Source organism: Bacillus sp. AFS018417 (genome assembly GCF_002560985.1).
Taxonomy (GTDB): domain Bacteria; phylum Bacillota; class Bacilli; order Bacillales; family Bacillaceae_G; genus Bacillus_A; species Bacillus_A rhizoplanae.
Genome location: NZ_NTTM01000036.1, coordinates 1 through 57671 on the forward strand (window position 1 = coordinate 1; position 57671 = coordinate 57671).

General features: G+C 36.1%; 47 protein-coding genes, 4 pseudogenes and 1 riboswitch (1 of these 52 running past the window's edge). Of the genes and pseudogenes, 13 read left to right on the plus strand and 38 right to left on the minus strand.

What is annotated here, in order from left to right; genetic code table 11:
• Positions 1-51 precede the first annotated feature (51 nt).
• From CN326_RS14960 to CN326_RS14970, 3 genes and pseudogenes are all read right to left on the minus strand, one after another.
• Positions 52-1179 carry an NAD(P)/FAD-dependent oxidoreductase gene (locus CN326_RS14960; protein WP_098309804.1) on the minus strand — a complete coding sequence of 376 codons (1128 nt, stop codon included), beginning with the start codon at positions 1177-1179 and terminating at the stop codon, positions 52-54.
• 396 nt (positions 1180-1575) lie between these two features.
• Positions 1576-2418 carry an SDR family oxidoreductase gene (locus tag CN326_RS14965; RefSeq protein WP_098309805.1) on the minus strand — a complete coding sequence of 281 codons (843 nt, stop codon included), beginning with the start codon at positions 2416-2418 and terminating at the stop codon, positions 1576-1578.
• Positions 2419-2497: 79 nt separating this feature from the next.
• Positions 2498-2902: pseudogene (locus CN326_RS14970) on the minus strand (amidase family protein); the annotation flags it as partial.
• A gap of 339 nt (positions 2903-3241) precedes the next feature.
• Between CN326_RS14970 and secY the strand changes: the two are divergent.
• Positions 3242-4546, plus strand: a complete 1305-nt coding sequence (gene secY, locus CN326_RS14975) for a preprotein translocase subunit SecY (RefSeq protein ID WP_098309807.1) — start codon at positions 3242-3244, stop codon at positions 4544-4546.
• A gap of 148 nt (positions 4547-4694) precedes the next feature.
• Here the strand turns inward: secY and CN326_RS14980 are convergent, their stop codons facing one another.
• Positions 4695-5612, minus strand: a complete 918-nt coding sequence (locus tag CN326_RS14980; protein ID WP_098309808.1) for a DMT family transporter — start codon at positions 5610-5612, stop codon at positions 4695-4697.
• Between the two features lie 148 nt (positions 5613-5760).
• Here CN326_RS14980 and pdxR point away from each other — a divergent pair, with 148 nt between their 5' ends.
• Positions 5761-7197, plus strand: a complete 1437-nt coding sequence (gene pdxR, locus CN326_RS14985; RefSeq protein WP_098309809.1) for a MocR-like pyridoxine biosynthesis transcription factor PdxR — start codon at positions 5761-5763, stop codon at positions 7195-7197.
• 15 nt (positions 7198-7212) lie between these two features.
• On the opposite strand, the gene CN326_RS14990 is transcribed toward pdxR, so the two are convergent.
• The 4 genes from CN326_RS14990 to CN326_RS15005 all read right to left on the minus strand — a co-directional run bounded on the left by CN326_RS14990 (position 7213) and on the right by CN326_RS15005 (position 9716).
• The gene (locus CN326_RS14990) at positions 7213-7710 is read right to left on the minus strand and encodes a DUF421 domain-containing protein (RefSeq protein ID WP_098309810.1); all 498 of its coding nucleotides are present in this window, start codon (positions 7708-7710) and stop codon (positions 7213-7215) included.
• Between the two features lie 140 nt (positions 7711-7850).
• Positions 7851-8222, minus strand: coding sequence for an ArsR/SmtB family transcription factor (locus tag CN326_RS14995; protein ID WP_098309811.1), 372 nt, complete (start codon positions 8220-8222; stop codon positions 7851-7853).
• The gene (locus CN326_RS15000) at positions 8223-8642 is read right to left on the minus strand and encodes an SRPBCC family protein (RefSeq protein WP_098309812.1); all 420 of its coding nucleotides are present in this window, start codon (positions 8640-8642) and stop codon (positions 8223-8225) included.
• A gap of 195 nt (positions 8643-8837) precedes the next feature.
• A complete protein-coding gene (locus tag CN326_RS15005; protein ID WP_098309813.1) occupies positions 8838-9716 on the minus strand; it encodes an SDR family oxidoreductase in 879 nt (292 codons plus the stop codon).
• Positions 9717-9941: 225 nt separating this feature from the next.
• On the opposite strand from CN326_RS15005, the gene CN326_RS15010 reads away from it, so the two are divergent.
• The 7 genes from CN326_RS15010 to ppsA all read left to right on the plus strand — a co-directional run bounded on the left by CN326_RS15010 (position 9942) and on the right by ppsA (position 20283).
• Positions 9942-10394 carry a PH domain-containing protein gene (locus tag CN326_RS15010; protein ID WP_098309814.1) on the plus strand — a complete coding sequence of 151 codons (453 nt, stop codon included), beginning with the start codon at positions 9942-9944 and terminating at the stop codon, positions 10392-10394.
• 45 nt (positions 10395-10439) lie between these two features.
• Entirely contained in the window at positions 10440-10973 is a 534-nt protein-coding gene (locus CN326_RS15015; protein ID WP_176524639.1) for a nucleoside-triphosphatase, read from the plus strand.
• A 216-nt stretch (positions 10974-11189) separates the two neighbouring features.
• A riboswitch (glycine riboswitch) is annotated at positions 11190-11310 on the plus strand.
• Positions 11311-11417: 107 nt separating this feature from the next.
• The gene (locus CN326_RS15020; RefSeq protein WP_098309816.1) at positions 11418-12785 is read left to right on the plus strand and encodes an alanine/glycine:cation symporter family protein; all 1368 of its coding nucleotides are present in this window, start codon (positions 11418-11420) and stop codon (positions 12783-12785) included.
• Positions 12786-13033: 248 nt separating this feature from the next.
• Entirely contained in the window at positions 13034-13996 is a 963-nt protein-coding gene (locus tag CN326_RS15025) for an AAA family ATPase (RefSeq protein ID WP_098309817.1), read from the plus strand.
• Positions 13996-15201, plus strand: coding sequence for a DUF58 domain-containing protein (locus CN326_RS15030; RefSeq protein WP_098309818.1), 1206 nt, complete (start codon positions 13996-13998; stop codon positions 15199-15201). Before CN326_RS15025 ends, CN326_RS15030 begins: the two co-directional genes overlap by 1 nt.
• A gap of 9 nt (positions 15202-15210) precedes the next feature.
• Positions 15211-17439 (plus strand): transglutaminase TgpA family protein, encoded by a 2229-nt coding sequence (locus CN326_RS15035; protein ID WP_098309819.1) that lies wholly within the window; start codon positions 15211-15213, stop codon positions 17437-17439.
• 243 nt (positions 17440-17682) lie between these two features.
• Positions 17683-20283 (plus strand): phosphoenolpyruvate synthase, encoded by a 2601-nt coding sequence (gene ppsA, locus CN326_RS15040; RefSeq protein ID WP_098309820.1) that lies wholly within the window; start codon positions 17683-17685, stop codon positions 20281-20283.
• Positions 20284-20987: 704 nt separating this feature from the next.
• Here the strand turns inward: ppsA and CN326_RS15045 are convergent.
• The 12 genes and pseudogenes from CN326_RS15045 to CN326_RS15105 all read right to left on the minus strand — a co-directional run.
• Positions 20988-21443, minus strand: a pseudogene (locus CN326_RS15045) (aminoglycoside phosphotransferase family protein); the annotation flags it as partial.
• Positions 21444-21575: 132 nt separating this feature from the next.
• Positions 21576-23906 (minus strand): glycerophosphodiester phosphodiesterase family protein, encoded by a 2331-nt coding sequence (locus CN326_RS15050; protein ID WP_098309821.1) that lies wholly within the window; start codon positions 23904-23906, stop codon positions 21576-21578.
• A 472-nt stretch (positions 23907-24378) separates the two neighbouring features.
• Positions 24379-24693, minus strand: coding sequence for a DUF3892 domain-containing protein (locus CN326_RS15055; RefSeq protein ID WP_141525056.1), 315 nt, complete (start codon positions 24691-24693; stop codon positions 24379-24381).
• A gap of 333 nt (positions 24694-25026) precedes the next feature.
• Complete coding sequence (abc-f, locus tag CN326_RS15060) at positions 25027-26655, minus strand: ribosomal protection-like ABC-F family protein (protein ID WP_098309823.1); 1629 nt, start codon at positions 26653-26655, stop codon at positions 25027-25029.
• 723 nt (positions 26656-27378) lie between these two features.
• Positions 27379-28758, minus strand: coding sequence for a catalase (locus tag CN326_RS15065; RefSeq protein ID WP_098309824.1), 1380 nt, complete (start codon positions 28756-28758; stop codon positions 27379-27381).
• Between the two features lie 669 nt (positions 28759-29427).
• Entirely contained in the window at positions 29428-31839 is a 2412-nt protein-coding gene (locus tag CN326_RS15070; protein WP_098309825.1) for a PAS domain S-box protein, read from the minus strand.
• Between the two features lie 377 nt (positions 31840-32216).
• Entirely contained in the window at positions 32217-32639 is a 423-nt protein-coding gene (locus CN326_RS15075; protein WP_098309826.1) for an SRPBCC family protein, read from the minus strand.
• A gap of 25 nt (positions 32640-32664) precedes the next feature.
• The gene (locus CN326_RS15080; RefSeq protein ID WP_098309827.1) at positions 32665-33132 is read right to left on the minus strand and encodes an SRPBCC family protein; all 468 of its coding nucleotides are present in this window, start codon (positions 33130-33132) and stop codon (positions 32665-32667) included.
• 241 nt (positions 33133-33373) lie between these two features.
• Entirely contained in the window at positions 33374-33853 is a 480-nt protein-coding gene (locus CN326_RS15085; RefSeq protein ID WP_098309828.1) for an SRPBCC family protein, read from the minus strand.
• Between the two features lie 3 nt (positions 33854-33856).
• Entirely contained in the window at positions 33857-34180 is a 324-nt protein-coding gene (locus CN326_RS15090) for an ArsR/SmtB family transcription factor (protein WP_098309829.1), read from the minus strand.
• 711 nt (positions 34181-34891) lie between these two features.
• Positions 34892-35779, minus strand: coding sequence for a class A beta-lactamase (gene bla / locus CN326_RS15100; protein ID WP_098309863.1), 888 nt, complete (start codon positions 35777-35779; stop codon positions 34892-34894).
• A 313-nt stretch (positions 35780-36092) separates the two neighbouring features.
• On the minus strand, positions 36093-36485 hold the full coding sequence (locus CN326_RS15105; RefSeq protein WP_098309831.1) for a hypothetical protein: 393 nt from the start codon (positions 36483-36485) through the stop codon (positions 36093-36095).
• Positions 36486-36898: 413 nt separating this feature from the next.
• On the opposite strand from CN326_RS15105, the gene CN326_RS15110 reads away from it, so the two are divergent.
• Positions 36899-37579 (plus strand): YjjG family noncanonical pyrimidine nucleotidase, encoded by a 681-nt coding sequence (locus CN326_RS15110; protein WP_098309832.1) that lies wholly within the window; start codon positions 36899-36901, stop codon positions 37577-37579.
• 246 nt (positions 37580-37825) lie between these two features.
• Here CN326_RS15110 and CN326_RS15115 read toward each other — a convergent pair whose 3' ends face one another.
• The 12 genes and pseudogenes from CN326_RS15115 to CN326_RS15180 all read right to left on the minus strand — a co-directional run.
• Complete coding sequence (locus tag CN326_RS15115; RefSeq protein WP_176524641.1) at positions 37826-38188, minus strand: hypothetical protein; 363 nt, start codon at positions 38186-38188, stop codon at positions 37826-37828.
• A 318-nt stretch (positions 38189-38506) separates the two neighbouring features.
• Entirely contained in the window at positions 38507-38977 is a 471-nt protein-coding gene (locus CN326_RS15125; protein WP_098309834.1) for a nucleoside deaminase, read from the minus strand.
• 111 nt (positions 38978-39088) lie between these two features.
• The gene (locus CN326_RS15130) at positions 39089-39568 is read right to left on the minus strand and encodes a (2Fe-2S)-binding protein (RefSeq protein WP_098309835.1); all 480 of its coding nucleotides are present in this window, start codon (positions 39566-39568) and stop codon (positions 39089-39091) included.
• Entirely contained in the window at positions 39559-41814 is a 2256-nt protein-coding gene (pucD, locus tag CN326_RS15135; protein WP_098309836.1) for a xanthine dehydrogenase subunit D, read from the minus strand. The genes CN326_RS15130 and pucD overlap by 10 nt, the downstream gene beginning before the upstream one ends.
• A 12-nt stretch (positions 41815-41826) precedes the next feature.
• Positions 41827-42678, minus strand: a complete 852-nt coding sequence (locus tag CN326_RS15140; RefSeq protein WP_176524643.1) for an FAD binding domain-containing protein — start codon at positions 42676-42678, stop codon at positions 41827-41829.
• A 322-nt stretch (positions 42679-43000) separates the two neighbouring features.
• On the minus strand, positions 43001-45313 hold the full coding sequence (locus CN326_RS15145; protein ID WP_255258136.1) for a M20/M25/M40 family metallo-hydrolase: 2313 nt from the start codon (positions 45311-45313) through the stop codon (positions 43001-43003).
• 69 nt (positions 45314-45382) lie between these two features.
• Positions 45383-45562 carry a hypothetical protein gene (locus CN326_RS15150; protein WP_098309839.1) on the minus strand — a complete coding sequence of 60 codons (180 nt, stop codon included), beginning with the start codon at positions 45560-45562 and terminating at the stop codon, positions 45383-45385.
• Positions 45563-46141: 579 nt separating this feature from the next.
• A complete protein-coding gene (locus tag CN326_RS15160; RefSeq protein ID WP_098309840.1) occupies positions 46142-47173 on the minus strand; it encodes a S66 family peptidase in 1032 nt (343 codons plus the stop codon).
• Between the two features lie 326 nt (positions 47174-47499).
• Positions 47500-47994 (minus strand): DinB family protein, encoded by a 495-nt coding sequence (locus CN326_RS15165; protein WP_098309841.1) that lies wholly within the window; start codon positions 47992-47994, stop codon positions 47500-47502.
• A gap of 399 nt (positions 47995-48393) precedes the next feature.
• Positions 48394-49440, minus strand: coding sequence for an SDR family oxidoreductase (locus tag CN326_RS15170; protein ID WP_098309842.1), 1047 nt, complete (start codon positions 49438-49440; stop codon positions 48394-48396).
• Positions 49441-49711: 271 nt separating this feature from the next.
• Entirely contained in the window at positions 49712-50092 is a 381-nt protein-coding gene (locus CN326_RS15175; protein ID WP_098309843.1) for a DUF6262 family protein, read from the minus strand.
• Positions 50085-50405 (minus strand): annotated as a pseudogene (locus CN326_RS15180) (tyrosine-type recombinase/integrase); the annotation flags it as partial. The pseudogene CN326_RS15180 and the gene CN326_RS15175, both read right to left, overlap by 8 nt.
• Before the next feature lie 569 nt (positions 50406-50974).
• Between CN326_RS15180 and CN326_RS25430 the strand changes: the two are divergent.
• Positions 50975-51220, plus strand: coding sequence for a Rossmann-fold NAD(P)-binding domain-containing protein (locus tag CN326_RS25430; protein ID WP_369680117.1), 246 nt, complete (start codon positions 50975-50977; stop codon positions 51218-51220).
• Between the two features lie 9 nt (positions 51221-51229).
• Positions 51230-51793 carry a sugar nucleotide-binding protein gene (locus tag CN326_RS15185; protein ID WP_369680118.1) on the plus strand — a complete coding sequence of 188 codons (564 nt, stop codon included), beginning with the start codon at positions 51230-51232 and terminating at the stop codon, positions 51791-51793.
• Between the two features lie 302 nt (positions 51794-52095).
• Here CN326_RS15185 and CN326_RS15190 read toward each other — a convergent pair whose 3' ends face one another.
• Positions 52096-53439, minus strand: a complete 1344-nt coding sequence (locus tag CN326_RS15190) for an aminotransferase-like domain-containing protein (protein ID WP_098309844.1) — start codon at positions 53437-53439, stop codon at positions 52096-52098.
• A 125-nt stretch (positions 53440-53564) separates the two neighbouring features.
• Here CN326_RS15190 and CN326_RS15195 point away from each other — a divergent pair, with 125 nt between their 5' ends.
• Positions 53565-54497: a DMT family transporter gene (locus CN326_RS15195; RefSeq protein ID WP_098309845.1), complete on the plus strand. Its 933-nt coding sequence runs from the start codon at positions 53565-53567 to the stop codon at positions 54495-54497.
• A 207-nt stretch (positions 54498-54704) separates the two neighbouring features.
• Here the strand turns inward: CN326_RS15195 and CN326_RS15200 are convergent, their stop codons facing one another.
• The 5 genes and pseudogenes from CN326_RS15200 to CN326_RS15220 all read right to left on the minus strand — a co-directional run.
• Positions 54705-54920 (minus strand): alpha/beta-type small acid-soluble spore protein, encoded by a 216-nt coding sequence (locus tag CN326_RS15200; RefSeq protein ID WP_098309846.1) that lies wholly within the window; start codon positions 54918-54920, stop codon positions 54705-54707.
• Positions 54921-55462: 542 nt separating this feature from the next.
• Positions 55463-56551 (minus strand): class III poly(R)-hydroxyalkanoic acid synthase subunit PhaC, encoded by a 1089-nt coding sequence (gene phaC / locus CN326_RS15210; RefSeq protein ID WP_098309848.1) that lies wholly within the window; start codon positions 56549-56551, stop codon positions 55463-55465.
• A 67-nt stretch (positions 56552-56618) separates the two neighbouring features.
• Complete coding sequence (locus CN326_RS15215; protein ID WP_098309849.1) at positions 56619-57038, minus strand: hypothetical protein; 420 nt, start codon at positions 57036-57038, stop codon at positions 56619-56621.
• Between the two features lie 70 nt (positions 57039-57108).
• Positions 57109-57198 (minus strand): annotated as a pseudogene (locus CN326_RS25585) (hypothetical protein); the annotation flags it as partial.
• Positions 57199-57671, minus strand: partial view of an SDR family NAD(P)-dependent oxidoreductase gene (locus CN326_RS15220; protein WP_098309850.1) — the 3' portion only. The gene runs 310 nt beyond the window's last position; 473 of the gene's 783 nt are visible here — the last part of the coding sequence; the start codon falls outside the window, past its right edge — the gene reads right to left on this strand; the stop codon is at positions 57199-57201.

A 57671-nucleotide genomic window follows, 5' to 3' on the forward strand; every position in this document is an offset into this window, starting at 1 on the left:
TAAGTTGATGGATGTGTGGTACTACCCCTATATGTAATACATACTATTTCTCTAATTCTTTGGTTGTTCAATTGCCCCAGCTACATCATAATAACTAAGTTCAAGTTCTGTTTGTTCACCAAGAGCAAGTTTTGCAAGTTCAGAACCTAAGTAAGGCCCTGCTGTTAACCCAGAAGCACCCAACCCATTTGCAACTAGTATGCCTTCAAAGTTAGGTAATGCGCCAATCACAGGAAGAAAGCCTGGTGTAAATGGTCTATATCCGACTCTCGTTTCAAGTACCGTGCTATTTGATAAACCTGGAGCAACCGATAATGCTTTATCGAATACCTCAAGTAATCCACCTGCTGTTACTCGGTAATCAAATCCAGTATCATTTTCATGTGTTGCACCTACTACGACACGACCATCTTCAAACGCAAGAATGTACTGGTCATTTGGCGGCATAACAACAGGCCAACTTTCTGTATTTATTTCTGGCATATGGAGATGAACAATTTGCGCTTTTTGGAATGTAACTAAGAAATTAACACCAAGCGGCTGCAATAACTCATTTGCCCAAGCACCAGCAGTTACGATAACTTGATCAGCTGTTAAAGTCTCACCATTTACTTCAATACCAATAACTCGATTGTCTTCATGAACTAATGATGCATCTCCCATGATACATACAGCACCTTGTTTTTTAGCTGCATTCACAAGAGACTGACGAAGTGCTCTTCCGTTCACACGAGCAGCACCACTAATATGTACAGCGCTATATTCTTCTGATAACGGTGGAAATAAGCTCTTTGTTTCAGAACTTGATAGACGAGTAATTTCACCGATTTCCGGAGCATCCTCGCGTCGTTTATATGCCCGCTCTTCCATTTGATCTAATTTTTTCTCTTCTGTATGAAGACTGATCGCACCTACACGTTTATAACCTGTATCCGTTTCGCCATCTGCTTCTAATTGTTGAATTAAAGAAGCATAGTAACGAGCTCCACCTTTTGCGATTTGGTACCAAGCTTTATTCCGACGCTGTGAGAGCCAAGGACATACAATTCCCGCTGCTGCATCAGTCGCCTGTCCTAAATCTTGGCGATCGACCAATGTAACATGTGCTCCTGCTTTCGCAAGATGGTAAGCAGTAGATGCTCCAAGAATTCCAGCTCCAATTACAATATACGTTTTCATTCATAACACCTTTTCTATTTTGTTCTTTATAGATCCGATATATAGCTAAACCATCAATGTTAGTAAAGTTTGAATCATATTCAGTATACTGGACAGGTACATTTTTTCAACCTTTCCATTAAGGTAGAAAGCCGTAAAATATATAATTTCAAATTAATTTTGCATAAAAGGTATAAATATCGCTTATTTTTAAGTTGTCTTTGACTTTTTACATTACTATACCTTGCTTTTGCTAAACACTTATTACAACATTTTATCTAATTTCATTGAAAGGGTAAAATTATAACAATAAAAAACCATCACAAAGGTACGCTCTTAGGTGATGGTTTTTTATTGTTTGGTGTGGGGGAAATACCCAGTTTGAATAATAACAATTAATATTAGTTTTGTAAGTATTTAGCCGTTTACAATTTCCCCACCATTCACGTGTAGAATTTGCCCTGATATGTAAGATGCATCATCGGAGGCCAAGAATACATAAGCAGGTGCCACTTCAAACGGTTGGCCGGCTCGCTTCATAGGAACATGGTCTCCAAATGTGGCAATCCATTCTGGAGGTAAGGAAGATGGAATTAATGGAGTCCAAATTGGTCCTGGGGCCACACCATTAACTCGAATCCCTTGCGAGGCCAGTGACAATGACAGCGAACGTGTAAATGAAACAATAGCTCCTTTAGATGCAGAGTAGTCAATTGCGTCTTGATCTCCATGATAGGCACTAAGGGATGTTGTATTTATTATGGAGCTTCCTGAATTCATGTATGGTAAAGCAGCTTTCGTAATAATAAACTGCGAAAAAACATTTGTGTGAAAGGTGCTTGCTCGTTGATTCGAGTCTACATTAAGTAGACCGTTCCTTATGTATAGTACACCGGCATTATTCACCAAAATGTCAATACGACCAAACTGGTGAATCGTTCGCATTACAGCTTGTTGGCAATGCTGCTCATACCCAATATCACCTGGAATGGTAATGCAACTACGGCCGTACTTTTTGACATAGAACTCCGTTTCTTTTGCATCGCTGTGTTCATTTAGGTATGAGATTGCAATGTCTGCACCCTCTTTCGCAAAGGCTACAGCGACGGCTCTCCCAATTCCACTATCCCCACCAGTTATAAGCGCCACCTTATTTATAAGCTTACCGGCTGGTTTGTAATTGGGGTTATCAAATATAGGTCTGGGTATCATTAATGATTCAATGCCAGGTTTACTTTGTTGTTGAGGCGGGAAACCCATCACATACACCCCTCTCGGCATTTTTCTATAATGTATATGATATTCAAGAAAATATATCCTTTTCAAAAAATTAAATGGAGGAAGTGAGGGTGTAAATTACAGCGACTGCAGCAACAGAACCGGAGCTGGATTCACCTACCAAAAATTCTCCAGGTCCATAAGGATTAAAAGTTTGTCCTCCTCTTGCGCTATACCCAGCCCATATTTTTAATGACATTCCATTTGCCAATTCTGTCATATTTGTTTTACTGAGAATAATCGCTCCTGCATCTCGAAGCTTTTTCACTAAATACGCATCTTTTTGACTCACATGATTTTTTAAAACGAGCATACCAGCACTTATATGCATTTTATCGCCTTTTGCAATCCGGTATAAATAATACATAACAAGTTCTCTTGATGTGAACTTACCATTTTCCATTGCTTCTTGAATCATTGTAATTGTTAGTTCTTCTACATTTATATTATGTAAATGAAATTCCATATAGTGAACCCCTTTGTTGAATTGTAAAACATAATTTATGTTCGTTATCAAATATGAAATTTTCTCTTTTCCATAAAGGTAATATAAAAAGTATACCTCTCGTATTTCTCATTCTTTTCAGCCTTATCTATGTACAAATCCTCATTTTATAGTTATATTATGGTTATTGAGTTGTTACGAAAATACAACCATCGCTTTATTTTATATCCATAAACTGTATGAAAATCCATTTGTCATAATGAATTTTATTTGGAAGGAGGTTTGCAGTTTATACGTGAGGATATAAATACCAGTTTTTCTTTACTTGAAATAACTGGTGAAAATATAGGAGGCGACATAATGTTTCGTACAATTTCAAACTTTATGAGAGTAGCTGAGATCAGAAACAAAATCCTTTTTACTTTAGCGATGTTAATCGTTTTTCGGATTGGCACATTCATTCCAGTTCCTCATACTAATGCTGAGGTATTAAAAATACAGGATCAAACAAATATTTTAGGAATGCTCAATGTATTTGGCGGAGGTGCCTTAAAAAACTTTTCAATTTTCGCAGTTGGCATCACACCGTATATTACAGCTTCCATCATCGTACAGTTATTACAGATGGATGTCGTTCCTAAATTTGCAGAGTGGGCAAAGCAAGGTGAAATGGGTCGTAAAAAATCAGCTCAATTTACCCGCTACTTTACAATTGTTCTTGCATTCATTCAGTCGATAGGAATGTCTATTGGCTTTAACAATATGGCAGGTGGACAATTAATAACTGATCCAGGTTGGAAAACCTACTTATTAATTGCTACCGTATTAACTGCTGGTACTGCGTTTTTAATGTGGCTAGGTGAACAAATTACTGCAAATGGAGTAGGCAACGGAATTTCAATTATTATTTTTGCAGGACTTGTGGCAGGAATTCCAAGTATTATGAATCAAATATACTTACAACAAATTCATAATGCTGGAGATCAGCTCTTTATGCATATTATAAAAATTGTATTAATTATTTTAGTCATTTTAGCAATCATCGTTGGTGTAATCTATATTCAGCAAGCAAATCGGAAAATTCCTATTCAATATGCAAAAGCTTCTACTGGGAACAATCCGTATCAAGGAGCAAAAAATACACACTTACCTCTTAAGGTAAATAGCGCAGGTGTCATTCCAGTTATCTTTGCTTCAGCATTTTTAATGACGCCGCGGACAATTGCACAGCTATTTCCAAACTCTGCAGTGTCCAAATGGATAAATACAAACTTGGATTTTACACATCCAGTTGGAATGTTTCTATACATTGGCCTCATTATTGCTTTTACATACTTTTATGCCTTTATTCAAGTAAATCCTGAACAAATGGCTGAAAACTTGAAAAAGCAAAATGGATATGTTCCAGGTATCCGACCAGGGAAAATGACAGAGCAATACGTAACAAAAATCTTATATCGCTTAACTTTTATTGGGGCAATTTTTTTAGGAACCATTTCTATTTTACCAATTATATTTACAAAAGTTTCTGATTTACCCGCTTCTGCTCAAATCGGCGGAACAAGTTTACTCATTATTGTCGGTGTGGCACTAGAAACAATGAAAACGTTAGAAAGCCAGCTCGTGAAACGCCACTACAAAGGATTTATAAAGAAAGTAAATTAACGATAAATACAATAAAGGCCTATCGTAATGTTATGTGATATCAAATCCATAACGTTATACGATAGGCTTTTTATTTTCATAAAAATGGCTTTCTTTTGAAATTAATCTGCTAATTCACAACTTAATCACGGATTAGGTAAAAGAATTATCACATCTCTTTTTTCAATAGCTTCCCTTGTCTCCAATACAATTCAAGTGTGGATCGATTCGCCATAAAAACACCAATCAAAATGAAACAAGCTCCAATTCCCATTTCTGGTTTAATTGGTTCACCTAAAAATATATATCCTGTTATAACAGCAATTAATGGCGAAACATAAAGCCAAGTAGATGGAAATACAGGGTTGGTTTTGGATAATAGCCAATAGTATAGGCCATGCCCACCTATTGAACCTATAAATATTAAATACAGAATCGGCCATTGAATGTTCCATGAAGTTAAGACAGATAGATTCGGATGTTCTAATAAGAGAGAACAAACAATTAGTAACAGACCTCCATACAACATTTGAATGCCATTAATTAAAAACGGTGAGACATTTGATAAATCTGATAAAAGTTCCTTTGAACGGATCGTACCCATTCCATAGAAAAATTCTCCTACTAATATAACAAGGCAAGCAATGCTCCACATATAAGAAAATTGCTGCTGCAACCCTGGTAAAGAAATACATACTACTCCTATAAGAGCCAGTACAAGGGCAAAAAGTTGTTCCCTTCTCAATTTCATTTTCGTTCGTTTCGTTTGAAGCAATAAAATCATCATTGGACCTGTAGCGGAAAGAACAGCTGCTAATCCCGATGAGATATACTGCTCTGCCCAATATAAAGTTGCAAAGGTCATAAATGTAAGACAAAAGCCAGCAAATATAATTCTTTTTGTTAAAAGGTATGGTATGACTTGTTTCCGTTTCACGATAAAAAACATGATAACGATTATACCGGCAAAAAAGAAACGAATCCCCGCTGAAAAAAGTGGTGGTGCGCCTGCTGCGATTCCGATTTTAATCGTTAAAAATGTCGTCCCAAAAATAATACAAATAAGAAGATAATTAAAAATAACCATAATGCTTCCTCCCTTTCATTGTTGAAATGAGTATAGAGGAAACAGTGTATAACAGTACATCAAGCTATATAACAGTTGTATGAATTTTCTGTTGATTATAAAGTTTTTTTCAGTTTAAATGAAAATAAAAAGAAGATTAGGTGAGATAATGAAAATTGTACTCCGAAAAGAATCTAATATACCGTTCTACCAGCAAATCTACGAGCAAATCGTTCAGCGTATTCAAGGTGGTATGTTAGCAGATGGAGACCCCCTTCCTTCTCTACGTATCATGGCAGATGATTTAAAAATAAGTGTATTGACGGTTCGGAAAGCATATAAACAGCTTGAGACAAAAGGTTATGTATACATACAACCAGGAAAAGGGGTTTACATAAGGGGAAAAAGAAATACTCCTCTAAACATACATGCTGCTTATGACTGGCAACATATGAAAGCTGTTAATGTGATAAGGTCTCAATATATTATCAATCGCCACAAAAAATTTTATGATTTTTCTCAGGCCATTCTCTACCCACGTCTTTTACCTAATCCGTTTCTATCAGGCGAAATGCAAAAAATACTAGACAGAGACAAAATGATTTTGGCCACATACGGACCTGTACAAGGTGATGAAGAACTTCGCATGGAAATTAGCAAATATTTAAAAGACTATCAAAGATTAACAGCCGATCCTGCTCATTTATTAATTACAAGTGGTGCCCAGCAAGGCATTGATTTAATTGCTCAAACATTATTAAAGCCTGGGGACACAGTAATAGTAGAAAGTCCGTGCTACGGTGCTGCAATTGATGTGTTTGTTAACAAAGGAATCAACGTTATTCCTGTTGAGCTTGATGAACAAGGCATCCGTTCTGATTTATTAGATGAGGTGTGTCAAAAGAATAATCCAGTTTTGTTATACGTGAATCCTGCCTTTCATAATCCTACTGGAATATTAATGAGTGAACGAAGAAGAAAAGAGCTTATAGAACTAGCAGAATTTTATCATTTTTTTATTATTGAAGATGACTCTTTTGGTGAGATCTATTTTAATGATATTGAGCTTCCGGCTCCTATTAAACATTTTGATAAGAACGGTCATGTCATTTATTTAAAAGGATTCAGTAAAACGTTAGCACCAGGGCTTCGTATTGCAGCATTAGTCGCAGAAGGGCCTGTATTTGATTGGTTATATGCTGCGAAAGCATTAATGGATATAGGTAGTCCACTAATAACGCAAAAAGCCATTCTACCTTTTTTGCGGACAGAAAGAATGAAGAATCATTTAGAAAAACTACGAACTGCCTTACAAATGCGTCGGGATGCTACGATAGAAACACTTGCACCCTTAACAGATATACTTCATTTTCAAATACCACAAGGTGGCTTTAACTTATGGATTTCCCTTCCGGACTCAATGGATTCATTTGCATTACTTAAAAAAGCAAATGAAGTTGACGTTTCTTTTTTACCAGGAACAGCTTGCTTTGTTCACGAGTCAAAACACGAGTATATGCGTATCAGCTATTCTATGCTAAATGATCAAGATTTAATTGTCGGACTACAAAAACTACGTGAGATAATTTTCGATTTTCAAAAATAGGCATAATTATATTCCTTATTCTTTAGAAATGTATTGACGCAGTACCTTTTCTAGCACTTCACGAGTAACCGGTTGAGTTTGAGCAGTTAATTGATATCCGATACGACCATTTGGCTCTGCAGTTACTTGCTGTAATGTTTGAATGTCATGAATTCCCTGTACTCTTAGATGCATAAATAATTGCTGTTCTGTCATTCTGGCACGTTTTAAATTGTTCTTTAAAAGCTCTCCATCTTTAATAAGAACGATATTATCACCATTTAGAAATTGTTCCACCTTTCGTGATTTCATTTCTAAATAATGAATTATAAGTAAAATCCCAGAAAATATACATGTAGCGAGTATAGTTGGTCCTATTTTCTTATTTAACACTGGTTCTACAATAATTCGCCCAATAGATACAACGATAATAATTTCAGCTCTCGTCATTTGACTAAGAGTTTTACTCCCCGTTAACTTTAAACCGAGGATGCCTGTAACGATTAGTATGATGCTTTCAAAAACAATATTCATACAGTCCATTCCTTTTACAGCAATTTACACACAGTATTACCATTTTCAAATTAATCTTAATCCTGTTTATGAAATATAAAAGAGTATGTTTAAAACAAATTGTTCCAAACATACTCTTTTTCATTTAGAAGGAAACTCTCTTATTCCTCTTGTTTATCCAATTTTGTTTCAACAATTTTTAATCCACTGTTCTCTCCATTTTCAACCACATGTTTCAAAATAGATAATTTATTATTCCAAAATTGTTCGTAAAATGAAAGCCACTGCTTTAATTCTTGTAAAGGTTCTGGCTGCAGCTGATAAATTTTTTCTCTCCCTACCTTCTTTCCACTAACTAGCTTTGCTTCTGAAAGAATGTGAAGATGTTTTGTAACAGCTGTACGACTAATCGGAAAATGAGATGTTATTTCTGAAATAGGCAATTCTTTTTCTGCCAGTAACCGAAGTACCTCTCTACGAGTTGGATCAGCAATTGCTTGGAATACATCATAAGTTTCTGCTGATGGAGACATTTAGCCTTCAATAACCTTTTTAAGTTTTTCATTAACAATGCCAGTCCAACCATATGCCATTCTCTCGCGAATAATAGCACTTTTCTCATTCGCTTTCGGAAGAATAAAGTCAGGGTCTTTCCAACCGCCATGAATGAGTGTAAATTCTGTCTTATCTCCTAAATCTTTCAAAATAAAGGAAACAATCCAACCGTCTGTATCCCACGCAAACGAAAGGTGATGAGGCGCATCTATTTCTAATACTTTACATGGAGATGGACCAAAAGGTGATTGAATATGAAATTCATATCCTACTTCTGGCTGAAAATCATTTGGCATAAACCATAATGCAATACCTTCTGCAGTTGATACTGTATCCCATACTTTTTGAATAGGTGCTTCTAGCACAATAGTTTGCTTAATGTCTTGTAATGTATTCATATTACTTTACCTTCTTTCCTAAATTCAAAATAAAACCTTTTGGTTTCACTTCCATAGAATATAACACCTTATGGTTGCATGTCAATGTTAATTAACCTTTTAGCAATCATTTGAATATTGAAGACGATTGAAATAAATAAAAAACCCGTATGATTACGAGTTTTATCTATTCTTTCCTAAATCAATGGAAATTCTTTATAAAGTATGTTTTACATGTTCCTCAAAATATTTTCCCCAATCAGGCTGTCTTCCATCTATATCTTTAAATCCATATTCTCTTGCTAATTCCCATGAACTAAGCGCTTTACCTGTTTTCTTATGTACATTAGGATCACTCGCTAAAGCAGCAATTGCTCTTCCAATAAAAAATGGTGTTTCTGATGCAATGAAGTGCGGATCTTTTTTTGCTCCTTCTTGCCAATTTTCTTCTGTGACACCGAATATATCTAACATAGCTTCAGAACGTAAAAATCCTGGACTGACTGCAACAGATGTTATGTTGTAGGGAGCTAAGTCTCTTGCCATTGCTTGTGCTAAATGAATTGTCGAAATTTTAGCGAGACTATAATACAAATTCCCTCGATACTCATAATCAACACCATCTGTAATTTCAATAACAAGCCCTTTCTTATTTTTCACCATAAGCGGGACACCGTAGTGACTTGTTATCATATGAGAATGTACAGCAGTTGTTTGTATTTGGATTCCATTATCTAAATTATGCTCCCAAAATGGTACATTCCATTCTGTCAGCGGATCGCCTCCCCATACATCATTCACTAAAATATCTAACTGTCCATTCTGTTCTTTTTCAATCTTCGCAAATAAAGCTGCAACATCTTCTTTCACCGTATGATCGACGCGAACTGCAATTCCTTTTCCACCTTGTTTCGTTACAAGTTCAGCCGTTTCTTCAATTGTCTCCGTTCTTCCCATGGATGATAAATTTCCTTTTGTACTTCTTCCTGTCACATATACAGTAGCACCGACTTCACCAAGCATCATCGCAATGCCTCTTCCAGCACCGCGTGTTGCACCAGCTACTACTGCAACTTTTCCTTGTAGTGGTTTCATAAATGTCTCCTTTGCTTAGTTTTAATTACATTCAATTTCAAAAAACGAACATCTTTCCTCTTCATTCTGCCATCTAATTTCTACATAAACTACCTTTTTTCAATATTTAGCCCTTAATGTAACATATTCTTAATTATACACATGAAAATGTGGTAATATTTGTATGTAACCCCCAAAGTCATCATTTCTAAAAAAAGTATATCAAATAAAGGAGAAGTTGATGAAATGAGATGGAAAGTACGACGAGATCGAGGATATTGGTATATGATAATTGGAGCTACCTTATTATGTAATGTACTCCTTTCTCTTCCGCTTTGGCTAGATAAATCATTAACCTCTGTGGATTGGTTCATCATTTCGAGCATCCTCTTTATATTTGATTTATTTATGTTATGGATCATTTTCGGGATTCGCTATGAATTGCGAGAAAAGAGTTTATATGCAAGATGCGGTCCTTTTTGGTGCAACGTTCCCTATGAAAATATTACAAAGATTCATCCAACTGATGATATGCTTATGGGGTTTCGCCCAGCGGCTGCACTTCACGGTGTAGAAATTCACTATCCAAATGCCATATTTGGCAGTGTCAAACTATCACCAGAAAATGAAGAATTGTTCATACAAACCTTACTTGCTAAGTGTCCTCATATACAAAATAGTGAAATGAAACATTTCTAATTCAACAAGTAGTTACTCTTACGACACAGGAGGATGTATTTCTTTATGGGAAATCATTTTTTTCTAACTGGCAAGCCGAGAGTAGGTAAAACTACGGTTTTAAAGAAAATAATAAATGCACTTGGAATAGAAAATTTTGGAGGGTTTTATACCGAAGAAATCGTAGAGAACTCTAATAGAACTGGTTTTAAAATTATCTCCCTTGACGGAGAAGAATCAGTGATTGCAGATATTAATTCTAAAAGCGATATTAGAGTTGGCAGATATGGCGTAAATGTTTCCGAATTTGAAAGTATAGCTATTCAGTCTATTCAAAATAACGCAAAGAAGATTATAGTGATAGATGAGATTGGACCTATGCAAATCGCATCTCCAAAATTTCTATCTACTATTAATCAATTTATGCAAGGTCCTCAAACTGTGTTAGGAACAATATACTATGATTCTCATCCTAAAATAGATGAAATAAAGGCTAATAGTGAAATGAAAATTTATGAATTAACGCAGAAAAATTATAATGATGTGCTTACTAAAATGATATATGAATTACGAAAGACAAGCCTTTTTCAGCCTAAATAAGCAGATAAAAATCATTGGTTTATAAATATTAATTATGAATCTATATATTTTTAATTCTTGACTTACAATATAAATCATGATTATAATAACTCATATTAATTTCATAGCATTCGGATGAACCATACAGGAGAAGATCTTTTGATCTACCGATGGGGCAAAAAGCTGGTCGGACAGCTTTGAAACTCTCAGGTCTTGTATTCAAGTAGAACTGTATGGGGACGAATCTCTGGAGAGACTCCCTCCTATTGCATAGCAAAAAGGAGGAAACAGAGCACCGAAGGAGCAAATCTGCTATTACAGCGGATAATCTCTCAGGTAAAAGGACAGAGACAAGCAACAGAAAATACCGATTCCCGAATCGGTTTATTTTTCTATTCCTTGTATCTCCAGAGACCATTTCGTTTATATGAAATGGTTTTTTATTTTTTGTAAAGGAGAATAAAGATGGAAACAGTAAATCAAGTTTTAGAAGTAATTAATCATTATGTATGGGGGCTGCCTACACTGTTACTGCTTGTTGGAACAGGAATCCTCCTTACCGTACGCCTACGAGGCTTACAATTTGTTAAACTATTATATGCACATAAACTAGCATTCGGAAAATCAGAGGACAAATCTTCTAAAGGAGACATTAGCCATTTCCAAGCATTGATGACCGCAATGTCAGCTACTATTGGTATGGGGAATATCGCCGGCGTTGCAACTGCAGTTGCCATCGGGGGACCTGGCGCAATATTTTGGATGTGGATTACTGCCTTGTTTGGAATGGCAACAAAATATTCAGAAGCTATTCTTGCGGTAAAGTATCGCATTCATGGGGCGAACGGTGAATACTCTGGTGGCCCCATGTATTACTTAGAACGTGGACTAGGAAAGAAATGGCTAGCTATATTATTTGCTATTTTCGGAACAACAGCTTCATTTGGAATCGGAAATATGGTGCAATCCAACTCTGTTGCTCAGGCCATGAAAATTAATTTTTCTATATCGCCTGTCGTGACTGGAATCGTAATGGCTCTTTTCATCGCAATGGTTATTTTAGGCGGAGTTAAAAAAATAGGAAAAGTAACAGGTTACTTTGTTCCGATTAAAGCTTTCTTTTATATACTTGCTGGACTTATAATTATTTTTTATCATATAGATCAAATTCCAGAAGCATTTCAGCTCATCTTTTCAGGTGCTTTTAACGGCACTGCAGCTGCTGGCGGTTTTGCCGGAGCAACTGTTGCTTCAGCTATTCAAATTGGGATGGCACGAGGTGTATTTGCAAACGAAGCGGGACTTGGAAGCGCACCAATTGCAGCTGCTGCTGCGAAAACGGATTCCCCCGCTAAACAAGCACTCGTATCTATGACTGGTACGTTCCTTGATACATTTGTCGTATGTACGATTACTGGTCTAGTACTTATTACAACAGGCGCTTGGAATTCTGGTAAAACAGGTGTTGAAGCGACGACATTTGCATTCCAAACTGTATTTGGAAACGCCGGAAGTATGATTCTTGGCATTGCAATTATTTTATTTGCTTACTCAACGATGTTAGGCTGGTCATATTATGGTGAAAAATGTGTGGAGTATTTATTCGGCCGTAATGCTGTTCGATACTACCGTTTCATTTTTGTTGGTATGGTCGCATTTGGAGCAAATTTAAAACTAGGACTTGTTTGGACGTTTTCTGATATTGCAAACGGACTAATGGCAATTCCAAATTTAATTGGTCTTATTGGATTAAGCGGGATTGTTGTTACAGAAACAAAGCTCTTTTTACAAGCAGAAAAATCGAATAATTCTAACAATGAGATTGCAAGTTAATCAAATTGAAAAGGCTATATAGTGTTTATTTATTCACTATACAGCCTTTTCGTATTGAACCATACTTCATGTGCATATCACCTAGAAACAACACAAAATATTTTAAAAATGTAGAGTAGGATTTTCCTAGCAGGTATAGAAGTTATAAAGTAATTAAAAGGGACAATCACCTCTTAGATTAATTCCACTGTAACATATCCAAAGATTCAATTCTTATTTACATAGATCATAAAATTAGGAGGCATACGATGACACACCTTGATTCGTTACATCCAATTGTTGAAAAGATAATCAACAATATCGAAAAAGTGATGGTCGGAAAACGAAAAGAAACCATTCTTACCTTGACAGCTCTTTTAGCTGAAGGTCATGTGCTATTAGAAGATGTTCCAGGTGTCGGAAAAACAATGCTGGTACGCACCCTTGCTAAATCAATCGATGCCGATTACAAACGAATTCAATTTACACCTGATTTACTACCGTCAGATGTAACAGGTGTTTCTATTTATAATCCGAAAGAGCTACAATTTGAGTTCAAACCAGGACCAATTATGGGGAATTTCGTACTTGCTGATGAAATTAACCGTACATCACCGAAGACACAATCCGCCTTACTGGAAAGTATGGAGGAAGGCAATATTACAATAGATGGTATAACTAGACCTCTACCAAATCCATTTTTTGTAATGGCCACACAAAACCCAGTTGAATACGAAGGAACATACCCTTTACCGGAAGCTCAGCTTGACCGTTTCTTATTAAAACTAAAAATGGGTTATCCTACAGCAGAAGAAGAATTTGAAATTTTAAACCGTATGGAAAAAACAAATCCACTCTCCCATTTACAGGCTATTATTACAATAGAAGAATTGCTGAAATTAAAGCAAAGCGCACAAGAAATATATATAGAAAAGGCAATCAAGCATTACATCGTAAAACTCGTCAATCAAACTCGTTATTATAGTTCTATACAGTTAGGAGCAAGTCCCCGAGGTTCTATCGCTTTAATGAAGGCTTCACAGGCTTATGCGTTCATCCACAACAGGAATTATGTTATTCCGGATGATGTTAAATTTTTGGCCCCGTATGTTTTAGCTCATAGACTCATTCTAAAAATGGAAGCAAAATTTGAAGGAATAACAGGAGAAAAAGTCATCGCAAAAATTGTCGCACGAACTTCAGTGCCGACTCAAAGGACGATAAATCCTTGATGAAAAAGCTACTACGAGCAGTTTATAACATTGGAAAGTTATTGATAATTCCTTTATTCCTTGTCTTAACATTTTTATATGCCATGATACACGGAGGATTTGTAAGTTGGTTTTTATTTTATAGCACTCTCCCTTTTGGCTTCTATTCAATGCTGCTTCCCTTTTACGCTTTGCGGGATGCTGAAGTAAAACGCACAACAAATCAAAAGGAATACATAGCCGGAGAACAATTTCGAAGCACTATTATAATAGAAAGAAAAATCCCTTTTCCCTTACTTTATTTAATTATAGAAGATGAACTTCCTCCACAATTTAAAAATTATAAACAAGCAAAGGCTGCCAAAGTAATACTATTTCCAGGATTCAAACGAAAGATTTCGTATCAATATGTAATTAACACAATCCCGAGAGGAGAACACACTTTTTCAAATGTACGTGTAAAAACCGGCGATATATTCGGTATTATTGAAAAAGATATCATGTTTTCAGTTCCTAATACATTTTTAATCTATCCTCAATATATGAATATAAATTATAAACAATTGGAAAATCATTTCGAACAAGGAGCGCTCTCAGCAAACATAAATTTAACAAAAGATTCTACAGTCTCAGTTGGTGTCCGACAGTATAAACCTGGTGATCGCTTTTCATGGATCGATTGGAAAGCAACCGCTCGAAAAAATAATATTATGACGAAAGAATTTGAACAACAGCGGAGTCAAGATGTCATGATTTTTATGGATAGAACTCCATCTCCCCTATTCGAGTCGATTGTTACGTTTACAGCCTCTCTCGTCAGAGCTATCTTAAAACAGAATTCACCAGCATCATTCGTATCTGTCGGAAAAGAACAGACTGTTTTCCCTTTGCACAACGGGGATACGCAGCTGCAACAAATCTTTCGTCATTTAGCAAAGGTGCAAGCAGACAGTATATTCCCGCTCTCTCAAACTGTAGAAATGGAATTAAGAAAAATGTATCAACCAGTAACAGTTATACTCGTGACAAGTGATCTTTCTCCCGACATTTTAAAAACAGCTGAAGGTTTGGCATTAAAAAATAGAAGGCTGATAGTGTTTGTCGTGAAAGAAAAAGCGAACCAATTCTCAAATCGTGAACTAAGTATATTAGAAGCACTGCAAAAACGAAAAATATTTGTAAAAGCGGCTTATGATAATCGTTATACAAATGTGTTTTTTGATTGAGGTGAACAAATGATGACACTACATACAAAAAAACAATGGGATATAAGTAGATTCCTCATGTATTTATGTGGGTTTCTTATTTTACTAGAGTGGTTAAGACCACTTATAGGTGTTACGAGTATGGAGAGATTAGATATTTTTGCAGCATTTATAGGAATTTGCTTCTCTCTCTCCTTTTTACAAACAAGATGGCAAATTCCAGTAAAAATTGCAGTTATTTTATTCATTATTCATTCCCTATATTATAAAGGTACTTTTATTAATCCATCTTGGATGACATCATTCTTTTCTGATATTTTCCAAAATATCACTCTTCTCTTTCAAGCAAATTGGCAAGGTCTTTCCGCAGTTTTTCGCACCTGTTTATTTTTTCTATTGCTCTGGTTTTTATGTTCTCTCATCTCTTATTGGATGATTCGTCAAAAACATGGACTGTTATTTCTTATATTGACTATTATTTATATCACGACTTTTCATAACTTACACTTATACAACGCAAATCATGCAATTATTCGCACCGTTGTCATCGGTTTTTTTATGCTTAGTCTCCTTCATATCGAACAGATAAAAGCGAATGAGCACTTACGACAGTATTCCAAACTGATATCTAAATTACATATACCACTTGCTATATGTATTGTATTATCCGTAGCCATCGCATATTTTGCTCCAAAGTTTGGCCCTCAATGGCCAAATCCTATTACTTTTTTAAAATTCGATACAGCTGCAACAAGTAAGAAAGCTGAAGTTTCAAAAATCGGATATAGTGTAGATGACTCTCAACTAGGTGGCCCTTTTAAGCCAGATGATACAATTGTTTTCACAGCACAAACGCAAAATAGTCAATATTGGAGAGTAGAAACAAAAGACTTTTATACCGGAAAAGGCTGGGAAGTTTCTGAAGCACCAAAAAAAAATTCTTTTAAGAATAAAAACAACGTAGTGAAATGGTATGAATCGAATATAAAAACGAGTACAGCTGTAGCAACAGTTAACATGCAAAAAAGTTATCCTCATCTTATTTATCCCGCAGGATTAGTGTCAGTTGAAGCTGTTTCAGATGTATCATTCAGCGTTGATCCGTTTTCAGAAAAAATTTATACAATGAAAGAAGGATCTTCTACCTCTTTAAACAAATATAAAGTGACTTATGAAATTCCTCAATTTTCCGTAGAAAAATTGAAAGCTGTAAAAACGGATGAGAGTATGGAGACAAGTCCTTATTTCATGGCAAAATATACACAACTTCCCGAATCATTACCACAACGAGTAAAAGACTTGGCAATACATCTTACAAAGGATAAAATCACTCGATATGATAAAGTATTAGCTATCGAAAGTTACTTCGTAGACAATTCCTTTGTATATGAAACAGAACATGTTGTGGTACCTGGCAAAAACCAAGATTACGTAGATCAATTCATTTTCGATACGAAAAGCGGATACTGTAATAATTTTTCAACGTCCATGATTGTATTACTTCGTTCTGTTGGTATTCCCGCGCGTTGGGTGAAGGGTTATACCGAAGGCACTCTTGACGATACAATAGTTGATTTAGAGGGTGATAGCGTCTATAAAATTACTAATAATGATGCACACTCTTGGGTGGAAGTATATTTTCCAGGATACGGCTGGGTCCCATTCGAACCAACAAAAGGATTCAGCAACCCGTATAACTTTACAAACGACGCTCCGGCTTCCGGTTCACAAAATAGTGAAGTGATTAATCCTAACAATGAACAAATACAACAGCGAAATAATGAAGCGAAACACAAAAATCTAATAGAAAATACCGAAGAATCCTCTACCAAAAAGATGACGAATTCTAAAAAAGACTTTTCTTGGTGGTACTTATTCCTCACTATTATATCAATAAGTATAATTAGCTACATTCTCTTTACTACTAGAATGAAGTGGCTTACATTTTTCGTGATTCTCCTCTATAAATACCGAAAAGGTAATGCTGTTTATCCAAAGGCTTACGAGGCACTCTTAAAACAATTTGCGAGAATAGGTATTCCCCGCAACGAAAGCCAAACATTACGTGAGTACGCACTTCGTATAGATACGCTTTACAACTCAACTGATATGCAACAACTTACTCTTAGTTATGAGAATGCTATGTATCAAAAGGGACAGGCCGCATTGGAATGGAGAAAATCTGTTCGATTATGGGAACAACTCATGAAAAAAGCAGCCTCTCTGCCTAAATCAAATGACTTCGATGTAGTGATTTAATTTTGATAAAATAAATGGAAAAAATTTGATTTTAACCATATTCATTGTGGGCTAAAAGGCATATGAGCTACTTTCGAGTGGATGAACCGAGGCATCAGTTTACTACTGTATGGTAAGGTTTAGCTATTTTTTGAACTCTTCCTAATTTAATTATAACATATAAAAAATGGTCAATATAGACTATTTATTCTCATTTACTACTGCTAAAATCAATAGAACATTAATGGTTAGGAGAGATGTAGAATGAGTTCTTTGGTTTTCGGTTTTCAGGAGATAGAAAAAACACAGCTTTTGCTCGTTGGCGGAAAAGGGTTAAATTTAGGGGAATTATCAAAAATTGAAGGAATACAAGTACCAGAAGGATTTTGTGTCACAACAGTGGGATATCAAAAAGCCATCGAACAAAACGAAACATATCATGCTTTGTTAGATCGACTAACAACGCTAAAAGTAGAAGATCGAGATCAAATTGGTGAAATTAGCAGGAAGATTCGACAAATCATTATGGAAGTAGAGATTCCTTCCGATGTTGTGAAAGAAGTTACTCACTATCTCTCCCAGCTTGGTGATGAACATGCTTATGCAGTGCGTTCTAGTGCGACTGCTGAAGATTTACCACATGCCTCTTTTGCTGGTCAACAAGACACCTATTTAAATATCATCGGCAAAGAAGCAATCATGCAGCATATCAGCAAATGTTGGGCTTCCCTATTTACGGATCGCGCGGTAATCTACCGTATGCAAAATGGATTTGACCACAGTCAAGTTTATTTATCCGTTATCATTCAAAAGATGGTTTTCCCACAGGCTTCAGGGATTTTATTTACTGCTGATCCGATTACTTCTAACCGAAAGTTGCTATCAATCGATGCCAGTTTTGGACTTGGAGAAGCACTGGTCTCTGGCTTGGTATCTGCCGATTGTTATAAAGTACAGGAAGAGGAAATCGTCGATAAGATGATAGCAACCAAAAAATTGGCTATCTATGGACTAAAAGAAGGCGGAACAGAGACACAGCAGATCGATCCTAATCAGCAAAAGACTCAAACACTTACTGAACAACAAATTTTACAACTAGCACGCATAGGAAGACAGATCGAAGCTCATTTTGGTTGTCCACAAGATATCGAATGGTGTTTGGCTGATGATACATTTTACATTGTCCAGAGTCGTCCAATCACGACTCTTTTCCCCATCCCTGAAGCGAATAATCAAGAAAATCACGTTTATGTATCTGTCGGTCACCAACAAATGATGACCGATCCCATAAAACCACTGGGATTGTCATTTTTCCTGTTAACGACTCCTGCTCCTATGCGTAAAGCTGGTGGGAGGTTGTTTGTTGATGTCACACATCAACTGGCTTCATCTATCAATAGAAACATTTTATTAAATGCCATGGGACAACACGATCCGCTCATGAAAGACGCACTTATGAACATTATTGATCGAGGAGATTTTATAAAATCGTTACCAAATGATAATAAAGCACCAAATCCCAGAAGAGGCAATACAGATATGCTAGCACAAATCGAAAGCAATCCATCAATCGTTTCTGATTTGATTAAGCGTAGTCAAACATCCATAGAAGAGTTAAAACAAAACATCCAAATGAAATCAGGATCAGATTTATTTGATTTTATTCTAGAAGATATTCAGGAATTAAAGAAGATTTTATTTGACCCACAAAGTTCAGCTGTATTTATGGCTGCCATAAATGCTTCATCATGGGTCAATGAAAAAATGAACGAGTGGTTAGGTGAAAAAAACGCAGCAAACACGCTTTCTCAATCTGTACCAAACAATATTACTTCTGAAATGGGTCTAGCACTATTGGATGTCGCAGATGTAATTCGTCCTTATCCAGAAGTAATTGATTATTTACAACATGTAAAAGATGATAACTTTTTGGATGAACTGGTTAAGTTTGATGGTGGACAGGAAGCTAGAGACGCTTTCTATGCTTTTCTCAATGAATACGGAATGCGATGTGCCGGAGAAATCGATATTACTAGAACTAGATGGAGTGAAAAACCAATTACACTTGTCCCCATGATTCTGGGTAACATCGAAAACTTTGAGCCCAATGCTAGCCATCGGAAATTTGAGCAAGGGCTACAGGAAGCTTTGAAAAAAGAACAAGAGTTATTAGATCGATTGAAGCAATTACCGGATGGTGAACAAAAAGCCAAAGAGACAAAACGAATGATCAGCCTAATCCGGAATTTCATTGGTTATCGTGAATATCCAAAATACGGCATGATTAATCGCTACTTCATTTATAAGCAGGCTTTACTAAAAGAAGCCGAACAACTCGTAAAAGCGGGCGTTATTCGTGAAAATGAAGATATATACTATCTCACTTTTGAAGAACTTCACGAAGTTGTACGCACAAATAAACTAGATTACCGGATCATCAGCAAACGAAAAGACGAATACAAATTATATGAAAAACTTACTCCCCCACGTGTTATCACGTCTGATGGTGAAATCATTGCAGGTGAGTACAAACGAGAAAATCTCCCAGCCGAAGCGTTTGTAGGTCTGCCAGTTTCTTCCGGAGTTATAGAGGGAAGAGCACGTGTCATTTTAAGCCTAGAAGATGCTGATTTGAAAGATGGAGATATATTAGTCACCTCATTTACAGACCCTGGCTGGACACCATTATTTGTATCCATAAAAGGTCTAGTCACCGAAGTCGGTGGACTGATGACCCATGGAGCAGTTATAGCACGCGAATATGGCTTGCCAGCAGTTGTCGGAGTGGAAAATGCTACCAAAATGATAAAAGATGGGCAACGAATTCGTGTGCATGGAACAGAAGGGTATATCGAAATATTGTAATTTATGAATAAATCTAGATTTAATTAGTAGCACCGCTCCAGTGGATACTAGAGCGGTGTCTCACAATCTTTCAATTGGGACAAAAAATTGAAGCCAACTTTTTCGGTGGTGCATACTTAAAAATGATAGTTACCGATCCAACTCCACTCAATACATTAATATGGCCGACTTTCCAAATGTGGAGATCGGCTTTTTTATATAAATTTGTGAATGCTATCACTTAAACTATAGGGTACTTTTTTGGAGTAACGAAAAAAGTCCAATTTCTCAATTTTAATACTGAGAAATTGGACTTTTTAATATTATAATTTCCTTAACGTTGTAAATCCGCATTTTCCTGACGCTACCCCTTATAGTTCTTTAAGTAAGGCTTATGGTTTTTATTTATCTTCAAATAAAGTGTAACTTATTTCTATTTATAACTATAAATAAACACCCCTTAAGAATTATAATTTAAACTGTTTTAGTTTTAGTGAATCATAGGACTTTTCACGAAGATAATCATTTCCCCCATTACCCTCACCATCAATACCCTAAAAACTGCTCTGCTTGATTTGATTTTAACATAATACTCCAATTGGAAATCCCTTATTCTAAAAAATTGACAAAATAAAAAAGATCGCCTTCATTAACGACCTTCTTGTGTCAATTCTTCTTCAACAAACATGCCCCGTTAGTAAAAGAGAGATTGTTCATATTCAACAATGACATAGTATGGGTTCAAATACCATTGAATCCAATTTTCTTAATAATTTATCCTTTTGTTTCTCATCTAGATTCTGTACGGATTCAATCTGGCGATGTAGTTTTTCTGACATCGGTTCAAGTAAATCTGAATCAACAACAACAGCATGTATCTTTTGTTGTACGTTGACGCAAACACTTATGTAATGCTCAGCTAGTTCCATATTATTAATTAAGAGATCACCTACTGTTTTCCCTTTTACATATTCCATTATAATCGCTTGTCTACTCTTTATTTCTGTGACTTCTAGTACCTTTGGGACGTGAAGCCCACATGAATAAGCGTATTCTTGTTTCTTTGCTTCGTATAAAGATTCTGTATTTGGAAAATGTTTTTTAAACACTTTCACAATTTTATTATCACAAAGATATATCTTTGCTGTATTCCCTATAGCTATTGGATTACCTAGGTTCAATTATTTTCTCTCCCTAAAGTAAATTACAATAATGCCCTTCACTTTATCTAATACATTCGATGAAATTATAGTGAAGTCCCTCTGCTACTAAACTGCCCCTCCATTTGAAAGAGGGGCAGTTATCTATACTTTTCATTCTGTAACAGTTACTTCAATCGGCTCAGCTACAATATGCCATTCCTTCCCAAGCATTTGGAAAGTATGCATCGCAAATACATTCACTGTTCCGGGCTTCAATGCTTGAATGGTACTGCCTTCAATTTTCACTTTGTCTTCTCCGCTGTTCACAAAGATAGTAGTAGGAATATTCTCTCTTTTGTCCTCGCGATAATTTACTTTGGACTTTATGTGTATAGTCGCTGTTTTTCCTACTTTCAGGTTTACTTTTTTATTCGGGATTTCCAAACGAATCGGCGCATCCGTCAGCCACTGCATATAGTCCGTGATCGGTCCGACAACGCCGGCCTGCAAGGCTTCTCCAAACGGATTCTCGTCCCTGAACGTCCAATGCATATTCAGAAATCCGCGCTGACGCATATATTGGATAAATTCCGGATACAGGCTACCGTAGCTTGCATTCAATGTCGCGTTCATGCTGGCGCCGTACTGCATCATCTGCTGAGCCTTCTTCAGCTTACTGTCTAGTGTGGAAGGAGGGCCAGCGGAGTAAAGATAGCCGGTTCCGACTTCACGGTTGAGACTGCGAACGTTTCTGATATGGTTGGCATCAAAGCTTTGAATCACTACGTTATCAATCATTCCAGCTTGCTCAATTTCCTGCATCACTTGCTTCTCGATGCCGCTCGCCTTAAGCTCGACAAGCAGAACCACATCTTTCCCCTTAAAACCATTCAAAAACTCTTCAAAGGTAGGTACCTTTTCACCTTGGAATTCGGGACTGAATTTGATACCGGCATCCAATGTGCGAATCTGTTCAAGTGTTAAATCCTTTACATAGCCCGTGCCGTTCGTTGTTCGATCCACATTATAGTCATGCATAATTACCAACTTTCCGTCCTTCGTCATCTGCACGTCCGTCTCAATCATATCCGCACCTAATTCATAAGCTTTTCGATAGGAAGCCATCGTATTTTCAGGCGCAAGGGAAGGTACGCCACGATGTGCCGCCACGACCGGGCGCTGCACAAGTGTATTTTCTGGATATTGTCCCAACGCTTCAATGGAGGCTTCAGGTTTCCCTGTCACAATGCCGTCCACTCCAAGATGAATGAGCGTATGGGCGGCTTGCACATCCTCTGCTCCGCTTCCCCAAACGGAAATTGCGCGGCTATGTAAATAATGGACCGCATCAGGGCTCAGATTTTTTTGCGGCATTACCGCAACCATCGCATCGCTTTCATGAATGTCACGCACGAAAGCGGCCATATCATCCTTATTGAAGGATGACTTGGTGTAACGAAGGGCACCGCGAGCTGTTTTAATGAAGCCGCGCATTTCTTTCACGATGGCGGGATTGCTGGATAAAATCTGAAAATCCTGCGTCTGTGTTTCTTTCATGATATTTGCGAGACCTTCAATATCCGCATGTTCTTCCACCTGAACAACCGGAATGAATTTGCCTTTTATGTTTTCTAGAGCTTTTTCAATAGGAGCTCCGTCAACAACCCATTGCCCCTGCACGTTCCGCTTTGCCTGCAGGAGAACCGAAGATGCGCCTTCTTGTGCAACAGATTGCGAAATGATCGTAGGGGGATTCACGATATTCGTTTTCGCTTCTTTCGGAAGAAAAGCGTTCGTTTTCGCTAAAGGAGGAAGTGCATTCGGATATTCATTCACCTTTACATTATCAAATTGAACCGTCGTACCATTCGCTTGAAAGCCAACATCCCCGTTTGCCCATTTCCCAGCTTGATCCGTATCAATCACAAGCTGCCCATCGATGAACTGCTGAACACGATTGCCACTTGCAATCACTTTGATATGATATGTCTTATTGAGAGCCATATTTTCCGGGTAAAAATTCGTTTCCGGCACGACCCACTGATTGCTTTCATTCCGAATGGCGAACTCCAGCCCGTTCATCGCCGTAGTGCCTCTACGCATAGCGGATTGATAATACGGATAAGAATTGGGCTGTATACGATACATCAACGAAGCCCATCTGCTGTCTTCCACCGCGCTTTGAAACGTCATATCCGCTTCAAAAACGTAATTCCCTGATTGATCTCCTAAAGGAATCACTACTCTGGCAGGGGCGGTAGAAGAAGGAGAAGATAATACTAGCTTGCCGTCTACGACCTTGGCATCTCCCTGTACAAGCTTCCAGCCGGCAGGCAGTAACCCGTTGGCGATTTGGTCGAAATTCTCCTGTGTGAGAGTTTGCTCCGCGGCATGAACTTTTGTTGAACTGTCAACCGGAGCCATCCATATACTTCCGAAAATACTTGCCGATACTAAAACAGTTGCAAATTTTTTGGAATTTCCCGTGAATTTCGATGTCATCACTAGTCTCCTTTTTATTTAGTAGAAACATTGTGACTGATTGGCGGGTATTCTTCTGTATTTCTAATAGATAGAGTGAGAAGAAATATATACGTTTCCTATGAAAATATTACCAGATGAAGTTAAATATGGGATTAATGTTTTGCAAAGATATTGTAAAGATAGGACATGAGACTGAGATGTAGCTTTGGAATAAAGTTTGATTAAAAACTTCTTACAAATCCGCTTTCTATGGTAAACAAAAAGCATCCATTTTGAAAAAAGATTGATCAAAATGGATGCTTTTCTAGTAGATTTAAGATTGGTTTTTATAAAAAAGATTGATCATTTTTTACTTATGTTGTTCAATAATAACGCTCTATAATTGAATAACTGATGGTTTTCTTACAGCAAGTTTACGAAGATTACAGTAAATTAGTAAAGTAAAGAAGAGAATATCCAAATTAACATTCTCTTCTTGAGGTTTACCCGTTTAAAAAGAAGGTAAGTTATCTAAGTTATTTTCTTTAATACCATCAGGTTCACTACGTATAATATCCCTGCCATACTTATGAAATACGTCCACATGAGCTAACTTCCCTGATTTTGCTTCATCAAGAGCAGTAATGTAATCTAATTCTCTTCCACTACTTGTTTTAAAAGCAATAATATCATCCTCATCATTTTTACGAACTGCAACAATTTGTTCTACTCCTGAATCGACTTCCTCAACTACTTCCAATTGAGCTTGGTCTTCCCCTTGTTGTAAGTATTCATTATAAATTTTTTGAAAGTCTTTTTTATCCATAACACCCACCTCCAAAACATTTTATTAGTATGTTCGGAAGCTATTAGTTTTATGTACTATGATCCTTAACAAAATGAATTATTTTTACAGTTTTTCATACTTCCATTCCATAAATGCGAACCTATTCCAGCTTTTCAGCTCTTATTCAACATAGTGGCCCAATACATAAAGATCGAGCACAATTCTTGCTACAGAATTGCGCCCTTTAATTAAACAACATTGCTGGCGTTTTTAAATCTTGAATTGAGAAATTTTCATTTTATTATTTTGGGGTAATTCTGAATTCTTAACTTGATGGCAATGTGGCAGTACCCTAACTACAAGTATTTTCGATTATAGCTCCTTTATTTGCTTCGTAAGTTCTTTGAATCTTTTATCAAGTTCCATGTACGCTTCATCTTTAAGAGTTAAAAAGCTTAGTTTTCCTAAAACTTCTTGTCTTTCTGTTTCAAGCTTTAAACGTAATTCAGAGAGATTATCTCTTTTTTGAGATGTTTCTTTCAATTGCTTTTGTATGCTATTGTTTGAAAACACCAGTCTACTGTTAGTCGTTTTTTCAAGAAAGTACCGATCATGTGAAACAACAAGCAGTGTACCATTATATTGCGCTAATGTATTTTCAAGTTGTTCACGTGAAGGTAAATCAAGATGATTTGTCGGTTCATCTAAAATAAGCACATCTTTTTCATCTAATATATACGCCATTAGCTTGCACTTTACACGCTCACCCATACTCATGTGCTTGATTGGTTCTGTCCATTGAGAAGATTTAAACCCTAAATGATTCATTAAACTTTGTACTTTTCCTCTTTCTTCAAAAGTCTCTTTATAAAATAACTGTTCTGGTGTTTTTTCAAGTGGTAAATCAAATACCTCTTGTGTTAAATAACCAATGTTTGCAGATGGTGAAATCCATACTTCGCCTTCAAACGTTTCCTGTCCCATAATCACCTTCAATAGTGTTGTTTTCCCACAACCATTAGCACCTAGTATTGAAATCTTCTCACCATGTTGAATTGTAAAATTAACTTTCTCAAATAATGTTCGTTCCTCAAAACATTTTTTTAATTGTTTCACTTCTAAAAAACGTTTTCCTACCTTTTTATTTGCTTCAATTGAAAACTCTACAATAGGGTCTGGCTTAACACGTTCTATTTTCGTCTTTTCAAGCTCTTTTTCAAGACGCTTTTGTTTCGACTTTACTTGCGCATCCATTCGCTTTGCCTTTACACGATAATATTCTTTAATGCCATCTTTTTTTGTCGACTGTGCATGTGCTTTTTGTGACCATGATGATATTTCTTTCATTTGTGATTCTATACGTTCGATGTTTTTTTGTTGCTTTTCATATTCGCGCTGCTGAGTAAGTCTCTTTTGTTCTCGAACTTTCATATAACTCGTATAATTCCCTTGATGCTCAATTAGTTTTGTATCTTCTATCGACCAAATTCTCGTTGCAACAGCATCTAAGAAATATCGATTATGTGATACAACAATGATTGTTCCACTTTTGCTTTTTATCTGTTCAATGAGCAATTCTGTACTCTGCTCATCTAAATGATTCGTCGGTTCATCTAACATTAGAAGGTTTGTACCTTGCGCAAATCCTTTTGCAAGTCGGATTTTAAGCTTTTCTCCACCACTTAACTTATGAAAATCGTTTGTTGGTACTCCCCATTTTGAAAGAAGTTCAGCTTCTATCGCTGTTACTTCATTAGATATATATGCCTCTTTTTCTTGTTCAACATATGCCATTGTTACGTTCATCTGTTGCCATTGAAGTTTCCCTTTTGTTGGTTCTATTTCTCCATTTATCAACTGTAACAAAGTGGATTTTCCAGCACCATTTTTTCCAATTACTCCAATGATATCTCCCTGTTTCACTGTAGTATTAATTTGTTCAAACAGAGTATTTTCCATTATTTCCAAACAGACATCTTGTATTTTTAAAAGTTCCTTCATACCATCTATTCCTCTCTTTAAAAGGAGAATAAAAAAAATCCTCCCAATTAAATTTGGCAGGATTAGTCGTTTAAATTATTTATACCCAAATAAGCTATTTTATTAAATAGCTTTACTTCCTTATGAACAATGGGTAGACTAATCCTATTTTTTATAATTTGAAATATCCAATTTCAACATTTAAAAATAAGATTAGTTAATCATCGTCCACCCATCATCCTTTCTGTCATTAGTAGTAATATTGTAGCATGGTAATGTTTTATTGGTAAATAGTACAAAAGATTGGTTTTAGAGAAAAGGAGTATTTTCTTCGTTTTGGAGTTATTTTCATATCTTGGTTTGATGGCCATGGGGCGCTACCTGTAGCTTTGAAATAAAGTCGTATTGTTTATAAAAAAGATGTACCGTTTTAAAGAAAGTTATACCGTTTTATTCCTTTTCGATTAAAGAATTCTAAGTGAGTTTTAATCAAACTTTTTTATAAAACGGAATGTTCATTCAAGAAGAAAAGAAGCCATTTTGATTATTCTTTTTTCAAAATGGCTTCTTTTTATTTATCGTAAAATATGGGTTCGCACGATACTTTTAATCAAATTTTATTTCAATGCAACAATTGTAGTATTTGTGAAAGTATACGGTTATTAAGAACATGGTGGAAATTAATAAGTTTTATACAAAAAAACGTCATTTTAATCGTAAAAGTGACGTTTTTTAATCTTCTTATCACTTTTTCATTTCAATCTCAATTCTCTTTGCTAAGTCAGATGATACTTTATTGAAATACTCCATAACTTTCTTTCTAATATCATCAGATATAACTTTCAAATCACTAGCTAAATTTTCGACAAGATGTTCTTTTCCTATTTGAGTTAACCTCGTATAGAATTCACCAGCCTGCCCAAAATCGTCTTGCTTTGTTATAGAAGTTCTTTCTAGTTTGCCTTCAACATATCTTCCATCACCACTTGTAATTTGATTAGCTGGTGTCCAATTTTGCTGTTGGTTAACCGGTAATTTACGAAATTCAGCTCCAATTCTTCTTCTTTGAGAATCACTATAAATATTGGCACGTCCCTGCAGTATTTTATCATCAGATAATTCTGCACCGTCTAGTAAATTAGAAACGGAGAAGGCGACTTTTTCTACTTGTTCCATATAATTATCAGGATTTTTATTTAATACCATTTTGCCTACTGGTATTAGGGGATACTCTTTTTCATCCCATACTTTTGTATTGTCTAAAGGATCATAAGAAAGATTTGCTTCATCCTTTGGGTCCATGAGCTGGACATATAAGCCATATTCCACCGGTTTACCACCCACAATCGCATCGTATAAATCTTTACCAGCGTAATCAGGATTTTCAGCGGCTAGTCTATTTGCTTCTTCGCGGCCAATGTATTGTACACCTTCAAATGGGTACCAATGGTATTTAACGTACTTTCTGATACCTTGAGCATTTCTCCAAACATATGTATTTACACTATGTCCTGGAATGCGGCGAAGACTTTTTACCGTACCAGCATCAGAGTATAAACGTACAACAAAATGAATCGATTCAGGCGCTCTTGCTACAAAGCTCCAAAACCTATCAGGATCAATTAAATTATTTTTTGGTGAAGGTAAGAATGCTTTAATAAATTCCGGAAATCGTATCGCATCACGAATAGAAAAGACAGGAATGTGATTACATAAAAGGTCAAAAATGCCTTCTTCTGTATAAAATTTTGTAGTAAAACCACTTACATTTCTAGATGTATCAGGTGTTCCTTTCATACTGACAGCTAACGAAAAGCGAACCATAACAGGAACTTTTTGATTAGAATTTTGTAAAAAGCTCAGTTTTGTATGTTCGGACATCGAATATATCGTTTGAAAATAACCAAATGCACCAAATCCTTTTGCATGAACAGGTCTTTCTAAAATCTTTTCATGAATAAATTCTTGTAAGGTTTCGTGTAGTACACCATCTTGTTCCAGTACAGGTCCCCCAGAGCCAATCGTCTGGGAATGAAGTTTAGTTGGCTCATTGGAGAGGTCTCGATTCTCATAATGGCTTTCCTCTAATAAAGTTTGCCTCTGTTTATGATGTTTTTCATTCATTATTATAGCCTCCAAAATTCAATTTCCATCAATCGTTACTAAATATGATTTTTAAGGCTCGAATATGTATCTTCTTCTTTTATTTTCAACATTCATTAGAAATATAGTTTCTTAAAGTTAGTAGCATTTTTCAGGGAATTGCAATATAAAGTGAATTTAAACCGATGTGTGAACAGATCGCCAGTTAAAGAAGACTCCTATGCAGTGGACCTTTTTGAACAGGTAGAATTATGAAAAGATGAATATGAAGAAGGAAAAGCTTATTTAAATAGAAGCTTATTTTTGTGTGATAAAAGGAACAGAATTTTTTTAAGCCTTTCAAATAAACGTAAGAGGTTAAGTTACACCCTGAATTTATTTTCAGAACTTAGATTGCCAGACAATATAGGTTTTGCAATTGACTTTGTTAAGATGATAAAAGAGTATCAAAAGGCTAATAAAAAAAGTATTTATAAGAAATGATCAAACTTTTTTAAAAAATAATACATCTAGATATGGTATAGAAGAATCCATTTTGATTATCTTTTTTCAAAATGGATTCTTTTTGGTTCTCACTAAATAAGGGTTTGCAAAACATTTTTGAACAAACTTTATTCCAAACCAACAATACCCCATACCTATCAAGCTAAGATAATTTTGTATCCATTCTAAAATTTAACAACATTTGTTTTATAATTTACAAATAGGGAGAGTAACATCTATTATTGTTCCTCTATTCACTTCACTTTCAATACATATTTTGCCTTGATGCATTTCAATAATTTTGTAACAAATCATTAATCCTAAGCCAATCCCCTCCTCTTTAATGCTATAAAATGGTTCTCCAAGGTATGGTATACGCTCTTGAGGAATCCCACATCCTTGATCAATAAATCGAATATTTATTTGATTATTACCAGCTTTATTAATTTGAATTAAAATTTCTCCTCCCGTTGGCATAGATTCAATTGCATTTTTTAAGATATTAACGAATACTTGTTTTAATTGATTCCCTTCACAAAGTATCATTGGAATATTAGAGATAACTTCTGTCTTAATTTGTATATTGTTCATTATTGCTTGGGGCTCTAGTAGCATTACAACTTGATTCATTAACATACTTATATCATTAGGGTGAATTTTCACCGCCTGTGGTTTGGCTATTGCCATAAATTCATTCGTAATGCTTTCAATTCGATCAATTTCTGATGATACTATATTTATATAGCGATGATTATTTTCATTTTCCATTGTTTTTAATAATTGCATAAATCCTTTCATTGCAGTTAAAGGGTTTCTAATTTCATGAGCGATTGCTGTAGCTAATTGACCTACAACAGCAAGCTTTTCAGATTTTCTTAATAATTCTTCCGTCTTTATTCGTTCGGTAATATCTCGAGAAATACTTAAGAAAACTTCTTTTCCGTTCAACTTGAATACACGAATACTAAATTCAGTCGTTATTTTCTTTCCTGTATGAAAAACATATTCATCTTGCAAAGTAAAAGAATCTTCCCCTTTTTTAATTTTTTCAATTAATCTTTTTAAAAGGGGAGAATCCGTAGAAACAAGATCAGGAAATGGTATACTAAGAATTTCATCTCTACTTAAATTAAACCTTTCACACCCAATCGCATTTACTTCAATGAATCGAGTGGGTGTTCGATTTTTATCCAATTCTACTACGTATACCGCATCCGCCGCCTCTTCAAATAATACACGATATTTCAATTCACTTTCTTGCAATTGTTGATATAATTGATGTCGTTCTTTTTCTGCTTGTTTTCTTTCAGAAATGTCCCTACATATTGCAGAGAGAGCCATTATATTCCCTCTCAAATCTAGAATAGGTGAAATCGTTATACTTACATCAATTAAATCCCCATTTTTTCGTTGTCTAATGGTCTCTAATCGAGTAATTGTAGATTTTTCAGACAGAATATTTTGAATGATTTCTATCGATTCATCCATTAAGAAATCAGGTACACAAGGTACTTTTTTACCGATAGCTTCTTGTATTGGCCAACCAAATATCGTTTCAAAAGCTTTATTCGCTTGTAAAATATGCCCTTCTCGATCAGTGATAACAATCGCATCTATGTTGTTATTTACAAATGACTCCAGTAATTCTTTAGTCGTTTTTAATTCATCTTCCACCTTTTTTCTCTTTGTAATATCAATTGCAGAACCAACAACTTCAATCACTTTTCCATTTCGCTTAATGGGTCGAAGCCCGATTAGCACAATATTTTCATCATCTGGCCAAGGAATTTCAAATATAACTTCATTCCCTTCCCATGCTTGTATATAATACTTCAGTAATTGAGGAACGAGGTGGGAAGGAAGAATGGAAGGATCTATAGTACGTAAACTTTTTCCTACCACCTGTTCAGAATAAAGCCCATTTTGATAATAAAATTGTCCATCACACATCGTATGTATAAAGTGCGTATCTACTTTAATAAATTTAAAGATTCCTCCTTGCAGTTCATGAACAGTATCTTTCAGCTCTTGCTTCGATCCTTTTAATTTTTGATTCGTTCTAAATAACTCTTGTGTTAAGGAATATAATTTTTGATAAGCTTCCATCAGAAAAAGTCCGCTTAACAGACCCATACTTGTAAATAATAAGTTTTGAATGTGAAGCATTTTAGATATTACAGTCGGAATGAAGAATTCGCCTACCAATCGAATCATAGCCATATAACAAATCAGATAAAGAAAGCTAGCTTTAAATGGATGTAAGTTTTTGAAATATGTTTTAAAAATAGTAAATATAATGCCTATTCCTAATAATGCGACGATATATGGTACATAATATCCATCCATATAAGTAACACGCATGATAAAAATACTAAGTACCGTAATCCAACCGGCAGTGCGACCAAAGTAAACAAATGATAAAATGAGAGGAACAGCTCGAAGATCATAGTAAAATCCCATGTATTTAAAAGAAAAAGTCATCAAAATAACAGCAATGATTGCCCCATATATTTTTTCCATGAACTGGCTGGATTTCATTACAAACACTTGGATGAATATAATTGAACTAACTAGGAATGCAAAAATAAAAAGATTAATAAAAAAGTCTTTGATAAACATATAGTGTCCCTCCTTATATGAAACAAATTCGACAAAAAAGGAGAAAATCCTACAAATAAAATTATAGAAATAGAGGGACAGTTCCATTTTGCTAAGTCTATATAGGGGTAGCCTCTTGGATCCTTCATAATAGGAAGCGCGAATTTAAGAGAAGTAGGTTGTCCAGTTGAAAATGTACCTTATCTTTTTTTATATTTTTTAGGCGCAATCCTTATTAGAAGATTGCGCCCGTTTGTTAAAGATCGATTAACTTATTTTAGCTGGTTATTTATTTCAGAACATTTAAGAAGCATCTTTATAAGGTATAACGTCAGGAACTTCCGAATTTATTATATTAAAACTTTTTTCAAAAAAGATCCAAAAGATTAATCATATAGTTATTTAACTAATGCTGCTCTCAAATTAACACCATATTCCAAATATCCCTTTAAACAGGTCAACATATAAACCCAACCCTCTTTATTATCAATCAATTGACTTATTAACTCATTATCATTTTCTTTAAAACCTTCTTCGTTAACTTCAATAATTGTACTCGAGCTATCCAATTCTTTTAGCGTAATTGTAACAATATGTCCTTCCGCCCATTGATACACAATTCTTTTATTTATCTCGACTTCCATTATTTCTATATCTACTTGAGCATCGTATTCATCATATCTCAATGTAACCCTCTTGCCTTGTTCCCATCTTTCGGAACTCGATGAGAACCAAAAATTCCTGATTTTTGAAGGATCTACGAATGCTTCAAATACTTCATTAGTTGACTTTAAGATTTTCAATTTTGTAAGGTTGTTCATGCTAAATCAGCTCTTCTTCTGTTTATTAACGATCCATCATCTTATTGTCTAGGTTCTCAAGTACAAACGGCCAAGCATGTTCGGCTTGATTCCTTGATTCCTCATCTGGAAACCCTGCTTGAGTAAGATGTAGCTTTGTGCCATGTTCGTGAGGTTCAAGCTTAACTGTGACAACTGTTTCAGCTCCTTTTGTTCCTTCAGCGCCCGTAACCCATGTCAATTCTACGAGATGGTCTTGCTCAAGTCTTAAAAATCGTCCGTAATGTGGATGACGCTGTGCCTCACTATGTACATCAAATTTGTAAATTGTCTCAAAGAAAAAGACTTCATTGACCTCTGGCTTCATTAGTACTGATCCAGGTGCTGCAAACCAGCGGTCAAACTGCTCTGTCCACCCTTTGAACAGAGCTTTGGGTGAAGAATTCATTAATCGTTCAACGGTTAAATGAAACGGTCTCGATGAGAGGTCGGGTATTGTAATCGGATTTTTCATTTAAACATATCTCCTTTCGGAAAATAGTGATGTTTAGTTTGTTACAACAATACTGTGATTGGTTTTAGTGTCAATAGGTTTCATGTTTTGAAAAAACTTTTAAATTGCTTAAAATAGCTGGCCAACTATTGTTTAGTCCTCAAACGTATCGTCTTTATTCACGATGTCCGCAGGTACCCTTTAATGGGAGACCGTTCTACAACACCTATGCTACACCCTCTTTAATTGAATATTAAATTCACTATAATTGTTGAATTATCCTTACATACTTCTCATGCCATTTTTCCCATTCACCTTTTGGAAAGTCCATATATTGACCGTCCAGTAATGTACTGAATATATCTAGACATACATGCCATCCAGCTAAATCTTTTGAAGTATGATCACTCAGAGTAGGAATATATTCTTTTAATACTAATAAACAACCATCATCTTTTGGAAATAATTCGAATCGAACCCAACCTTCTCCCCATTCATACTGCAAGTAGGACTGTTCTTTGAAATCTATAATCGAAATATCAATAGATTTCCCCGTCCCATCGTTCATATTGAACTTAATCATTCCGCCTTTTCGAAGGTCTACAACTTGTAAGTTTGGCATCCATTTTTCCAATTTCCCATTTTCAGTTAATGTGGCCCAAACCTTTTCAACTGAATGATGTAGTGGTCGATTATATGTGGCTACATATCCATCCTCAAACTTTTCTACAACTGCTAGCATACATTACTCCTCCTCATCTAATAATTGTTCTAGCATATCAAACTTGTCTGACCAGTACTTTCGATAAGGTTCTAACCAGTTATCAATTTCTGCAAGGGGCTCCGCATTCAAATGGTAAATATTTTTTTGGGAATCCTTAATGATTATCACTAGCCCAGCTTCCCTTAATTTTCGAAGGTGTTTAGAAACTCCTGGCTGGCTTAATTGTGTACACTCAACTAGTTCCCCAACAGACCTTGGTCGTTTTCTGATAAGATCTATAATTTTTCTACGGTTTTCCTCAGCTATTACTTCAAACAAACTTGTGGTGTATTTTTCCTCAGCCATATTTATCACATTCCTATACATTTTATAACCGCTTAGTTATATTACCGAACGGAAATAAATGAGTCAAATGAATTGATTATAATCCAATTGGATCGCACCAGTTATTCCACAATCTGGCCCAGTTTGCTTTATAAGAAAAAATCCTACATTATTAAAAATCCAAATATAAAACGAAGATTTTGTGCAAATGGCTCGGTTTCTTCATTTTGGGGGTGTATTTCTTTTTTAGCTTGATGGTTATGGGGCGATACCCCATCGCCAATTGGAAATATTTTCAGATGTGGCGGTTCATTCTCTGAATCGTTCACGTACCCCTATAAAAGAAAGGAAATATTACACCAGGTATTACCCGATACAGAGATCATTTCGAAGATCCGTTATATCAAAAAAGATGGCAGCACTTATTTTGATGCTGTTAAACATATTGATTTAGAAGGCATGGTTGCTAAATCAGTCATAACCCATAAAGTCCAAAAGTTTGTTTATCTCGAACCAAAGATACAGGCGAAAGTAAAAACACGAAATTGGACTCGCAAGGGATATTTACGAACGCCAACATTCGTCGATTTTTTCCTTTAAATGTTCTAGTTTCCAAAAACCATTCAGTTTCATAACGGCAACAAAAAAGAAGCAATTGGACATTGCTTCCTAAAATTAAAAAGTATCTAATGACTACGTGTATTTTTCCTTGTTTTGATACTCGCTCCTAATTCACTTGAAGGCATTAAGTGCGACCTTGGCAGCCTGTGCTATAAGTTCATTATTATAGGTAGCATTCTTAGTATCATGGGTGGATAGAATCGCGATAATGATGGGATCTCTATTCGGCGGCCAAACGATAGCAATGTCGTTTCGCGTTCCATAGTCTCCTGCTCCGGTTTTATCGCCTACCTCCCAGCCTTTAGGTACGGCCGCACGGATCAGTTCGTCTCCAGTAAGGTTCCCCCGCATCCAATCTGTAAGGATTGTACGCTTATCATTCGAGAGCACGTCATCGACCGTGAAAGCCTTCAGGTTGGTGGCAAGTGCTCTTGCTGTACTTGTATCACGGATGTCTCCTGGGATGGCACTGTTCAAATCAGTCTCGAAGCGATCAGCCTCGGTGACATTATCGCCGATCTGCCTCAGTGCTTTTTCGAATCCATTAGGGCCGCCCAGTTTCTGCAATAAAAGGTTCCCTGCGGTATTATCGCTGTAACGGATAGCAGCATCGCAGATTTCCCTAAGGGTCATCCCCGTATCCACGTGTTGCTCTGTGATCGGCGAATACGTGACCAGATCATCTTTGGTGTAGGTGATTACCTCGTCAAGTTTGTCAATCGAGTTTTGTTGCAGCACTGCCCCTGCAGCCAGAGCCTTAAAGGTGGATGTATAAGCAAAGCGTTCATCAGGTCGATAGGCTACCGTGCGATTTGTGCCAGTGTCGATAGCATAGACCCCGAGCCGAGCATCAAACTTTTTCTCAAGTTGTACGAACTTTCGGCTAGTCGCATGACTTGTACTTTTTGTTTGCTCTACTTTTTCTTTTGCTTCCGTCTGCTTTGATTCTCCAAAGAGGCTTAAGCTTACAAGACTTAAGCTTAATAGTCCAAAACACATCCGTTTTTTTAACAGCCTTACACCTTTCAAAATGATCAGTCCTCCCGTATCCTAGAGTATGTGATCTTGGTTCAAGAATTAAATGTAATTACAGCCTGATTCTATCATAATAAACACGGTAAAACAGTGCAATATGTTCACAATGTTTTTATTCGGTAATTCGGAATATTCACCAAACCATTCCACCTTAATAGTGATAGAGGGGGCAAGCTGCGATATACCGAATTCTTCTACCCTTTATTCACAAGTTAAAGCGTATCTGATGCCTTTTCACTCAAGAGCGAGATAAAACCGCAATCAACCTTTGTAACTTTCATTTCCCCTTTCTTACTAAATAGCTCAACAAAAAATACATCATGCTAATACATAAAATCATAAATTCATATATGCTTCCTAATGCTCCTATAGAAATAAAAAAGGTAACAAAAAGACAAATTCCAAGTACCAAACAGAATCCAAAGTAAACGACTCTCCATACATTCCGGTTTAACCAAAAAGAACCTGCTCCAGTTATTACGCCGACTATGAGAAGACCAATAAGAATGACTAAAGTAAGCCTATCAGTTGCTGATGAATCAATTTCGGAATGGAGCGCTTTCCCTAAGGAAGTACCAAGTAAATACAGAAAGCCATATCCTAACGTAACAATGATCGTTAATATCCCTAAGACAACCCCGATTGCTTTTGATAATCTGTATTTTTCCATCAACACACTCCCTATAGCGTAAATTTAGATTTAAATTTTAAGAAAGATAAACACCGTTCTTTTTATAAGGACGTACCCCAACCTATTTTTTATTATTTATTTTAATATTCATAGAGTCCTTTCCTTATGCAGAAATCATGTAGACAACTGTAGGGAGATAAAATTTTTGTTTTTTGGGGTACTTCAAAATATTAGCTTGATGGGCATGGGGTGATACTCCTAATACTACTTTCCGACATTGCAGTTTACTTTACATTTAGGTCACTATGTAACACAATAAAAATAATAAGCAAACTATACCTGTAAGGATTATTAATTTATCCCATTTACAATCTTGTATCTCAAAAAATAAGAATCACATCCCTGTCGATACCGACTTAATATTGGATAAGCAATGGATAAATGGAGGAGCTATGAAATACGAAATCATATTGTTCGATGTTGATGATACACCGTTCGACTTCAGTATATCAGAAAGAAAGGCACTACATAAAACTTTTGTAGAGTTTGGATTGCCTACGGGATTGGCGGATTATGAAGCTAAATATAAAGAGATTAGCAATGTATTGTGGAGAGATTTGGAACAAGGGCTTACTACTTTGCCAAAATTGGGAGTAGAGAGATTTAGGAGATTATTCCTTGCACATGAGCTTGAAATCAATGCAGATACGTTCAGCAATGTTTATCTTGAATATTTGGGACAGGAAGCGCATCTTATGCAAGGTGCTGTAGAATTATGTGACAATCTTACTGGTTGTCGGCTGGCCATTATAACAAATGGATTCACAAATGTGCAGACATCAAGAATTGGGAGCTCGTCTCTCTGTAATACGTTTGAGCATATCATTATTTCTGAAGAAGCTGGATTTCAGAAACCTAATAAAGGTATCTTCGATTATGCGTTTTCTAAGCTGCAAATTACAGATAAAGCTAAAGTGTTGATTGTAGGCGATTCTTTGACTTCCGATATTCATGGAGGCATAAATTACGGGATTGACACTTGCTGGTTCAATCCGCATCTTAAAGAAAACCATTTAGGAATTAAGCCGACTTATGAAATCCGTAAGCTAACGGATCTTATAGAGATAGTATAGTCGCTTAATTTTGATATAGAAAAATAAAAGCCTTACTACACTTTATATTATCAAGACCTAAATCGTAAAAAGTCATAAAAAATAAAGGGCGATACATATTAGTCATGTATAATATGTATCGCCCTTTTAATTGTTGTTCAACAATCGCGCCCTTTAATGGGATAACAAAAATAGGGCCACGGATACAAATAGGCTTATTATTTTCAACTAACGCACTCCGTTTGTTTAAGAAAAGAATGTCAAACATCACTTTCTAGCCATATATAATCTTACTTCTTGTGGAACAACTATTTTACCATTTTCACTTTCGATATAGTCTGCAACACTTTCTAAAATAGCTTGTTTCTTCTCATCGTTAATATCGTGAAAATCTGAGTAGGATTGAATTAATTTTAGATACTTTTCCGTAGTATATTCGTCATCCCATCGGTATATCTTAGTAACTGGCTTTTCAAATAAATTATTGATTTGTATTTGTGAGATGCGAAGGTTATGTAGGTCTTCAGCTTCCTCCGTGGTCATATAAGTATCAAGCTCAGGAGCATATTTTCGATAAATATTTCTTATTTGAATTAGCATTTCAGTTTTTGGCTCAATAATAGATGACATATGCCAGAAAATAGCTATTTTTTATGATTATTTTTATCGCAATCAAGAAATACAAAATGACATAATAGAAAAGCTGATGAAGCAAGTATTTACTGGAGGTCGTACAAGGTATAAGGATTTTCTCTATCATAACTGCAAGAGACAACTTTCAGTTATTAATGGTTGATACCAGTTATATGAGCTTGCCCATCCTTGAAAAACAAGGCTTCCTATTTAGCCAAATCGACTCCCTGCATGTCACCAAGCTTCGAGTAACTATTAAAGGGTGTTAGGCACCAGAAAAGGACATTTGTCCCTAACGGTGCCTGACACCCTTTATTAATATTCTGCCTTATTAATTGAGGTTTTCCAAATTTTGAATGGTATCATGTAATTTTCTGGCCGTACTTGTTTCATTGGTATCGCTCGCTCCTCGAATCGTAACGCAAGTTGTTCGTAAATAAACTGATCGTCAAATCCAATTCCAGCAGCTTCTGTTTTTGTACACGCATAATAGATTGATGTTAGTCTCGCCCAATAGATTGCTCCGAAACACATCGGGCAAGGCTCGCAGCTCGTATAAATCTCACAATCTGTCAATTGGTAACTATTTAATTCTTTACAGGCTGCGCGAATCGCCTGCATCTCAGCATGTGCGGTCGGATCGTTCGTTGCTGTCACTTCATTACGGCCAATTCCAATGATCTTGCCTTTTCGCACAATAATGGCTCCAAACGGGCCACCGTGTTCTGTCATAACATTTTCAAGAGCAATGTCTACTGCCATCTTCATAAATCTTTCTTCTCTCACAAACTCCCCCCTGTTCATAAAACATCCTTGCTGTCGCTCTTACGAAATATCTACTTTTCAACAAACGTCTACTCGAGGCGTACAAAATGAACGTTTTGTCCACGAACGGTATCAGGCACCGGAAATGGCATTGGAAATGGATTTTACTGCTCGAAGGATTCCCCCATATCCCGTGCAGCGGCATAAATTACCAGACAGTCCTTCTAGGATTTGTTCCTGGGTTGGGTGAGGATGTTTTTCTAACAATGCTTTTGTTGCTAAAATCATCCCAGGTGTACAATACCCACATTGAAAGCCGCCCTCTTCCATAAAAGCTTTCTGTATCGGATCGAGTTCTTCTTCACCGTCAAGTCCTTCTATCGTTACGATTTCAACATGATTTAATTGAAACGCCATCACTAAACAAGAGTTAACCATTTGCCCATTCATTAAGACAGTACATGCACCGCAGCGGCCGATCCCGCAGGAGATTTTGGTTCCAGTCATTTCAAGATCCTCGCGAAGAATATCGTTCAGACGGCGTAAAGGTGGGACCCCAAGATTTACCGATTGATCATTTACTTTAAACTGAACCTCAATGATTACGTCCAAATTCTCCCCTCCTTTTCCACTGCCTGTAAAATTTCCTCCCGTGAAACAGGAATTCGGTTACACCAATACCCAATCGCATCATGAATCGCTTTGGCAATCGCCGGGGCAACCGCTACTGTTCCAATTTCTCCAATCCCCTTTGGTCCGAATGTGTCTCCTGACTGGACAGTTTCAATGGCGTACACGTTCATATCGGGAGGAACATCGCAAATCGTCGGAATTAAATATGTGTCAAAATTCTCAGTTACGTACTTTCCTTTTTCCATTGGACAATCCTCCGTTAGCGTGTAACCAATGGACATCACCCCGCTTCCTTCAATTTGACCGAGATACCCCATTGGACTAACGACCGGGCCTGCAGCGATCGCTTGGTCCAAACCAAGAACAGTAACCTTCCCTGTTAATAGGTCAACTTCAACTTCAGCTGCAACAGCTGCAAAAGAATAAAGGTAGCGTCCTTTTTGCACGGTATCATTGGATTGTGGATAAGGGAATTCAACCGATACCTCGATAGGTTCATTTAATTGACCTGCTAAATTAACATAAGAGACGATCAACTTCGACTCCCTCCATATTCCACCTGGACCTAGACACAACTGCTGTTTTGGAAGTCCCGTCATTTGTGATGCACGCTGAAGAATTTGACTTTCAAAGGATTCTCTCATCTTCTCAATGGCTAACCAAATCATGGTTGTTGCCCTTGATGCCGTTGTCGAACCGGAATGTGGAACCTTCTCCGTGTCCCCGATTACAATATTGAGATCATCACTTCCACATTTAAAGGCTTTCATAAGTAAGGTCTCAATGACAGCCAATACCCCTTGACCCACCTCTTCTACACCAAAAGCTGCTTCAATTTTGCCATCCTTACTGATTGACATGCACCCTGCCCCTGGGTCCGGAATCCCGTGACCCAATCCTTGGCCGAGAATGGTTATCGCAATCCCTGCACCTCTCCTTTTCCATTTACCATTATCCGTTTTTTTCATCCGTAAAATGTTAGACTGTTTGATGGCATCCAAGACTTCTTTTGCTCCATCCGTTGGTGCAATGGTTTGATCAAGAGCACCTAATCCGTCTAATCTCTTAATATTTTTTTCTCTCAATTCAATAGGGTCCATCTTTAATTTTTCAGCTAACCGATCAAGCTGCCCTTCGAGTGCAAAAACAACTTGGTTGCTGCCAAACCCTCTAAATTCTCCTGATACACCGTTATTCGTATAAACAGATACGCCATCAATATTGATATTTGGAATCAAATAAGGTCCGACTGTATTTTCAACCGCACACTCTAATACTGCAAGGCCGAGTGTCGCATATGCTCCCGTATCAGCAATGATAGTAGCTTCATGCGCTAAAATATTTCCATCACGATCCACACCTGTTTTCATCTTAATCCGCATCGGGTGCCGCTTTATTCCTGACTGTATCGACTCCCTCCGATTTTGATGGATTTTTACAGGATAGCCCGTGTGAAGCGCGAGCAATGCCCCATATGACTGAACATTTAATTCATCTTTTCCTCCAAAGGAGCCGCCCATCGGACTTGAGACAACCCGTATTTTGGTTTCATCGAGATTTAAAATTCTCGAAAGCTGAAAGCGGTCGCAGTAGCCATGTTGCGTCCCCATGTAGACGATGATCCCGCCATCCTTATCAGGAACTACCACTCCTCCTTCCGTTTCCATATAAGCATGGATTTGCCTTGGAGTATCATACGTTTCTTCAATAATAAACTCGCAATTTTTAAAGCCTTCATCCAAATCTCCTTTTTTAAAGGATGAACGGTGGAGGATGTTTCCCTTTTCATGAATTTGAGGTGCTGACGGTAACAGCGATAGCTCTGGGTCATCGACTACCGGGAAAACTTCATACTCCACTTCAATTAACTTTAAGGCTTGTTCGGCTATCTCTTTGGATTCAGCGGCTACAGCCGCGACAGCATCACCTATAAACCGAACCTTATCATGGCATAGGACAGGCTGATCCGGGTCGAGAATACCAAACCCATTTAACCCAGGTATATCCTTATAGGTCAAAACCCCATGGACTCCCTTCAGTTTTTTCGCCTTTTCTGTATGAATGGCTATAATCCTTGCGTGTGGATAGTGGCTGCGCATAATCTTTCCAAATAACATAGTTGGAAACGTTAAATCAGTAAGATACTTTAAGGTGCCTGTTACTTTTTCTACTCCATCAGGTCTTACCCGCCAGTTTTCGCCTGATGATTCACGATTAAGATGCAAAGCACTCCCCCCTTAAGATAACGATTCGGTTAGACCGGCAATTAATAGATTAGCAGCAACTAATTTAAGATAGTGAGAGGAAGCAAAACGGTCTGTTAGCGGCTGGAATTCTTGGAGGATTTGTGCATGTGCTTTTTGCCATAACTCTTCATTTGGCACTTGATTTTGGAGCATGCTTTCACATGTTAGTAAACGGGAAGGAACGATGACTCCTCCACCAACCGCAAGTCGAACATATTCTATTTTATTTCGTTCATTCATTGCGAGTGTACCGGCAACCGTCAAAAGGGAAGGTGTAAAGGCTTCACGCCGGCCAATTTTTTTATAAAAGGTTTTAGTTTTTGGGGATTTTGGTAAATGAATTTCCGTTACAATTTTGGCTGAGGAATTCTTTAAAAAATTGCCTGCCTCATCGGTTATATAGTCGGATCCATCAAACCAAGTAATAGTTGCACCCAACACCAGCAGGGCTGGAATGATATCTCCAAAGCCGCATGCGATATTCCCGCCTATCGTACCTTGATTTCGTACCGCTGGAGATGCGACATTTCGAGCGGCCTCTGCTAAAATCGGCCAGTACTTCTGGATATCAGGGCGGCTGCGGCAGGCTGCTAAGGTGGTGAATGTACCAATACTTAAGGTTTGGTCAGCTGACAGCTGAACCTTATTTAATGCATCGATTTTTCCAAGATGAATGATATGATTGGGAAGCTTCTCCCCCGATTCCCAGCGAAGCTGAATCCATGTTCCTCCAGCTATAAAAATGGCCTCTTGGCCAAGTTCTTGTTTTAATTTCCATGCTTCTTCAATCTGTTTTGGAATCCAAATCTTTGGTGAAAAAGTGATCTTAGTGTTCCCGTCCAACTTGAAATCACCTCTTCCAGACATTTTCCTATAACATAAAATATTAACCAAGTTTAAAAAAAAGAACAACTTACTTTCTGGGAATCTTCATTTTCTAGTTAATAGCAAGAACAAAATCGCTAACGCGACTTAAATCACGTCCCAAGTGAAGATTATTCACTTGGGTCTATTGTTCAAGTTTTACCATTTAAATGGCATTCATTATTTAATTTCCATTCAAATACCTCCCGATGTTTTACAAGCAGTCAATCGTATTAAAAGGCCGACATATACTAGTTTGGAGAATCAAACATTGTATATGTCGGCCTTTATTTAATGGTCATTAATGTTTAATCTTTTTCATGATGTATGAATTATCCCCATAGGTACTGTATTTTGACGACCGTTCCCCTTTTGATTCTGGAATGCTGTAAGAACGATCGGCTATCATCCACTCTATAGAATCCTTAGCATTTACGGTTACCTTTACATGTAACTCTTCCGCTTGACCTAGAACGTAATTGAATTCAAATGGCGATTCCTTTGTGAATTCTTTTTGCTTCAACTCCACTTCTTTTCCATTGATGATCAGTTGAGATACATTCATCGTTGAAAAAGACTCCATTAACAATTCTTCAGCATTGCGATTCGTTTTCAATTGGTATTCTATTGTCCGCTTGGCACCTTCAACCTTATCAGATAATACCGTCACACTAGGTGCTTCCATACTATATAAATCAGCCTGGGCATAACTTGCATCCCAGTTTAAAATAGGAAAAAATTCTGACGTATGGCCTTTCTTCACATTTTCATTAATATAATTCGATGTATATTCATCTAATGGCTGACGGGCCGCCCAATATGCTTTGTTTGAATCTGCATCCATAAAATAAGCAATATCGCTTGCTTGTGGATGTTCTGCTGTCGGCATGTTATTTAGGTTGATACTGTTAGTGATCATGACCAATAATCCTGTAACTAAGAAGATGGATGGTATCACCCAATTGAATTTTATTTTTAAGGTGGTGAAAATAGATACCAGCATGGCACCTAAAAGAGAAACAAGGACCATGAGCACACCAGCCATATGCATGGATATGAGTCCTTCAAAGAGATAAATAACTGGTGATAGAATAAGAAATGCCGGGATGGCAAAACCAGCTGTAACAAGATAACTCTTCCATGAATGCTCATCTAAACGAATCAAAATATTGACGCAGATTAGAGCAAATAATAGCGGCCATGCAAACACATAACTGCCTGCTGGGAGCAGAAAACTGGAGGCAGTTAAAAGGGTTAGCCAAAGAAATAAGGCACCCATCATTAAGCTAATGGTTTTGATTTTTTTATGGGCCAACCCATAAAGGATCGTCAAGAAAGCAAAGATAATAATGGAAAAACTGATGAGGTAAAGGGTACCAACCGTCTTATCGGTTCCCATTAACCATTCTTGATCTGTAAAAATAAAGGTGAGTACGGACCATAATCCTGATCCGATGGCAAAAGACCCGATGATGCCAATAATGAAAACAAGAAAACCTGCAAATGTTCCAAGAAGGGATAGTTTCTTAAGCCAATATCCATGTACGGCCGTAACGGCAAAAAGAATAACTGCCAACAGCATAATCGGAATGACAAGTTTGTCTGAGTAGGTAATCATGTTGGAACCCAAAATGTTAAAGAAAACTTGATTCCCTTCATGAGTTTGAGTGAGATCGACGTTTCCAAAATGGGTGACAAGATGTAACATATATTCGCCGTGATGCTGGAGACTTTCTAAACTTAGCTCTTGAAAGTTATCGCTGGTTGTATGATAATGATCAACCCCTTCACCAAAGGCAAAGTTTAATCCTTTAAGACCGGCTTCTTTAAACACGCTGAAATCAGTATCATTTGGCATTTGCTTATATAAACTATAAAGGAAGGAATGAGCGACAGGTGTAGAAGCGTTCTGAGTAAACTCCTTAACTAGCCAGCTATTGTTATCACTTGTTTCAAACATAAAAGAGGGACCTTCGTTTCCCCGTGCCTCAAAGTTTAATACTAATCCGACATCATTTACCCAAGGATGTCCCTCTACAAATGCTTTTGCTCCAAGTAATCCATTTTCTTCTCCGTCAGTTAAGAGTATAATGACATCGTTTTGAAGAGGTGCCATTTCCTTGAAGGCCCTTACTGTTTCTAAGATGGCAGCCACTCCGGAGCCATCATCGGCTGCACCTGCTGATCCTGGTACAGAATCATAATGTGCAACGAGCATAATCGCTTTTGTAGAGTTCGTTCCTTCTATTTTGGCAACAATGTTTTCCACCGTGCCGCCTACTATCCATCTGCCGACACTATTTAAAGAATTGGCTTTTTGGATTTCAGGATTTAATCCTAACTCTTCTAAACTGTGAACAAAATAGTCTCGAACTCTGTCATGTTCTACCGATCCAAGAGGATGTGGTTTTACAGCAAACTCTTTTAAATGGGAGAGTGCTCTCTCTGCAGAAAACTCATTTGCTGAACCAGTAGCTGGTACAACCTTTGGTGGCTGAAGTTGTAATAAACTCACAAATATAGTTCCAATAAGAATAGCCACAACAGCAATGAACATAAGTGCATTTATTTTCGTGTCTTCACGAGCTTGTAGCTTCGTTTGGGTAGATGGCACTGGTTCCAATTAAATTTCCTCCTTAAAGTTGAGAAAAATTTTTTCTAGCGAAGTATAAAGTGTAAACAATCAACCAGGGACGATTTTAGATAAAGCAAGCAAATTCAAGTTTTGGCAGCTTCCTTTTTTCATGACTGCCGTATTTCCGTTATTATTCTTGGTAGTATAAGATTGAATTTTGTTCTTTTGGAATAAGCGTGGTGGTTTGTTCTGTTCTTTGCCTTGCTCTTGGTTTGTTGATACCTGCATTATATAGTCTCTATATTTATAATGAGATGATGAAATAAAATATACCTAGTTAAGTATCTTATTTAAGCAATCGGGAGCAATTCTCTAATATGAATTGTGCCTTTTCTTTTGGTATAGGGCGCTTTAATGGAGGAAAGATCACAAAAATGATCATACTTTTTTATGAAAGATAAATAGTCAATCTCAAAAGTGGAATCCATTTTGATCAATCTTTTTTCAAAATAGATTCTTTTTCTTTATCGTAAAATATGGGTTTGTGAGGTATTTTTAATCAAACTTTATTTCAAAGCTACATCATAGTAGACATGTATTTAAAGAATGATTTAAAAATGACTAACGATTCAAAGTCGTTAGCCATCATCTTCTGCAATCGCGCCCTTTAATGGAATAACTAAGATATGGCCTCAGCCTTAATCTTCTTCCACTAACGCACCCTATTGTGGAAGATTAAAATTTTATAAGGTCTATCGCTTCTATACCTAACGCATCGTAATAGAAGATACTCTTATTACAGTCATTCAAAAAGTATAAGGACAAATTAAGCAAATAATATTGATTTATCACTTTACCTTTTTTAAATTATTCCACTCCACTTTCTAAAATCGTGAAAGTCTTCTTATCACAATTAATTTCTGCCATTGCTCCATATGGCAAAATAAATTTCGGTTCGGTATGACCAAAATTCAAGTTATAAAGAATCGGCAAATCCTCCAAATTAAATTCCTTCATAACTTTTTGAATTTCTTCTTTATACTCATCGTAATACTTTTCGTCTAGCGGTTTACCAAAAATGATTCCATTCACTTTTTGTAGAATGCCTTGTACAGCATAATTTCGCAACCAATACTTAATAAAATTTGGTTCCGGCTTTTCTTCAGATGTTTCAAAGAATAGAATACTATCGTTCCAATATTTCTTATCAGGCCAAAGTTCTGTTCCTTTCGCACACTCTAGTACTTCAATACAACCACCAATCAAATGTCCTTGTGCTACACCTGAGCCTTGAAGTACCTCGTAACCTAAATTTTTCTGCATTGTCCGTCGTCGGTTCTTATTCTCTTCTATCCATTCTAAATACTCACTTGTCCATTCTTTAGCCGGTTGAATTTCACCAATAATTTCATTTGAAAAGAGCGTTCGATTCACCATTTCAATCGTATATGGATCCATTTCAACGTTTTCAGCAAAATCGGTTAAAATTGCTGGACCGTAAAAAGAAGAAATTTCTGCTTTATGACAAAATAAATGTGAAACTGTCACATCAGAGTAACCCATAAAAATTTTCGGGTTTTCACGTATAACATCAAAATCAATATAAGGAAGTAAGCGAATACTATCTTCTCCACCAATATTTGCAAAGATTCCTTTAATACTTTCATCCTTAAATGCCGTCATCAAATCTGCAGCACGAGCTTGAGGATTTTTATAAAGATAGTCTTCTCCTTTCAAACTATTCGGCATTGGGATAACTTTCAGTCCAAAAACTTCTTCTAATCTCTTTACACCTTGTTCATATCGCCATCTAAGTTCTGGATCACCTGCTCCTCCCCAAGAAGGACTTACTGTTGCAACACGATCTCCCGGTTGCAATTTCTTTGGCTTTATTAACACATTAACTCCCACCCTTATATAATTCGATTAGCTACGAATATACAATCCACATAGTTGAAGAACATAGCACATGACTTTAATTTTTATAACAACAAATTTACCTGCTGTTATTCAAGAATCTGGCCCAATAAAAGAAGACGCCTTCTTACTTAAGAATGGCGCCCTTTAATTGAATAACTAAAATCTGACCTCACTCATAATATCACTTAAGGCTTATTAAACTAACGCATGCGTTAGTTCTATATCAAAAAAGGAATTTCACAATAGTAAAATCCCTTAATAAAGCCCCCCTATAATGGAATAACTGTAAAGCTAATGAAGCTTTTTTAAAAGCTGCGTTTCCCTGCCCAAGCTCCTTGCATTTTACTAAGGAATACAATTTGCCCAATATGATATGCGTCGTGCATTGCTAAACTCTTCAGTTCAAGCACTAATGAATTATCTTCTCCTGGGATCTGTCTATACAAATCTTCATGTTCTGATTTTGCTAGTATTTTTTCAAGTTCACGATGAACATAAAAGTATTCTTGTTTTGTTTCCTTCCAATTTTCTAACGTCTCAGTTGGTAATCGAAATGTAGATTCATTATTTTCTGCCTGTGGTTCATTCGCTGTTTCACCAAGAAATCGCATCAGAAATCTCTTTTCATAGAAAAGTAAATGACAAACTAATTCCCAAATGGAATTCATTGCCCCATCAGCTGGTTTCCAAATTGCCTGTTCAAAAGTGATATCCTCTAGCACTTTTTCAAGTGGTGGAAACCAGTCTTCTTCATCTAAGCAGCTTGCCCATTGCTGTAACAAAAGTGTTGTTACATCCATTTTCTATTCCCTCCAATTTAATCCCTTTACTAGATAATCCCGTTGGTCAAAATTCATTTGCGGCTTGTTGTAGAGAGGTCACTAATTAAGTTGTCATGCCAATTCCTTTAACTTCTTTCTTGATAAAAGTAATTTTTTTCTTCCAGCATAACTACACAATTAATTAATTTATATAATTCCTTTTAAGATAAAAAAATCCTTTAGTTATTCAACTATCCTGCCAGTTAGCTTAAGTACATTTTTTCACAATCTCTTATAAACTTTAACATAGATATCCAATTTTCTTAAAAGGTGTTGTTCAACAATCTGGCCCGATTGATGAACAATATTATTTAGAATAATCAATTATTTAGGATATAATTTTCCTTGAATTAGATGGGTATGGGGGTTATAACCCCATCACAATGTCTCCTTTTTCTCTTTTTGGAACCAAGCCTCTAGCAGCTCTTGCTCTCTTTCTCGTGATATCCCTGTTTTTCGTTCTGTATCCTGTCTCGCTTTCTCCCATTGATACACATCATAAACAGTATCTTCAAGAGGTCGGAAGGAAAGTCCAGCGTTAACAGCTTTTTCTATACTGATGAAAAAAGATCCTTTCCACGGTTCTGTTTCTCCTTCTAACGGGAAGTGTTCAGGAATCCATAAAGGCATTTCCGTCCACGGCTTTACTTTGTGCTCCAATATAAACTGTTCTTCTGCCCACACAAATTCGGTATCGCTGTTTGTGACAGCTTTACAGGTGTTTAATAGCTCTTTCATAGTCAATTCATAATTCGGACCTGTTACATTAAACGTGCCTTTTTTTCTGTTTTCTGCCATATTGAACACCCATGTTGCTATATCTTTTACGTCAATCAATTGAACAGGGCGATCTGAACGTCCCGGCACCAATACTTTTCCACCTTGTGCCACACGCTGAACCCAGTACGGAAGCCGATCCGTATAGTCAAACGGTCCGACAAGCAGCCCCGCTCTTATATGCAAAACACGCCCTGGCCAATGCTTTTCTGCTTCTGCTTCACAAAGTACTTTCAACGCGCCGTAATACTCATAGGGAGAAATTTTCCCCTCCTCAACGTCTTTCAACTTATCATCCGGCGGCATGGATTGTAAATGATAGTTTTCCGTAATATTGGGGGGAATCCAATCCTTATAAAGAGAGATGCTTGAGATATATGTATAATGTTCGATGTTATCCCCAAGTACAGTCGCAATTTTTTTGATTTGATGCGGAGCAAATCCGCAGGTATCCATTACAACATCCCATTTCCGGTTTTCTAGAAGTGAGACATCACCGTCTCTATCACCAATTAGCTGCTCAACCTCAGGAAACATCTCTTTATTGGTACCGCGATTAAATAATGTAATTTCGTGACCTCTTTTCAATGCTTCTTTTACAAAAGCTTTTCCTAAAAAACGAGTACCTCCTAATATAAGGACCTTCATAGTTTTCCCCCATTCACTTTATTAGAGTGTAAAAATACCTTTCATTTTACATAACGGTTTTCCTTCTTAAAAAGATACGGAGAGTATAAAAAATGTATTCCCTTTTATTAAAGGAAGGCGTCCAATTGTTCAAGATTAAACAGACTACCCTATCTAATATTCGAAAGATATAACAGATACATTTCTCCCAAACTCCGATGATCTCCTTTTTTCTTCTTATTCAAGAATATGGCCCGATAGTTGAAGAAGGAGAACAACGTTCTCCTATTGACTATAACTTTTTATAAATATCTGCGTAAGCTACTTTCAGTTGTTCTCTTAATTTCTTGTTTTCATCTTCTAATTTCTTATTTTTCCTTTTTAGGGAAGCAATCAGGGCATCCTTGTTACTTTCATTCATTTCTGGCTTTACTTGTTTCGGGGTAGGTACTTGTGATTGTTGATTTCTTAGAGTTTCAATTCTTGAACGGAAATCCTTGTTGTTGTAGAGTGTTGCTTTCGATACACCAGCTTCTTTAGAAACACTATTGAAGTTTATAGTCTCATTGGCTTTTATGAGCCTTTTTATTGCTTCATCTACTCTCTGATAGGTATTTGCTTTTCGTTTGGCATGAATCGCTTTCAAATGTTCAGAACGGTCATATTCAGCCATTTTTAACACCTAACTTTCTTTTCATCCGATCTTGTCTACCAAAGATAACATTTCCTTCTTGGAGGGTATTTAAAATGTTTTGATAACGTTTTAAATTCTTTTGATTCTTCCCCGCAATATCTTCCCGACCTCGTTGTTTCGCTATTTCAATTGCCTTTGTGGTTGTTTTAACGTGAAGTTCATACTTTTGTTTATCTAACTCTGAAAAACCTACCGCTAAGTCTCTACATGGGGTTTGGTTATCACCACAAGTTAGACAAGGTTGGGCTTCCATATGAGGACAATTTCCGTTCAAACGAGCGTGACACGTTCCATCTAAAACAAACGTACATTCCTTTTTGTTGTATACATATTAAACTATATTTTCAATGTCTAAATAACAAATCTAATATGCATAAGAAAAGAGGATATATGCTCATATATTGAACATAATATCCTCTTATTAATTTAGTCTATTTAACTTTATATGTAGCAAGGCTTTTTTATTTGGATTTCCTTAACATTGTAAATGCTACAAATCTGTTTCCTTAATGAACATGTCGGTTTGAAATAAAGTTGTACTGGTTATAAGAAAGTCGTACCGTTTATAAAAAAAGATGTACTGTTTGTAAAAAAGTTTGATTAAAAATCCTGCTTGAAATGCAGGATTTTTCTTGTTCAACAATCAGGCCATTTTGTTGAATAAGAATTCTGAACAAAATTGAATATTTATGTTAAAAAACTAGTATGAGATTGTGAAAGAAATGTACTTAACTAACGTTGCAGGAATATTGAATATCAGAGAGAATTTTTAGGTGGAAGAAGTGGTTTACATCGTGAGTGGAAGAGAATAATATTTGTTCGTTTTAAATATAAAATAATTTGTTTGGAGGGGAATTTGTAATGCAAAAGATACTCATTCTGGGTGCAAGTGGTCTTGTAGGAAGAGCTTTAATAGATGAATTTACTGATGAATTTGACCTATATGGAACGTATTTTTCTTCGTTAACTACCCTCCCTAATGATAAGCAATTCCAATTAGAAGTTCAGCAACTCGATAAACTGAAAGAAATTATAAGGACAATTAAACCCAACATAGTGATTTCTTGCCTCAGAGGGGATTTTGATCAACAGCTCCTGTTTCATTAAGAATTAGCTATGGAATTACAAAATAAAAGTAGCCGTGTTTATTATTTTTCTACCACAAATGTATTTGATGGAGATATTTCAAGACCCCACACAGAAATAGATATACCTATTGCCGAATCAGATTATGGGAAGTTCAAAATTGAATGTGAAAACATGCTAAAAGAAACTTTGAATGAGCGAGTGATAATTATCCGAATCCCAGCAATATGGGGTAAGGATTCACCAAGATGGAATTTAATCAATGAAAGCATAAAAAATAATAAAGTGATAGATGTGTACAGCAATCTCGTATGTAACAATCTTTTGGATGTTCTGTTAGCAAAACAATTACGATTTATTATTGAAAATGATTTAAAGGGAATATTTCACTTAGGTTCAGTGGATACGATGACTCAGAGCCAATTTTTTGAACAAATTATAAGTAAACTCGCAAGTGAAAAGAAAATATTACGATATCGTTTATATCAGGATAAAGTCGACACTTGTTACTTTAGATTAAATTCAAATCGTGATGATATCCCAAGCTCACTACAAAGTAAGAATCAAGATATTATTTCTTACTTGCTGGAATAAATGGGAAGTATGATATTGAGCTAACGTATGCTAAATTCGATAAATACGATCCAGCTTCAACAGCTTTTGATCTTCAACGAAAGTAGCTAGAAGCTAATTAATTATTCAATTAAAGGGCGCGATTGTGGAGTAACATAGGCAGAAAATAATCAAACTTTTTTATAAAATGAAAAGTTCATTTAAAATGTAAAAGAAACCATTTTGATCAATCTTTTTTCAAAATGGATTCCTTTTTGTTTGTTGCAAAATACACGTTCTATTAATATGTTTAACCAAACTTTATTTCAAAACAACAGAACAATCTATATACGTTTCATTTCATCGATAATCTTACATATCCCCTCTTCAATCATTTCTTCCTTTACGTTTGATACGTTTAATTTCAATATTCTTTCTCTCGGAATAAAAGATAAATAATTTTTATCAATCGAATCTAGTAATACATTATTTTTTAGTAGCTTTCGAATAAGTGGCTGAACGATAACTTTCTTAACTAGCGTAATGTGTGTATGGACACATGGAAAATGTGCGTCGTGGTATTGAAACAACTCGTTGTTCGTACTACTCCATTCTTTCAAAGAAGCGGCTAACCTCTCGGATCTTTCATAATAGGAAACGCGAATTTTTTGTTTATGTCGATCAAACATCCCGCTTTTTATGTAAACTTCTAAGGCTGCTTGGGAAATCATAGAACTATCAATATCTAGTAATTTTTTATATGTAAAGAAAATTTCCGTTAAACAATTAGGTATGACAGCAACACCAACTCGGAGTCCAGGAAAAATAATTTTGGAGTAACTCTTCAAATAAATAACATGAGAGGAATCATCATAACTGTACATCGGATCCGCTTTAGCATCTCTTTCTAAATCTGCTAAATAATCATCTTCCACGATAAACACATCATATTTCTTCGCTAAACGGACAATAGCCTCCTTTTCTTTCTTAGAATACGATGTACCTAACGGATTATGAAACCGCGGCATTGTATAAAAAAATTTAATATCTTCTGTTTGGAATATACGTTCTAATTCGTTTAAATTTATCCCTTCCACTGTTCGTTCAATTCCCCTAACAGGGATGTTGTGCGTTTCTAAATACTCGATAAATAAATGATAACTCGGTTGTTCAATTAAAATCGTGTTCTTTTTATTTGGAAACGGAATAGAAGTTAACAAAGATAGTGCTTGCTGTACGCCAGATGTAATAAAAATATTCTCTTCATTCGTAAACACTTGATAGTTTGTTAATTGCCTTTGAACAACCTGAATTAACGAAGGCAACCCTTTCGGAGTCCCATATATAAATAGATCATTTTTGTATGTATCAATTGCTTTATTAATGCAATGCTGAAAATCTAAATATGGAAAAACATCTGGATCAGGTGCAGATGTTGCAAAATCTATTACACTACTATGGCTTGCATGATCTTCGTTCGTTTTTTTCACAACATAGTATCCGCTTTTCAAAACGGAGTATATCATATGTCTTTTTTCTAACTCTTGGAGTGCACGAATAATTGTACTTTTCGTGCATTGATAACGCGTACTTAAAGATCGAATAGAAGGTAATTTATCACCTTCTTTTAATTCTCCATTTTGAATTAACTTTTCTAAATCATTAAAAACGATTAAATATTTATACACGCTTACACCTCTATATATTTTTGTACCGGTACAGATGGTATTTATTTGTATTGTAGCATCCACAAGAAAATATTACCATTTACGTATACTGGCCAGTAAGAAAATTCATTACATGAGGTGTAAATATGACACAAATAAAAAAGGCATACGCCGCAGCTGTTCTTTATACATTCATAATTGGTTTTTCATTTATGTTTGTAAAGTTAACTCTTACAGTCACGGGGCCACTTGATACGTTAGCTCATCGATTTACCGTTTCTTTTCTTATCGCATCTATTCCAGTAATATTCGGTTTTATCAAATTAAATATTACATTTAAAAACATGCTTACTATTTTACCAATAGCAATTCTATATCCAGCTTTATTCTTCACTTTTCAAGCATTTGGATTAGTGTATACATCGTCTTCTGAAGCAGGCATTATTCAAGCTACTATTCCTATCTTCACAATGGTATGTGCCTCTTACTTTTTAAAAGAACGAACAACAATTTGGCAAAAGCTCTCACTTCTTTTATCTGTATCTGGTGTCATCTATATTTTTGTTATGAAAGGATTCGGTTCTCATACTACTAGTTTTACCGGCGTTATACTCATTCTCTTATCAGCATTATCATCAGCTGGTTATAATATCCTAGCACGAAAAATGACAAAACAATTCCGATTAATCGATGTAACGTATATGATGACCGCAATTGGTTTTGTTTTCTTTAATACACTGTCTATCGGAAATCATATTGCTGCTGGAACTATGAACCTATATTTTCAGCCCTTTACAAGCCCATTATTTCTAGTTTCAATCTTATATTTAGGAATCCTTTCCTCATTATTAACAGCATTTCTATCAAATTACGCTTTATCCATTATGGAAGCATCAAAGATGAGTGTATTCAGCAATGTATCAACTTTAATTACGATGTTCGCTGGTGCAATCTTCTTACAAGAAGATCTTGCATATTACCATATCATCGGGGCAGTCATGATTATTCTCGGTGTATTAGGTACAAACTTTTTAGATGAAAAATTCATGTTAGCGAAGAAGAAAAATGTTAGTTTGTAAAAGAAAAAGCCTGTTTTGAATATCATCAAAACAGGCTTTTAACTACTTTATTGATAAAAATGGATTTCAAAAACATTATAACGTTACAATAATTACTTAATTATGGATTTCAATAAAGTAGAACATAGGGAGGGGACTTTAAAATCTTAACTTAATATGTGTACGGCTATCTCCCCTAAAATAATAAAAGAGAAAGCAAACGTCATTTTAGTGAATTCTATATTGTCCAGCTAGCTGTTCTTCGCCCATTCGTACTAAGCGTTTTGTAATTTCTCCCCCAACTGTTCCGTTTGCGCGTGCTGTTGTATTTGGACCGAGTGTGATCCCGAATTCACGTGCAATTTCATATTTCATTTGCTCAATCGCGCTCTTTGCGCTTGTTATAAGAATTTCATTAGTATGATTATGTTCTTGAATATTCATCTTTAGCACCTCCATTTTATTGGTAAATAATGTGCTCATATTCTAGATGAATATGCATATCCACAAAAAAATTATAAAACCTGCACTTTATGTGAATTTGTATTTTTTAAAACTAATTAACCAGATTTTTTAGAGGGCGATTTTGATAAAGAATCCATGAATTGTTTTTTAGTAAAATGGTAAGTTCGGTGAGTATAATAAACTTTTGCAGTAGCAAGATTATTACAAAGGGAACACTTAATTTGAAACGAAGCTTTGCTAACATGGGGAGTTTCTAAAAATAGTAATGTTTCTTTCATATGTGTAGTACAAACCCACATAATTTCACCCCTTCATTAATATTTTACAGTAACAGTTACTCTCAAAGTGAAAAATGAAAAAATCTTTACTTTGTGGAGTGCACTTTCTTCTTAAGATTATCTGTCCTAAATAAAACGCTTTCATTATAATTTATAGACTAAATTCTTCATTAAAAGAATTTAGCTTTTCACAACTTCTTCAAGTTGAGAATACAGACCATCTTATTCGAACATTATTCATTATTAGCTGGACCGTTCTTCCAACCAGTCACCAATCGTTGGATAAGTTATTTTTGAAGCTTTACTTCCAAAAGCAATAGATGTATGCCCAACAGGTAAATTTATATATTGTTTATCTCTACTTGATATGTGATTCATCAATGCTTCTACTTGATGTGGTTGAGCAATAATATCGATTTCACCTGATAAGTTGAGCACATTAGCAGTGATTGCCTCAAGTTTAACCTGACGACCACGAATAAACAGTTCCCCTTTAATCAGTTTGTTTTTTTGATAAAAATCGCTAATCCACTGATGATAGGCTTCACCAGGAAATGGAATGCCGTCGTTTAACCATTTTTGCAAAAGCTTAAAGCTTTTTACGAATTTTTCATCTTCAGCACGATCAAAAAGACTAACATATGGCCCATAAAAGTTTGCCATCGGTTTGAGTAATTTGTTTCCAATGTCAATCATTTCAGGTGGAATATTACCGAGTGTTTCGACAACTTTATCAATATCAAAATACCGCTCATCTAGCATAGCACCGTATAGACCAGTTTCTTCAAAATCAAAAGGAGTTGTCAAAAAAACAAGGTTACGAATTGGTAATTCAGGGTGAAGCGCCGCAAATATTGATGTTATAGTACCACCCATGCAGTAACCAAGTATGGATACCTCATCAGCATTCGATTTTCGCAATATTTTACGAACTGCACGTGGGATGTAATCCATAATATAATCATCTAATTTCATATTTTTATCTTCACGGCCAGGTGTCCCCCAGTCAAGGAGATAGACATCAAAATTACGATTAACTAAATATTCTACTAAACTGCTACCCTTTGTTAAATCCATAATATATGGTTTATTAATCAGTGCATAAATCAACAAAATTGGAATTTTATGTTTTTTTGGTTGATCAGAAATATATCGATAGAGCTTCGTTTTATTCCTAGTCCAAATAACTTCCTTCGGTGTTGGACCTACTTTTGGCTCGGCATCTAATGTTAACACTTGAGTTGCACTTTTTACACGTCTATACATCTGTTGATACTCTTCAGGTATCATTTCGATAAACTTTTCGTATTCTTTTGTCATAAGAACACTCATGACTTCACCCCTTACAAAATTAATTTATTAATAATAGACTTATGGATTTGCTTTTTCTGTATCACTTTTATACAGTACCTTTTGTACTCATATCTGTTGGTGATTTTAATAAGATTATGATTTGATTCAGTTTCGTATCAAGGCTTTTCATATCCTTTTTTAAATTTGCCATTTCACGTTGCAATTCCGCTGAATCTCCTTGATTATCCTGAGTTTCTTGTATAAATTCTTCTAAATCATCAACCTTTGCATCTATATTGACAATCTGAGAGGAAATATGTGCAAGGTCATCTCGTGTTGGTAGATTAACAAATTCATAAAAACGTTCTGTTGTGTCATTCATCATTTTTTTGAATTGAAGATTCATCTCCAACATCTGTCCTATCCCTTGAGCAGGAAACTCTTTAGTCACTTGCTCATCCCAAAAGTTGCTATACCGGGAGTAATTATCTTTCCAAATTTGATAAAAGTTAAAGTTTTGGGCCACCTTTTCTCCTCCTATTACCTGAATAATTTATTAGTTGTCATATATTTATAAAGATATTCCCTTGATTCTGTTAAGAGTTTACAAGTACTTTTTTGAATTCTTCCGTTAGAAGTGGAACCACCTAAAATAAATCACCAACAATACCATAGTCTGTTATTTTTTACACTTTTTGCTCAAGAAGTTTTCGGGTATAGATGGTTACCCATTTCCTTGGCAGCAGTCCCACAGATTTAGCCATGAATTTATTTTTAAAGCCCGGGATGATTACCCTTTTATTCTTCATTAACCCTTCAAATCCGCACTTGGCAACCATTTGCGGATCCAACATGTTCTTATTGAACACTTTCGTGCCTGCTCCGGCGAATTGCTGCGTGAGCGGTGTTTTGGTAAAGCCGGGACATAATACGGAAACTTGAACCCCGGTTCCTTTCAGTTCTTCCGCAATCGCTTCCGAAAAGGATAAGACGTACGATTTGCTTGCTCCATACATCGACATCCGTGGAACTGGCTGAAAGGCCGCTAGTGAAGCCACGTTTAAAATTTTTCCTTGCTTTCGTTTCACCATGTCATCCGTAAAAAGTCTAGTTAAATACGTAAGCGAGATCATATTGAGCTGCAGATATTCCATTTCTT

Coding starts and splice junctions, on each gene's coding strand:
- CN326_RS15050 (WP_098309821.1), bottom strand. CDS start 23,906: ATGACATCGAAATTCACGGGAAATTCCAAAAAATTTGCAACTGTTTTA.
- CN326_RS15170 (WP_098309842.1), bottom strand. CDS start 49,440: ATGAAGGTCCTTATATTAGGAGGTACTCGTTTTTTAGGAAAAGCTTTT.
- CN326_RS15070 (WP_098309825.1), bottom strand. CDS start 31,839: ATGTTTATCAAAGACTTTTTTATTAATCTTTTTATTTTTGCATTCCTA.
- ppsA (WP_098309820.1), top strand. CDS start 17,683: ATGAGTTCTTTGGTTTTCGGTTTTCAGGAGATAGAAAAAACACAGCTT.
- CN326_RS15090 (WP_098309829.1), bottom strand. CDS start 34,180: ATGGCTGAGGAAAAATACACCACAAGTTTGTTTGAAGTAATAGCTGAG.
- abc-f (WP_098309823.1), bottom strand. CDS start 26,655: ATGAAGGAACTTTTAAAAATACAAGATGTCTGTTTGGAAATAATGGAA.
- pdxR (WP_098309809.1), top strand. CDS start 5,761: ATGAAAATTGTACTCCGAAAAGAATCTAATATACCGTTCTACCAGCAA.
- CN326_RS15000 (WP_098309812.1), bottom strand. CDS start 8,642: ATGAATACATTACAAGACATTAAGCAAACTATTGTGCTAGAAGCACCT.
- CN326_RS14965 (WP_098309805.1), bottom strand. CDS start 2,418: ATGGGTTTCCCGCCTCAACAACAAAGTAAACCTGGCATTGAATCATTA.
- CN326_RS15005 (WP_098309813.1), bottom strand. CDS start 9,716: ATGAAACCACTACAAGGAAAAGTTGCAGTAGTAGCTGGTGCAACACGC.
- CN326_RS14995 (WP_098309811.1), bottom strand. CDS start 8,222: ATGTCTCCATCAGCAGAAACTTATGATGTATTCCAAGCAATTGCTGAT.
- CN326_RS14960 (WP_098309804.1), bottom strand. CDS start 1,179: ATGAAAACGTATATTGTAATTGGAGCTGGAATTCTTGGAGCATCTACT.
- CN326_RS14990 (WP_098309810.1), bottom strand. CDS start 7,710: ATGAATATTGTTTTTGAAAGCATCATACTAATCGTTACAGGCATCCTC.
- CN326_RS15015 (WP_176524639.1), top strand. CDS start 10,440: ATGGGAAATCATTTTTTTCTAACTGGCAAGCCGAGAGTAGGTAAAACT.
- CN326_RS15020 (WP_098309816.1), top strand. CDS start 11,418: ATGGAAACAGTAAATCAAGTTTTAGAAGTAATTAATCATTATGTATGG.
- bla (WP_098309863.1), bottom strand. CDS start 35,779: ATGTGTTTTGGACTATTAAGCTTAAGTCTTGTAAGCTTAAGCCTCTTT.
- CN326_RS15200 (WP_098309846.1), bottom strand. CDS start 54,920: ATGAATATTCAAGAACATAATCATACTAATGAAATTCTTATAACAAGC.
- CN326_RS15030 (WP_098309818.1), top strand. CDS start 13,996: ATGAAAAAGCTACTACGAGCAGTTTATAACATTGGAAAGTTATTGATA.
- CN326_RS15065 (WP_098309824.1), bottom strand. CDS start 28,758: ATGAATGAAAAACATCATAAACAGAGGCAAACTTTATTAGAGGAAAGC.
- CN326_RS15085 (WP_098309828.1), bottom strand. CDS start 33,853: ATGCTAGCAGTTGTAGAAAAGTTTGAGGATGGATATGTAGCCACATAT.
- CN326_RS15025 (WP_098309817.1), top strand. CDS start 13,034: ATGACACACCTTGATTCGTTACATCCAATTGTTGAAAAGATAATCAAC.
- CN326_RS15010 (WP_098309814.1), top strand. CDS start 9,942: ATGAGATGGAAAGTACGACGAGATCGAGGATATTGGTATATGATAATT.
- CN326_RS15115 (WP_176524641.1), bottom strand. CDS start 38,188: ATGTCATCTATTATTGAGCCAAAAACTGAAATGCTAATTCAAATAAGA.
- CN326_RS15105 (WP_098309831.1), bottom strand. CDS start 36,485: ATGGAAAAATACAGATTATCAAAAGCAATCGGGGTTGTCTTAGGGATA.
- CN326_RS25430 (WP_369680117.1), top strand. CDS start 50,975: ATGCAAAAGATACTCATTCTGGGTGCAAGTGGTCTTGTAGGAAGAGCT.
- secY (WP_098309807.1), top strand. CDS start 3,242: ATGTTTCGTACAATTTCAAACTTTATGAGAGTAGCTGAGATCAGAAAC.
- CN326_RS15110 (WP_098309832.1), top strand. CDS start 36,899: ATGAAATACGAAATCATATTGTTCGATGTTGATGATACACCGTTCGAC.
- CN326_RS14980 (WP_098309808.1), bottom strand. CDS start 5,612: ATGGTTATTTTTAATTATCTTCTTATTTGTATTATTTTTGGGACGACA.
- CN326_RS15175 (WP_098309843.1), bottom strand. CDS start 50,092: ATGGCTGAATATGACCGTTCTGAACATTTGAAAGCGATTCATGCCAAA.
- phaC (WP_098309848.1), bottom strand. CDS start 56,551: ATGAGTGTTCTTATGACAAAAGAATACGAAAAGTTTATCGAAATGATA.
- CN326_RS15055 (WP_141525056.1), bottom strand. CDS start 24,693: ATGGATAAAAAAGACTTTCAAAAAATTTATAATGAATACTTACAACAA.
- CN326_RS15195 (WP_098309845.1), top strand. CDS start 53,565: ATGACACAAATAAAAAAGGCATACGCCGCAGCTGTTCTTTATACATTC.
- CN326_RS15075 (WP_098309826.1), bottom strand. CDS start 32,639: ATGAACAACCTTACAAAATTGAAAATCTTAAAGTCAACTAATGAAGTA.
- CN326_RS15185 (WP_369680118.1), top strand. CDS start 51,230: ATGGAATTACAAAATAAAAGTAGCCGTGTTTATTATTTTTCTACCACA.
- CN326_RS15080 (WP_098309827.1), bottom strand. CDS start 33,132: ATGAAAAATCCGATTACAATACCCGACCTCTCATCGAGACCGTTTCAT.
- CN326_RS15165 (WP_098309841.1), bottom strand. CDS start 47,994: ATGGATGTAACAACACTTTTGTTACAGCAATGGGCAAGCTGCTTAGAT.
- CN326_RS15035 (WP_098309819.1), top strand. CDS start 15,211: ATGATGACACTACATACAAAAAAACAATGGGATATAAGTAGATTCCTC.
- CN326_RS15150 (WP_098309839.1), bottom strand. CDS start 45,562: ATGCAGGTATCAACAAACCAAGAGCAAGGCAAAGAACAGAACAAACCA.